The sequence below is a fragment of the Caulobacter sp. UNC279MFTsu5.1 genome, assembly GCF_900114015.1.
In the GTDB taxonomy this organism is placed as follows: domain Bacteria; phylum Pseudomonadota; class Alphaproteobacteria; order Caulobacterales; family Caulobacteraceae; genus Caulobacter.
The window spans coordinates 1-48,009 of sequence record NZ_FORN01000045.1; the positions used below are offsets into that span (position 1 = coordinate 1).

The window sequence follows — 48,009 nt, forward strand, 5'->3', positions numbered from 1 at the left end:
CGACTGAGGGCCTGTTTCATCCCGGTCGACGTTCCCCCTCGGGCGGGCAGGATCAAAGTCGCCCGGAAGGGGCCGTCGGCGACTCCGACTGATCCTGGAACAGGCCGGTTTGAACGTTCCGGCCCCGTCGACCCCGGCTGTCTCGCGTCCGTCCGTCCCGGGCCTTGGATCCTTCTGAGACCCGCTTCCCGCGACGATCCGCCCGCCAGGCCAGCCAGGCCCCGCTCGGTTCGATCCCCATCGCCTGCTTGGGCCGGTACCAAGAGCCCTCCCCCGCGATGGGGACGGGTATGATTGTGCGCCGGGTTTGAAGTCCGAGGACTTGTGACGCTGCTTTTTCTGCAGGGCGTTGGAAGGGTTGGGGTTCTTGGCGGGACCGGCGGGGATACAGCGCGTTCGATCCCCCCTCACGCCCGTCATCCTCGGACTTGTTCCGAGGATAACGGGGCTTTGGGACGTTCGGCGTGAACCGGAAACGGCGTCACCCCTTTCCCTTCCAGGACCTGGGCGGGCTTACGGAATTAGCAGCGTCGCCCCCGTCGTGCGTCGCCCTTCCAGCGCTTCGTGCGCCAACCGGGCCTCGGCCAGCGGGAAGGTCTGTCCGACCTCGATCTTCACCGCCCCGGACTCCAGCACCGCGAACAGCGCCGCGGCGCTGTCGTCCAGTTCGGCGGTCGTGGCGATGTAGTCGAACAGGCGTGGCCGGGTCAGGAACAGCGACTTGGTTCCCAGCTCCAGCGGCGCGATCGGCGGGGCCGGGCCCGAGGCGTTGCCGAAGGTCACCAGCACGCCCCGTCGGCCCAGGCTCCTGAGGCTGGCCTCGAAGGTGTCCTTGCCGACCCCGTCATAGACCACGGTCACGCCCTGGCCGCCGGTGATCTCCGTCACCCGGGCCGCGACATCCTCCTCGCCATAGAGGATCACATGATCGGCGCCGTGCTCGCGGGCGAGGGCGGCCTTGGCCTGCGAGCCGACGGTGGCGATCACGGTCGCGCCCAGGACCTTGGCCCACTGCACCAGGATCGACCCGACGCCGCCGGCCGCCGCATGGATCAGCACGCTCGTGCCGGGTTCGACCTTGTGGCAGCGCCGGACCAGGAACTCGGCGGTCATCCCCTTGAGCAGGACGGCCGCGGCGGTCTCCAGGCTGACGCCGTCCGGGACCTTCACGGCGCGGTCGGCCGGGACCACGGCGGCTTCGGCATAGGCGCCCAGCGTGCCGTTATAGGCGACCCGATCGCCGGCCTTGAATCGGGTGACGCCTTCGCCCAGCGCCTCGACGACGCCCGCGGCCTCCAGGCCCAGCACCGCCGGCATCTTCATCGGATAGAGGCCGCTGCGGTGATAGGTGTCGATGAAGTTCAGGCCGACGGCGTGATGACGGACTAGGATCTGGCCGGGGCCCGGCGTGGGAACGGGCAGGTCGACGGCCTCGAGCACCTCGGGGCCGCCGGCGCGGGCGGCTTGTATGGCCAGCATGACGGTCAGCCCAGGTTGGACTTGAAGAAGGCCAGACTGCGGGCGTTGGCCTTACCGGCGTCGGCCGCGTCGTAGTGCGCGCCGCCCACCCGGGCGAAGGCGTGGTCGCGGCCGGGGTAGGTGTGGATCTCGATCTGCGGGTGATCCTTCAGCGCGTCGAGGATCACCTTCTGGGCCTCCTTGGGGACGAACTGGTCCTCCTCGGCGACATGCATCAGCAGTGGCCGGGCCAGCTTCTCGGCCTCGGCGACGTGCTTCTCGATCCCGACGCCGTAGTAGGAGACGCTGGCGTCGGCGTCGGTGCGGGCGGCCGTCAGGAAGGCCAGCAGGCCGCCCAGGCAATAGCCGACCGCGCCGACCTTGTCGTTGACGCCGGGCAGGGCGCGGACGGCGGCGATGGTCGCGGCGATGTCCGCGACGCCGGCGTCAACATCGAAGGCGTTGTAGAGTTCGAACGCCTTCTTCCATTCGGCCTCGCTCTGATCGGTGATGTCGATGCCCGGTTCGATCCGCCAAAAGAGGTCGGGACAGACGGCGATGAAGCCCTGGGCGGCCAGGCCGTCGCAGATGTCGCGCATCACCTTGTTGACGCCAAAGATCTCCTGGATGACGACGACGGCCGGCGCGGGCGTCGCCGCCGGGCGCGCCACATAGGCGGCGAAGGCGCCGTCGGGGGTGGTGATCGTGAGGGTCTCGGACATGGGGCTCTCCGTGTCGCTGGCGGGGATCTTTGGGGCGTCGATGGGACTTTCGACCGAAGCGCTCTAACGTGCGCCGATGCGGTCAGGGCATAACAATATCGTGCCTCCGCGGCAGGGAACCCCAGATCATGAAGATGACCATTGAGATTGACTGCACGCCGGTGGAGGCCCGCGCCTTCCTGGGCCTGCCGGATGTGAGCGCCCTGAACGACCACCTGGTCAAGGAGATGCAGGAGCGGATGACCTCCAACATGGCCATGCTGGCGCCCGAGGAGCTGATGAAGAACTGGATGGCGTTCGGGGCCGGGGCCCAGGACCAGTTCCGCAAGCTGATGACGGCCGCCGCCGGGGCGGCGGTCGGCGGCATGGGCGGCAAGTCCGAATGAACGACACGATCTACGCGCCGGCCACGGGCGCGGGCAGGGCGGCTGTCGCCGTGGTTCGGATTTCCGGACCGCGATCGGCCGACGCCGTGCGCGCCCTGACCGGCGATCTGCCCAAGCCGCGCCACGCGGCCCTGCGCCAACTGACCCGGAACGGGGTCGCCCTGGACGACGCCCTGGTGCTGTGGTTCCAGGGACCGGCCAGCTATACGGGCGAGGACGCCGCGGAGTTTCACGTGCATGGCGGCCGGGCGGTGGTCGAGGTGCTGCTCGAGGCGCTGGCGGCGGAAGGCTTGCGCCTGGCCGAGCCGGGCGAGTTCACGCGCCGCGCCTTCGAGAACGGCAAGCTGGACCTGACCCAGGCCGAGGGGGTGGCTGACCTGATCGACGCCGAGACCGAAGCCCAGCGCCGTCAGGCCCTCGGCCAGCTGGGCGGCGCGCTGAGCCAGCGCTATGACGCCTGGCGCGAATTGCTGGTTCAGGCTCTGGCCATGCTGGAGGCGGCGGTCGATTTCCCGGACGAGGAACTGCCGGAGGACGTCGCGGCGCGGGCGCGGCCTGGACTGGAGGCCCTGGAGGCCGAGATCGCCGCCGCCCTGGTCGACGCTTCGCGCGGACGGCGGGTGCGGGACGGCTTCCGGATCGCCCTGGTCGGCGCGCCCAACGCCGGCAAGAGCACGCTGCTCAACGCCCTGGCCGAGCGCGACGCTGCGATCGTGACGTCCACGCCGGGCACGACGCGGGACATCATCGAAGTGCCGATGACCCTCGGCGGCTACAAGGCCTTGCTCGCAGACACCGCCGGCCTGCGCGACACCGAGGACGCCATCGAGGCCGAAGGCGTGCGCCGCGCCCGGGCATGGGCGGCGGAAGCCGACTTGCGCCTCTGGGTGATCGACGCGGCGATGTTCCACGTGAAACAGAACAACGAGCTTTCCGCCCTCCGGTCCGGCGACTGGGCGGTGATCAACAAGATCGACCTCGTCGACGCCTACCGGTTGGAGGAGCTTCGGGAGATCCTGGTCGCTCAGGACCTCAAGATCATCGAGTTGGCGGCCCGCAAGCCGGGCGGCGCGGAGCAGGCGAGGACGGCCCTGACGTCGCACGTGGTCGACGCCCTGTCCGGCGCTGAATTCCCGGCGGCCACCCGGATTCGCCACGCCGAAAGCCTGACCGAGGCCCGGACCTACCTCCAGCGCGCGCTTTCGGATGTGGGGTTGGAGGTCGAACTGGCCGCCGAGGATGTCCGGCTGGCGGCCCGGGCCCTGTCGCGAATCACCGGACGCATCGATCCCGAGGACGTGCTGGACCGTGTGTTTTCAAGCTTCTGCATCGGGAAGTGATGTTTCACGTGAAACATCGGCTTGAATCATCCACAGGCTGATCACAGATGTCTCGGAGCTGTTTCACGTGAAACACCCGCGACCGACTCGCCGATCCGGGGAGTTCCACGTATAAGGTTGACCACGCCCCCGCCGCGACGGGGGCGTTCGCATTGAGGCGCGTCTTGTCCAACACCTGGGATGTCATTGTCATCGGCGGCGGTCACGCCGGCTGCGAGGCTGCCGCCGCGTCGGCCCGCGCCGGCGCGCGCACTCTGTTGCTGACCCACAAGCGCGAGACCGTCGGCGAGATGTCGTGCAACCCGGCGATCGGCGGTCTGGGCAAGGGCCATCTGGTCCGTGAGATCGACGCCCTGGACGGCCTGATGGGCCGGATCGGCGACAAGGCCGGCATCCAGTACCGCCTGCTCAACCGCTCCAAGGGCCCCGCCGTGCGCGGCCCGCGCTCGCAGATCGATCGCAGGCTCTATCGCGAAGCCATGCAGGCCGAGCTGTTCGCCTATCCGAACCTCGACGTGATCGCCGCCGCGGCCGAAGACCTGATCGTCGAGGACGGCGTCGTCGCCGGGGTGATCGACGGGGAGGGCGGCCACTACCGCGCTTCACGTGTGGTCCTGACCACCGGCACCTTTCTGAAGGGCGTCATCCACCAGGGCGAGACCCGCCTTCCGGCCGGCCGGGTCGGCGACGCGCCGTCGATCGGCCTGTCGGACCGGCTCTACGCCCTGGGATTCGACATGGGCCGCCTGAAGACCGGCACCCCCGCGCGTCTCGACGGCCGGACCATCGCCTGGGATCGCCTGGAGATGCAGGCCGCCGACGAGCAGCCCGAGCCGTTCTCGTTCCTGACGTCTCACGTGGACGTGCCGCAGATCCAATGCGGCATCACCTACACGACCGCCGAAACCCACAAGATCATCGCCGAGCGCCTGGGCGAGTCGGCGGTCTATGGCGGTCGCGCCACGGGGATCGGCCCGCGCTACTGCCCGTCGATCGAGGACAAGGTCGTTCGCTTCGCCGACAAGACCAGCCACCAGGTGTTCCTGGAGCCCGAGGGCCTGGACGACCACACCGTCTATCCGAACGGCGTCTCGACCTCGGTCTCGGCCGAGACCCAGCTTCTGTTCCTGCGCACCATGCCCGGTCTCGAGAATGTCGAGGTCATCCGGTACGGCTATGCGATCGAGTATGACTATGTCGACCCGCGCGAGCTCTACCCGACGCTGGAGACCAAGCGTCTGCCCGGGCTCTACCTGGCGGGCCAGATCAACGGCACGACGGGCTATGAGGAGGCCGGCGCCCAGGGCCTGATGGCTGGGCTCAACGCGGCGCTGGCGGCGCAGGGCAGGGCGCCCGCCGTCTTCGCCCGCGACGAGGCCTATATCGGCGTGATGATCGACGACCTGGTCACCCGGGGCGTCACCGAGCCCTATCGGATGTTCACCAGCCGGGCCGAGTTCCGCCTGATCCTGCGGGCCGACAACGCCGACCAGCGCCTGACCGACAAGGGCCTGGCGCTCGGCGTCGTGGGCGCCGTCCGCGCCGAGGCCTGGGCGGCCAAGAAGGCCGAACTGGCGGCCGTCCGCGCCTTCGCCCGTTCGGTCACCCTGACGCCGGCCGAGGCCAATCGCGCCGGCTTCAAGGTCAATCACGACGGCCAGCGCCGCGACGTCCTGGCCATGCTGGCCCTGCCGGAGGTCACCCTCGACGGCCTGACCGCGGTATGGCCGGAGATCTCCATGTGGAGCGCCATGGCCCGCGAGCAGATCGAGATCGAGGCGGCCTATGCCGGCTATCTCGACCGCCAGCGCAACGACGCCGAAGCCTTCCGCAAGGAAGAGGACCTGCGCCTGCCGGCCGACTTGGATTACGGCCTGGTCGGCAGCCTGTCGAACGAGGTGCGCGAGAAGCTGGCGCGGGTGAAGCCGCTGACCCTGGGCCAGGCGGCCCGGATCGAAGGCGTGACGCCCGGCGCCCTGACGGCGCTGCTGGCCCACGTCCGCCGCTCGAAGGCCGCCTGATGTCCGCGCTGAAGTCCGTGGGCGCCGCGCCCCTGGTCATCGAGGAGCTCGACCCGGTCGACGCCGCGGCCTTCCAGCGGCTAACCGGCTGCTCCGAGGCGCAACTGGCCGACCTGACGCGGTTCCAGGCCCTGTTGGCCGAGTGGAACGAAGTGATGAACTTGGTGGGTCCGGCGACGATCGCCACCTATTGGAACCGCCATGCCTGGGACAGCGCCCAGCTTCTCAAGCTCGCCCCCGAGGCCAAGGTCTGGGCCGACCTGGGCGCCGGCGCCGGCCTGCCTGGCGTGGTGCTGGCGATCCTGCTGAAGGACACGCCGGGGGCCAAGGTCCACCTGGTCGAGAGCATGGCCAAGCGCTGCCGTTTCCTGCGCGTGGCGGCCGACGACCTGGGCCTGCCGGTCGAGATCCACAACGCCCGCGCCGAGGACCTGGACCTGAAGGTCGACGTCGTGACCGCCCGCGCCTGCGCGCCGATGGTCAGACTGCTCGGCTATGCCCAGCCCTACCTGAAGCGCGGTGCGACCGCCTGGTTCCTGAAGGGACAAGATGTCGCGTCCGAGCTGGCGGAAGCCGCCACATATTGGAAATTCGAGTCCGACCTGCGGCCCTCCCTGAGCGACCCGCGAGGCCAGATCGTGCAAGTGAAGGGGCTGAAGAGTGTCCGTAAAGTCTGACCAACCGCTGCGCGTTCTCGCCATCGCCAACCAGAAGGGCGGGGTGGGTAAGACCACGACCGCGATCAATCTGGGCACCGCCTTGGCGGCCTGCGGCGAACGCGTGCTGCTGATCGACGCCGACCCGCAGGGCAACTGCTCGACCGGCCTGGGCATCACCCGCCTGCAGCGCCGCACCACCCTGTACGACGTCCTGATGGGCGAGGCGCCGATGGTCGACGCCGCGGTCAGGACCGAGCTGCCGGGCCTGGACGTGATCCCCGCCGACGCCGACCTGTCGGGCGTGGAGATCGAGCTGGGCCAGCAGGCGCGGCGTTCCTATCGCCTGCGCGACGCCCTGGAGCCCCTGCGCGCCAACGGGCCCTACACCTATGTGCTGATCGACTGCCCGCCGTCGCTGAACGTGCTGACCGTCAACGCCATGACCGCCGCCGACGCGGTGTTCGTGCCGCTGCAGTGCGAGTTCTTCGCCCTGGAAGGCCTGACCCAGCTGATGCGGACCATCGAACGGGTGCGCGGCAGCCTCAATCCCAAGCTGGAGATCCAGGGCGTGGTGCTGACCATGTACGATCGCCGCAACAGTCTGTCGGACCAGGTGGCGCGGGATGTCCGGGAGCACTTCGGCGACAAGGTGTATGACGCGGTCATACCCCGCAACGTCCGGGTGTCGGAAGCGCCCTCCTTCGGCAAGCCCGTGCTGCTTTACGACCTCAAATGCGCCGGCAGCCAGGCCTATCTGCGGCTGGCGCGCGAGGTGATCAGCCGCGAGCGCAGCCGTCAGGCTCAGGCGGCTTGAACGCCGTCTGAGGATAACCATCCAAGTCATTGTCGAAATTGAGTGTCGAGCGCGTGAAGGAGTCGGTCGTGGTGGGAGAGCCGGTGATGTCTGAAGGTCGTCGTGGGTTGGGTCGCGGCCTTTCCGCCTTGCTCGGCGAGGTCGATTCCGCGCCCGCCCAGGCTCCGGGCGACGCCAGCGGCGGCTCGCGGGAAGCGCCGATCGAACTGATCCGCCGCAATCCCGACCAGCCGCGCCGGAGCTTCCGCGAGGAAGACCTGGTAGAACTTTCGGACTCGATCCGCGAGAAGGGCGTCCTGCAGCCGATCCTGGTGCGCCCGGCGCCGGGCGCCGCGGGCGAATACCAGATCGTCGCCGGCGAGCGCCGTTGGCGAGCGGCCCAACGCGCCGGCCTGAAGACCCTGCCGATCATGGTGCGCGAACTGGACGACCTGGCCGTCCTGGAAATCGGCATCATCGAGAACGTCCAGCGCGCCGACCTGAACGCGATCGAAGAGGCGCTGAGCTACAAGGTGCTGATCGAGAAGTTCGGCCAGACCCAGGAGCTGATCGCCCAGACCGTGGGCAAGAGCCGCAGCCACGTGGCCAACACCCTGCGGCTGCTGGCGCTGCCGGACACGGTCCAGGGCTATGTGACCTCGGGCGAGATGACGGCCGGCCACGCCCGGGCGATCGCCACGGCGCCCGATCCCGCGGCCCTGGCGCGCGAGGTCATCGACAAGGGCCTGTCGGTCCGCGACACCGAGGCCCTGGCCCGTCGTACGCCCAACGCCGCCGGCGAGGTGCGGGCCAAGACGAACGGCGGCCGGCCGCCGAAGTCGAAGGACACCGACACCCAGTCTCTGGAAGCGGACCTGTCGTCGCTGCTCGGCCTGGATGTCGAGATCGACGATCGCGGCGGGGCCGGCGCCCTGACCATCCGCTATGCGACGCTCGAGCAATTGGACGACCTCTGCAATCGCCTGACGCGCGGGGCTTGAGGCGTCGGAACAGGGTCTTCTGTGGCGCGGGAAGCGGGACCTGGCCGTAGTCCTGCCCGCTTCGTTCTCGACAGCGCGCCGTCCGAAGCCGAAATATCCAACCAAGTCACTGATAATATAAGGGAATTTGTCTTCCTCGCTTCAAATTCGAACGACCCGAGCGAACCCGATTTCCACAGGAAATCTCGGAATTCGGCCTCGCTGTCTTTGACAAGGCGCGCGACTCGCTGGAGCGGGCTGTTTATCGGCTTGGTCGGTCTAGCTCTGGCCCAGCCATCGCCGCACCCGTTCCAGGATCGAAGGGTTCGGCGTTCTCGACGCGCCCGGTCGACCCTTCGTGGCCGGCGGCGAGCTCGTCGTCGGTCCAACTCGGACGCCCGGGATCGCGGTGGCGACGTCGATGATAGGGCCGAACGATCCACCGGCCTCGAAGACGCCCTTCACGCGAAAGGCTCGTTGATCCGCCAGGTCACGGCTGTCGCGCGGAAGAAAGGGCCCGCCCAGGTCCTCGAACAGATGAAAGTCGCCCTGCAGGGCGCCGCAGGCCGAGCAATGGTTGGCCCAGTAGGAACTCTGGGTCGTCTTGCTGAAGACGCGTCGATAGCGCGGTGCATGCATGATCGCCTGGGCCGCGATCGGAGAGGGCAGGACGTCGATGTAGAACGCGAAGCACCATCCTTCGCCGCCGCCCCATCGACCCTGGCCGTCGAGGTCGTCTTCCCAGACGCTGAAATCCTCGAAGCCCGGCGCCATCAGGAAGCCGGCGACGATCGTGATCTGTTCGCAACGCCAGCACCGCCGGGGCGCGGTGACCACATAGGCTTCCAGGGAGCGAAGGTTTAGCCCGGGAACGCCGGAGTCGGGCTCCGGAAACCAGCGCCGGAAGGGCTGGAGATCCAGTCCGTCCGGAACATACCAGCAGCGACGCGAAGGCTCCCAGCGCGCGCCGAGCGCCTCGGCCTGGTCCTTGTCCGCATAGGGCACCTTGAGGTCCATGCCGCCTCGCCTGGGTCACCGACGCTTAAGATAGACGATGACCGCGAATTCCAAAGCTTGACCGCGCGCTACAGCCCCAGCCGCCGCGCCTTGCCGGCGATCTGCAGGGCCAGGCGCTCGGAGATCAGCTGGTCCGGAGAGCCGGAGGTCTTGCAGGCCTTGTCGGCCGCCAGCACCTCGGCCTGGACCAGCAGCAGCTGATCCAGGGTCCAGGCCCGGGCCTGGCGCAGGAATTCGCGCTCGCTCTTCCAGAACACGCCCGAGGCCTTGGCCGCGGCCGCCAGGTCGACGCCGTTCTTGTGCAGGGTCAAGGTCCGGCGCAGGCGGCCCAGATGATAGCCCATGGCCCGCACGGCGGCCGGTCCGCCTTCGCCCTCGGCGGCGGCGCGGCGCAGCCCGGCCTGGGCGGGTCCGACACGGCCGCCAAACGCGTCGACGGCCGCGTCGCCCAGCGAGGCCTCGGGCTCGACGCCCAGGAAGTCGGTCAGGTCGGCCGGCGTCGCCACCACGCCGCTGCCGGGGCCGAGATAGAGGGCCAACCGCTCGATCTCGGCGCGGGCCACGCCGCGCTCCTTGGGCAGGCGTGAGACGAACAGGTCCAGGGCCTCGCCGTTCAGGCTGACCTTGTCCTTGGCCAGGGTCTCGCGGGCCAGGCGGGCCAGGTCGCCGGCCTCGTCCTCGTAGCAGGGGATCACGGCCGCGCCGGCGGCCTTCTCGGCGACCTTGCGCAGGGTCGAGTCGCGGCCCAGGGCGCCGGCCTCGATCAGGAAGAAGGCGTCCGGGTTCAGCTGGCCCTCGACGTGACGGGTGAGGGCTTCGGCGGCCTGCTTGTCGGGTCCGCCCTTCTCGCCGGTCAGGCGCAGGCGCACCAGGCGCCGGCCGCCCATCATCGACAGGGCCGAGAGTTCGTCCTCGAGCTTGCCGGCCTGGCTGTCCAGGTCGCTTTCGGTCAGCTGGGCGGTGTCGAACGGATCGTCCGGGCGCTCGAACAGCCGCTTGGCCAGTTGATCGGCGCGGTCGCGCACCACGCCGCGGTCGCGGCCATAGATGACCACGGCGCGGACATCGGCGGCCGGATCCCGCAGGAAGCGTTCGACGTCCGGTCGCTTCGACAGGATCATGCCGATGGACCCTAAGCCTTGGCCTTGCCCGCCAGCCAGGCGGCCAGATCCAGCTGGATTCGGCGGGCCAGTTCGTTGGCGGCGCGTTCCTGGCTGTCCTGCTGGGCGGCGATCGAGGCGTAGGGCTGGTCGGCCGAGTCGTAGGTCACCGCCGCGCTTGTCGTGCCCGCCCGCACTTCCTGTCCGGTCTTGGCGTCCAGAAGCCGCCATTTGGCCGTCAGGTTCAGTTCGTAGCGGTTGGCGACGTTGTCGACACGGACGCCGCGCGCATAGCGGCGTTCCTCGATCGTGTAGACCAGTCGATGGGACGGCAGCAGGTTGACGTCGCGGGCGAAGGCGTCGTCGAGCTTCTCGCGCAGCAGATAGCCGGCGCGGCCGTCGGCCGCGACCACCTCGATGGTGCTGAGGCCCTTGGTGACCGACTGCGAGCCGTACAGGGGCGTGAAGCCGCAGGCCGACAGGGCGAGGGCGGCCACGGCCAGGACGGCGGCGGGAAGGGTCTTGGAGAGCGGAAAGCGCTTCATGGATCAGCCGGCCACGATGTTGACGATACGGTCTTTCACCACGATCACCTTGCGAACGGTCAGGCCCTCAAGGTGGGCCATGACGGCGGCGTCCGCCAGAGCGATTTTCTCGACCTCGGCTTCGGCCGTGCCGGCCTTGACCTTGATCTCGCCGCGGCGCTTGCCGTTGATCTGGATCGGCAGCACGCGCTCGTCGTCGGCGGCCAGGGCGGGATCCGCCTTGGGCCAGGGCGCGTCGACCACCATGCCGTCCTTGCCCAGTTGGGCCCAGGCTTCCTCGGCCAGGTGGGGCGTGAAGGGCGAGATCAGGCGGGCTAGGATCTCCAGCGCCTCGGCGCGGGCCGCCAGGACGCCCTGGGAGGCGTTCTCAGCCGGCGCGGCCTTCAGCATGTTCAGGAACTCGTACAGCCGCGCCACGCCGCTGTTGAAACGGAAGCCCTCGATCGAGTCGGTCACGAAGCCGATCAGCCGGTGGGCGCCCTTGCGCAGGGCCACCGCCGCCGCGTCGGCGTCGTCATGGGCGAAGTCGCCGGCCGGCTGGCTCTCGAACTCGTTCCAGACGCGGTGGGTGAAGCGCCAGGAGCCCTCGACGCCGCTGTTGGTCCACTGCACGTCGCGTTCCGGCGGGCTGTCGCTCATCACGAACAGGCGGGCGGCGTCGACGCCATAGGCCTCGAAGATGTCCTCGGGGGCGACGACGTTCTTCTTGGACTTCGACATCTTCTCGATGTCGCCGATGACGATCGGCTCGCCGGTCTTGGCGTGGGTGGCCGAGCGATTGTTGTTCTCGACGGCGACGACCACGTCCGAGGGCTCGACCCACTCGCCGGCGGCGTTCTTGTAGGCCTCGTGGGTGACCATGCCCTGGGTGAACAGGCCGGCGAACGGCTCCTCCACCGAGACCAGGCCCTCGTCCTTCAGGGCGCGGGTGATGAAGCGGGCGTACAGCAGGTGCAGCACCGCGTGCTCGACGCCGCCGATATACTGGTCGACCGCCATCCAGTGGTCGGCGGCGGCCTTGCTGATCGGCTCGGCGGCGGTCGGGTCGGTGAAGCGGGCGAAGTACCAGCTGCTGTCGACGAAGGTGTCCAGCGTGTCGGTCTCGCGCTCGGCCTTGCCGCCGCAGCTGGGGCAGGTGGTGTGCCGCCAGGTCGGATGACGCAGCAGCGGGTTGCCCGGCTTGTCGAAGGCGACGTCGTCGGGCAGCACCACGGGCAACTGGTCTTCGGGCACGCCGACGGGGCCGCAGGCCGCGCAGTGGATGACCGGGATCGGACAGCCCCAGTAGCGCTGGCGCGAGACGCCCCAGTCGCGCAGGCGATAGACGGTGGCGCCCTGGCCCTGGTCCATGGCCTCGATGCGGCTGACCGCCTCGGTCTTGGCCGCCTCGATATCCAGCCCGTCCAGGAACTGGGAATTGAAGATCGCGCCGGGGCCGACATAGGCTTCCTTGCCGACCTGGTAGGTCGCGGCGTCCTCGCCCGGCGGCAAGACCACCGGCTTGACCGGCAGGCCGTACTTGCGGGCGAAGTCCAGGTCGCGCTGGTCGTGGGCCGGGCAGGCGAAGATCGCGCCCGTGCCGTAGTCCATCAGGATGAAGTTGGCGATCCACACCGGCAGGGTCTGGGTCGGATCCAGCGGATGGACGACGCGCAGGCCAGTGTCGCGGCCCAGCTTCTCGGCGCCCTCGATATCGGCCTCCGAGGTGCCGCCCTTGCGGCATTCGGCGACGAAGGCGGCCACGGCCGGGTCGGCCGCCGCCAGCTGCTCGGCCAGCGGGTGCTCGGGGGCGATCCCGACGAAGCTGGCGCCGAACAGGGTGTCGGGGCGGGTGGTGTAGACCTCCAGGCCGCTCTCATGGCCGGCGGGCGCCGATCCATCGAACTTGAACGTGAACCGCAGGCCCTTGGACCGGCCGATCCAGTTCTCCTGCATGATCCGGACCTTCTCGGGCCAGCGATCCAGGGTCTTCAGGCCGTCGATCAAGGCGTCGGCATAGTCGGTGATGCGCAGGAACCACTGGGTCAGCTTGCGCTTCTCGACGGTCGCGCCCGAGCGCCAGCCCTTGCCGTCGATCACCTGCTCGTTGGCCAGGACGGTCATGTCGACCGGATCCCAGTTGACCGAGGCCTCCTTGCGATAGACCAGGCCGCGCTTCAGCAGGCGCAGGAACCAGGCCTGTTGCTTGCCGTAGTATTCCGGGTCGCAGGTGGCGAACTCGCGCGACCAGTCGACCGACAGGCCCAGGGCCTTCAGCTGCTCGCGCATGGCGGCGATGTTGTCGTAGGTCCAGCCCTTGGGGTGGACGCCGCGCTCCATGGCGGCGTTCTCGGCCGGCATGCCGAAGGCGTCCCAGCCCATCGGGTGCAGCACGTTGAAGCCCTGGGCGCGCTTGTAGCGGGCCACGACGTCGCCCATGGCGTAGTTGCGCACGTGGCCCATGTGAATGCGCCCCGACGGATAGGGGAACATCTCGAGCACATAGTACTTCGGGCGCGCGTCAGGGGTGATCGGCGTCAGGAAGGTGTTGGCGTTCGCCCAGGCGGCGCGCCATTTCGGCTCGGTGTCTTTGGGATTGTAGCGGGCCATGAAACCAGACTGTTGGGGGCGTCGGCGCACGCCTGGGGCGCGCTCCGCGGAAGTCTTAAGCGGTTTCGGCCTTGGCGCGGTTCTAAAAATGCGGACGGGAGCCCTTTATGTCACGCGGACAAAAGGGCTCCCGCGAAGAACCAGGGAAGCCCTAGTTCTTGATGTTCGAAAGTCGAAGCTGGCGGGCGCGGGTCAGGATGGCGTTCTCGATGTCGGTCGCCGTCTGCTCGGTGGCCGCCGTGTCGGTCCAGCCGCCGCCGGCGTCCTTGACCTGCTTGAAGATCGTGACGTTCAGGCCGTCGGCGCGCAGGCGGGTGTCCAGGATGTAGACGGTCGCCTTAAAGCGCTCGTCCGGCTTTTCCGGATTGGTGTACCAGTCGGTGACGATCACGCCGCCGTAGGGGTCGGCCGAGGCCAGGGGCATGAAGGCCAGGGTGTCGAGGCTGGCGCGCCACAGGAAGCCGTTGACGCCGATCGCGCCGGCCTGGGGCGCGGACTTGCCGCCGCCGCGGCCCTTGAACGGGTTGAAACCCGGTTCGTTGTCCTGGGTGGTGAACTGGCCGCCGCCCTTGTTGCCGCCGCAGGCCGACACACCAGTCAGAACAGTCAGCGCCAGAACGCCAGCGGCGACGCCGCGCAACACCGACCCACGCTCAAACGCCATAGTACCTCGCTCCAATGTCTCGCCGACGCGTTCGCGCATCTCTGGCGCGCATCTCTGGCGCGCCCCCGCAGCCGGAAGCCGGTCTATAGCATGGTCGCGCTGCGTCAAAACAGGAATCGCGTGGCAGGACCGCCACAGGCGCCGCTTGAATCGACTCCTGCGACGTCTTGCGTAATCCAACCGTGGTTGACCCCGTAGTACCAGGGCCTTTAATCGATATTCAGGGAGCCCGCTCCTATATAGGGTTTGACTCTATCAAGGCGCGGGTTGGGGATTGGGTTCGAGTAACATGTTCGCCGCACGGTATTTCATGGCAGGGGCCGCCACGCTGATCCTTCTGGGATCGGCTTCGGGAGTCCATGCCCAGAGCAAGCCGCGCCCGACCACGCCCGACTTCGCCGTCAAGAACGACTTCAGCAATCCGGCCCCGATCGCGCCGTTCAACCCGCAGCAGGGCCCGAAGAAGTCCCTGAAGTGGGACGACAAGAAGGGCAAGTGGGGCCTCAAGCTCGATCTCGACCAGCCCGTGGGCCGCGAGATGGAGGCGCGGGACGTCCAGGCCGGCGCCTATTACAGCGTCACCCCGTCGATCCGTGTCGGCGGCGCCGTGGCCCTGGGCGACCAGAACCCGGCCCTGGCCGCCCGCAAGAACGAGATCCAGGAGCCCGCGCCCCGGGTGAAGCTGGAAACCGCGTTCAAGTTCTAGTCGGCTAGACGCCCGATCAGGCGCTGAGCGCCTCCACCGCCGCGATCCCAACAATGCCTGTGTCCAGCAGTCGCGCGACCGTGTCCGCGCGTACGCCGCCCAGCGCATAGACCGGGGCCCGGGCCGCCTCCACGATCCGTTTCAGGCCCTCTACGCCCAGCGGCGCGCCCGCCGAGGGGCTGCGGCTGGGAAAGACCGGCGACACGACCAGGGCGGCCGCGCCCGCCGCCGCGCCAGTCCGGGCGGCGGCTTCGTCGTGAGCGGCGACGGTGATCAGCCAGTCGGGATGGGCGGCGCGCAGGTCGGGCAAGGTCGAAACCAGGCGTTCGGGCAGGTGAAGGCCGTCGGCCTCGACCGCCAGCGCCAGGGCCGCGTCCGCCCCGACCAGCAGCGCCAGGCCGCGCCGCCGGGTGATCTCGCGCAGCCGCCGGCCCCGCACCGCCGCATCCGGCGCGCCGAACGCCCGGAACACCACGGCCGCGCCCGGCGGCAGGCGTTCGGCGACCCGTTCGGGGTCGGGCGTCCGCAGGGGATCGGTGAAGAACAGCAGGTTCGGCAGCGGCTTTCCGCGCACCAGCCATGGGCGAAGGCGCGCCGCCGTTCTAGACAGGGCTTCCATCTCGTCGCTCGCGTGCTCGAAACCCATGTCTGACGCCTACGCCTCGATCCTGTCCCGCATCCGCGCCGCCGCCCTGGCCGCCGGCCGCGCCGCCGACGCGGTCACCCTGGTGGCGGTGTCCAAGCTGCAGCCGTGGGACCATATCGCGCCCATTCTCGACGCGGGCCAGCGGGTGTTCGGGGAAAATCGCGTCCAGGAGGCCATGGGCCGCTGGAGCGAGCATCGGGCGGAGATCGAACTGCGCCTGATCGGCCCCCTGCAGAGCAACAAGGCCCGCGACGCGGTGGCCTTTTTCGACGTGATCGAAAGCCTGGATCGCGAGAAGCTGGCCCGGGTGCTGGCCGACGAGATCCAGGCCCAGGGCAAGGCGCCGCGCCTGTTCGTCCAGGTCAACACCGGCCAGGAGCCGCAGAAGGCCGGGATCGCGCCGGGCGAGGCCGACGGCTTCATCGCCCTGTGCCGGGGCCTGGACCTGCCCGTCGAAGGCCTGATGTGCATTCCCCCGGCCGACCTGGACCCCGCCCCGCATTTCCGTCTGCTGGGCCAGATCGCGGCCCGCAACGGGCTGTCCAAGCTGTCGATGGGCATGAGCGACGACTTCGAGACCGCCATCGCCTGCGGAGCCACCTCGGTGCGGGTGGGGTCCGCGCTGTTCGGGGCGCGCGGCTAACCCGCCGCGATCTCGACCACGTCCCCGGGCCGGGCCGCCGCCAGCAGGGCCTCGACGTCCTCCCGGGCCAGGGCCACGCAGCCCTCGGTGCCCAGATAGCCGTCGCGCGCCAGATGCAGGAAGATCGCCGAGCCCAGGCCGGCGACCGGCGGATCGTCGTTGTGGCCCAGCACCACCACCAGGTCGTAGACGTGATCGTCGCGCCACAGCCGCTCGGCGCTGGCCGGGTAGGGCAGCTTGACGGGCCGGTTATAGGCCGGGTCGCCCGGCGCGTCGCACCAACCGTCGTCCGGCGCGATCGGCCGGGTCTCCAGGGCGGTGGCCGGGCCGTCCGGATAGACGTCGGGCCGGTAGAGCACGTAGCGGATCGGCCACGTCCCTGCCGGGCTGCGGTTGTCGCCCTCGCGCTTGTCGCTCGCGGCGATCACGCCGTCCTTGCCCAGGGCGGCGCGCGCCGACGTTCCGTCCCCGTGGCCATCCCCCTGGCCATCCCAGTCGATCCGGCCGTCCCAGGGGGTTGAACCGTCGGGGCGGGCGCGAAAGATCGTCAAGACGCGGTCTCCAAAGGGCGTGCGCGGCGTCAGGAACGAGAACCGCCCTTGGCGCCGGGGGGCGCAGCGGTGCATGTTCGCAGCCATGGCGCAACGCAAAACCCTTCTCCTGGTCGACGACGACGATGATCTGCGCGGAGCTCTGGCCGAGCAGCTCGCCCTCCACGAGGAGTTCGCGGTCGCCGAGGCTCCCACGGCCGGCGAGGGCGTGCGGATGGCCAGGGACCTCAAGCCCGACCTGGTCCTGCTGGACGTCGACCTGCCCGACATGGACGGCCGCGAGGCCTGCCGGCTGATGCGCAAGAACGGCGTCACCGCCCCGGTGATCATGCTGACGGCCGCGGCCAGCGACAGCGACACCATCCTGGGCCTGGAATCGGGCGCCAACGACTATGTGACCAAGCCTTTCCGCTTCGGCGTGCTGCTGGCCCGGATCCGCGCCCAGCTGCGCAGCTACGAGGCCTCGGAGGACGCCCTGTTCCGGATCGGTCCCTACGAGTTCCGGCCGTCGGCCAAGCTGCTGATCGACGAGAAGCAGAAGAAGGTCCGGCTGACCGAGAAGGAAACCAACATCCTCAAATACCTCTACCGCGCCGGCTCCAAGCCGGTGTCGCGCGAGGAGCTGCTGACCGAGGTCTGGGGCTACAACGCCGGGGTCACCACCCACACGCTGGAGACCCACGTCTACCGCCTGCGCCAGAAGATCGAGCCGGACCCGGCCGTGGCGCGGATTTTGATCACCGAGATGGGCGGGTACCGGCTGCAGCCTTAGACTTCCCTAGGGATTGTCATCCCGGACAAGGCCCGCAGGGCCGCCGATCTGGGACCGCCGAAAGCTCTGAGTTCAGGCGTCGGTCCCGGATCTTCGCGCTGCGCGCTCGTCCGGGATGACGGACGTTGGATATGAAAAAAGCCCCGGCCGCTTCGAGCGACCGGGGCTTGTGTTTTCTAACGCTCGGCCCGTGATCAGGCGTTGCCGACCACCACGCCTTCGGCCTGGGCCTTGCGCGCGGCGTAGACGCCGGCGAAGTCGATCGGGTCGATCAGGAAGGGCGGGAAGCCGCCTTCGGCGGTGACGTCCGAGATCAGGCGGCGGGCGAAGGGGAACAGGAAGCGCGGGCACTCGATCAGCAGCACCGGCTCCAGCTGGTCTTCCGGCACGCCGGCGATGTGGAACAGGCCGCCGTACATCACCTCGACGTGGAACACCGGCTGTTCGTCGCGGGTGGCGCGGGCCGACAGCTTCAGGTCCACCTCGAACAGGCCGTCGGGGCGGCCCCGGGCGTTCATCTCGACGCCCATGTCGATGGCCGGCGGCGCGCCGCCGGAGCGCAGGGAATCCGGGGCGTGCGGGCTCTCGAACGAGAAGTCGCGCACGAACTGGGCGATGATGCGGATGCCGGTTTCGCCGGGCGCGCCGTCTTCGGAAGCGGCGGGCGGAGCGGCGGTGGTGTCGGTCATGTGCGATAAATCCGTATTCGGCGTCGAAATTGGCCGCTAGGAGAGAGCCGGGCTGCTAACACGGGGGCGGCTGGCGCGCAACGCCAGGCGCCTGACGCGCGAGCCCGTTATCGCCTATATAGGTTCCGACAAGGCGCCTTGGCCGAATGAGCGGAAAATATCGTGTTTGAATGGATTATCCTGGCGGCCCTGGCCGCGGTCATCCTCTATCAGCTCTACGCCACCCTTGGGCGCCGGGTTGGACGCCAGCCCGAGGACGCGCCCGCCGTGGTCCCGGCCAGCGCGCCGCAGCGTGACCTGAAGGCCGTCGAGGCGCCGCCTGAAGCCCTGTCGGGCATCGCCGCCCTGCGCGCCCGCCAGGGGGATTTCGACATCGGCCACTTCCTCAGCGGCGCGCGCCAGGCCTACGAGATGATCGTCAAGGCCTTCGCCGCCGGCGACCGCGAGACCCTGCGGCCGTTGCTGTCCGCGGACGTCATGGCCAATTTCGAGACCGCCATCGCGGCCCGCGAGGCCGCCGGGCGCACCGAGAAGGCCGAATTCCTGGTCACCCCGCGCACCGACCTGGACTCCGTGACGGTCGAGGGCGACGTCGCCAAGGCGGTGGTCCGCATCCTGGCCGAGATCCGCACCCGGTCGACCAGCCCCGAGGGCGAGGCGGTCGACGACCGCCGCACCGCCGACCTGTGGACCCTCCAGCGCGACCTGAAGAGCAAGAACCCGAACTGGACCCTGGTCCGCGTCGACGTCGCGGAGGCGTGATGCGCCGGTCTTGCGCGCGAGGGGGCCTCGTCGCCGCCTTCGCCCTGCTGGCGCTGGCGGCCTGCACGACCGCGCCGGTCAGGCCGGCGGGTCCGGTCGCGCCGCCGGTCACGCCCACGGGCCCTTCGACCGCGGTGTCGTTCAACGACCTGGCCGGCTGGCCGCAAGAGGACCACCTGGGCGCCCTGGACGCGTTCCGTCAGGGCTGCGGCGCGGCCAAGGACGCGGCCCTGGCCGAGGTCTGCCGCAAGGCCCGGGCCGAGCGGGCCTCGAACGACGATGACGCCCGCCGCTTCCTCGAAGCCAATTTCCGTCCCGAACTTCTCCCCGGCCAGGGCCTGCTGACCGCCTATTTCGCCCCGGAATACGAGGCGCGGATGTCGCGTTCGGCCGAGTTCAGCGCCCCGATGCGCGGCAAGCCGGCCGACCTCGTCACCCTGGACCTGGCGCAGTTCGATGCGGGCCTGGCGGGCAAGAAGGTCGCCGGCGAGATCGAGGGCGGCCAGGTGCTGCCCTATCCGGACCGCGCCGCCATCGAGGCGACGCCGGAGACCCGCCCCCTGGCCTGGATGCGCCCGGAGGACCTGTTCTTCCTGCAGATCCAGGGTTCGGGCGTGCTGGTCCTGCCCGACGGCCGGCGGGTGCGCGCGGCGTTCGCGGCCCATAACGGCCGGCCGTTCGTCGGCATCGCCACGCCGATGCGCGATCGCGGCCTGCTGCCCGACAACAACACCTCCGGCGACGCCATCCGCGCCTGGCTGGCCGACCATCGCGGACCCGAGGCCGACGCCATCATGCGGCTGAACCCCCGCTACGTGTTCTTCCAGACCCTGCCCGACGACGGGCGGCAGGCGGTGGGCGCGGCGGGGATTCCGCTGCCCCCCGGCCGCGCGATCGCCGTCGATCCCGGCCGGCATGCGATGGGCGAGCTGTTCTGGCTGGACGCCAGCGCGCCGAAGCTGGCGGGGGCCTTCCCGACCTATCGCCGGCTGGCCGTGGCCCTGGACGTCGGCGGGGCGATCAAGGGCGAGGTGCGGGCCGATCTCTACACCGGCACGGGCCCGGCGGCCGGGGCCGAGGCGGGGCGCGTGCGCCACGATCTGCGGCTCTACCGCCTGGTTCCCCGAGGCTGAAGGTCGTGAAACGCCCTCCGCGCCAGGATGAGCTGCGCCTGTGGGGCATGGTCACGGCCACCGTGAGGGCCAAGCCGACCCGGAAGGCGGCGGGCTGGACGCCCAAGGCCCAGAAGTCGCTGGTCCAGCCGACGACGCTGCAGCCGATGGCGCCGCTGCTGGTCGATCCCAAGACGATCAAACCGGCGGTGACCCAGCGCGCGCCGGGGCCGCTGGAGGGCATCGAGCCCAATCGCCGGCGAAAGATCGCCCGCGAGCATGCGCCGCTGGACGCGCGCCTCGACCTGCACGGCCTGGATCAGGACCGCGCCCGGCCGGTGCTGGAGGCCTTCCTGCGCCGCGCCTGGGAGGAGGGCCACCGCGCGGCCCTGGTGGTCACCGGCAAGGGCAAGCTGGGGGTCGGCGTCCTGCGGGCTCGCACGCCGGAATGGCTGGCCGACCCGGCCCTGCGCGACATCGTGGCGGGGGTGTCGCCGGCCGACAAGCGGCACGGCGGCGACGGGGCGCTGTACGTGGCCCTGAAGCGCAGGCCGCCGAAGGTCTGAGCGCCCTGTCCCCGCCAAAATCCGAGCGCCAAGCTTCACGGCTTATCGGAGAGGCGGAATGGACATCGAGATCGGGGCCGAGGCCAAGGACAAGAGCTTCAACCGGCGGGTGGCGATCACCGTGGTCGCCCTGTCGATCTTCATGGGCCTGTGCGGCGTCAAGGACGGCAACATCGTCCAGGCCATGCAGCAGGCCCAGTCGGACGGCGTCGACGCCTGGAACGAGTACCAGGCCACCAAGACCAAGCTGCACATCGACGAAACGGCCGTGACCCAGGCGCGGCTGCTGGCGTTGTCGGGCGGCGAGGCGACCCGCGCCGCCGTGAACGCGGAAACCACCCGGTTGCAGGCCGAGATCGGCAAGTACAGGGCCGAGATTCCGGCGCTGAAGACCAGGGCCGAGGGTTTCGCCGGCCAGTACGACGCGCTGAACCTCCATGACGACCAGTTCGACGCCTCCGACGCGCTGATCTCCATCGCGGTGTCGATCGCGGCGGTCGCGGCCCTGGTCGAGATCCCGGCGGCGCTGTGGGCGTCCTGGGCGTTCGGCGCGCTGGGCGTGGTGATGGGCCTGGCGGGCTTCCTGGGCTGGAGCCTGCACTCGGCGTTCCTGAGCAAGTTGCTGGGTTAGGCCAGGGCGTGTCGGTCAACACTTGCCCCCACCTGGCGGCTTCGCCGCCCGTCCGCCCCCATAGGGGGCGGAGCCTTCGCGTTTAGGCTCTTCCCCCTGTGGGGGAAGACGATCGCGAAGCGATCCGTAGAGGGCAAGTTTCAGGGCGGCCGGGTATCAGCCGGAAGTCCGCGACGCCTTCTCGGCGATCCCGGAAGTCCCCTCGCGCGCCGCCAGCTTTGCGGCCACCGCGTCCAGCGAGACGCCCGAGGCGGCCATCAGGGCCAGCCAGTGGTACAGCAGGTCGGCGCTCTCGGCCGCCAGGGCGTCAGGCCCTTGCGACACGGCGGCGATCACCGTCTCGACGGCTTCCTCGCCCAGCTTTTTGGCGGCCAGGGCGGGGTCGTTCAGCAGCCTGGCGGTGTGGGACGTGGCCGGATCGCCGCCCTTGCGGGCCTCGATCGTCGCGGCCAGGCGCTCCAGGACCTCGAACAGCTTGCGGGTCTGGGTTTCCATCAGGCCGCGCCCTTCAGGTCGTCCAGGCGCACGGGGATGCCCGCTTCGGCCATGGCCCGCTTGGCCTCGCCGATGCTGATCTCGCCGAAGTGGAAGATCGAGGCGGCCAGCACGGCGGCGGCGCGGCCGTCGCGGGCGGCCTCCACCAGGTGGTCGGTCTTGCCCGCTCCGCCCGAGGCGATCACCGGCACGGTCACCGCGCCGGTCACGGCCCGCAGCAGCGGGATGTCGTAGCCGATCTTGGCCCCGTCGCGGTCCATCGAGGTCAGCAGGATCTCGCCCGCCCCGCGTTCCACGACCTTGGCGGCCCAGTCGACCACGTCGATCCCGGTGTCCTTGCGGCCGCCATAGGTCCAGACGTTCCAGCCCGAGCCGTCCTCGCGGGCCTTGGCGTCGATGGCCACCACCACGCACTGGGCGCCGAACGCGTCGGCGCCGGCGGCCACCAGGTCGGGGTTCTCGACGGCGGCGGTGTTGACCGAGACCTTGTCGGCGCCGGCCAGCAGCAGGCGGCGCATGTCCGACACCTGGCGCACGCCGCCGCCGACCGAGACCGGCATGAAGCAGACCTCGGCGGTGCGGGAGATCACGTCCAGGATCAGGCCGCGGCCCTCGCTGGAGGCGGTGATGTCCAGGAACATCAGCTCGTCGGCGCCCGCCGCGTCATAGGCGCGGGCCTGCTCGACGGGATCGCCGGCGTCGCGCAGGGCCACGAAATTGACCCCCTTGACCACCCGGCCGTCCTTGACGTCCAGGCAAGGAATGATCCGGGTCTTCAGCATCAGGCGGCCGCTATGGTCAGGGCTTCGGCCGGCTTGATCGTGCCGGCGTAGAGCGAGCGGCCCAGGATGGCGCCGGCGATCTCGACGCCCTTGCGGGCCTTCAGCCGCTCGATGTCGGCCACCGAGGCGACGCCGCCGGAGGCGATGACCGGGATCGACACCGCGTCGGCCAGCTCGCCCACGCCCTCGACATTGACGCCGGTCAGGGCGCCGTCGCGGCTGATGTCGGTGACGATCAGGGCGGCCACGCCGGCGTCCTCGAAGCGCTTGCCCAGGGTGATGGCGTCCAGGTCCGACAGGCCGGTCCAGCCGTCGACCGCCACCTTGCCGTCGCGCACGTCGACGGCCACGGCGATCTGTTCGGGCCACAGGCGGGCGGCCTTGCGGACCAGTTCGGGATCATGAACGGCCACGGTGCCCAGGATCACGCGAGAAACGCCGGCCTCGATCCAGGCCTCGACGCCCTCCAGGGTGCGGATGCCGCCGCCCAGCTGCACCGGGATCGAGATCGACTCCAGGATCGACTGCACGGCGGCGGTGTTGACCGACTTGCCCTCGATGGCGCCGTTGAGATCGACCACATGCAGCCACGAGAAGCCGTCGCGCACGAAGCGCTCGGCCTGGTCGGCCGGGCTGGTGTTGAAGACCGTGGCCTTTTCCATGTCGCCGTGCAGCAGGCGCACGCACTGGCCGTCCTTCAGGTCGATGGCGGGATAGAGGATCATGGGCGCCATTCCAGGAAGTTGGCGAGCAGGGCGAGCCCCGCGGCTTGGGATTTTTCGGGGTGGAACTGTACGCCCGCTACGTTGCCCTTGGCCACAGCGGCCGTGAACGGCCCGCCGTGGTCGGTCGTGGCCAGCACGTCGGCCGGATCGGCGGGCGTCAGGGCGAAGGAGTTGGCGTAGTACATGTGGGCGCCGGTCTCGACGCCCTTGAACAGGGCGTGGTCGCGCGCGAAGGCGATCGCGTTCCAGCCCATGTGCGGAATGGTCAGGGCCGGATCACGGGGCTCCAGCCGCTTCACCTGGCCGGGAATCCAGTCCAGGCCCGGAGTGACGCCGAACTCCAGGCCCTCGGTGGCCAGCAGCTGGTGGCCGACGCAGATGCCCAGGAACGGCGCGCCCCTGCCGTGCACGGCCTCGTTCATGGCCTCGTAGACGCCCGAGGCGTCCAGGCCCGCGCGGCACGAGGCGAAGGCCCCGACGCCGGGCAGCACCACCCGGTCGGCGGCGGCCACGAGGGCGGGGTCGGCGGTGACAACGATGTCAGCGTCGATCGCGTGGCGGCGGGCCGCCTCGCGCAGGGCTTTCTCGGCCGAGCGCAGGTTGCCCGACCCGTAATCGATCAGGGCGACGGTCTGCATGAAATCAGCTTTCCTACAGCACGCCCTTGGTGGAGGGGGCATGGCCGCCGGTCTTGGGATCGATCTCGACCGCCTGGCGCAGCGCCCGGGCCAGGGCCTTGAACCCGCTTTCGGCGACATGGTGGGTGTTGTCGCCGTAGAGGGTCTCCAGATGGACGCACGCCCCGCAGTTCATGGCGAACGCGTGGTGGAACTCCTTGAACAGCTCGGTATCCATCTCGCCGACCTTGGGCCGCTTGAAGTCGACCTTCCAGATCAGGTAGGGCCGGTTGGAGAGGTCGATGGCGCAACGCGTCAGGGTCTCGTCCATCGGGATATAGGCGTGGCCGAAGCGCCGAATGCCCTTGAAGCCGTCCAGCGCGTTGTGGATCGCCTGGCCCAGCACGATGCCGGTGTCCTCGACCGTGTGGTGCATGTCGATGTGCAGGTCGCCCTTGGTCTCGACCTTCAGGTCGAAGCCGCCGTGGCGCGCGAAGCTCTCCAGCATATGGTCGTAGAAACCGATGCCGGTGGAGATCGTCGAGGCGCCGGTCCCGTCGAGATCGATCCAGACCCGGATCTGGGTCTCCTTCGTCTCGCGGACCACTTCAGCGGTGCGGGCCATGTGCGTCCTTCAGAGTCCGTTCTTCGCGGCCAGCTCCCGCAGGGAAACCTGCGGACGCGGACCATAGTGGTCGATCACCTCGGCGGCGGCCAGGGAGCCCAGCTGGCCGCAGACCGGCAGCGGGCGGCCCTGGGACAGGCCGTAGAGGAAACCAGCGGCGTATTGGTCGCCTGCGCCCGTCGTGTCCACGACTTTTTCCACGGGATAGGCCGAGATTTCGTGAAGCTGCCCGTTCGAGGCCACGACCGAACCCTTTTCGCTGCGGGTGACGGCGGCGATCTCGACCCGACTGGCCAGGGCCTTCACAGCGGCGTCGAAGTCGGTGGTCTCGAACAGCGAGCAAACTTCGCTCTCATTGGCGAAGACGACGTCGCACTGGGTCTCGATGAAGCCCAGCAGAGCGCCGCGGTGGCGGTCGACCATGAAGCCGTCGCTCAGGGTCATGGAGATCTTGCGACCCGCGCCGTGGCTCAGGGCGGCGGCCTTGGCGAAGGCGCGGCGGGCTTCGGGCGGGTCGAACAGATAGCCTTCCAGATAGGAATAGTGGGCGGCCTCGATGATCGCCGGATCGACGTCGGCCGGGTTCAGCTCGACGCAGGCGCCCAGATAGGTCGACATGGTGCGCTGGGCGTCGGCGGTGACGTTGATCAGGCTCTGGGCCGTGGCCGGACCTTCCGCCAGCGGCGGGGTGGTGAAATCGCAGCCGATGGCTCTCATGTCGTGACGGAACACGTTGCCCAACTGGTCGTCGGCGACCTTGCCGATGAAGGCGACCTTGCCGCCGAAGCTGGCGACGCCGGCGGCGGTGTTGGCGGCCGAACCGCCCGAGGCCTCGATGCCCGCGGCCATCACCTCGTAGAGGCTGGCGGCGCGCGTCGGGTCGATCAGGGCCATCGAGCCCTTCACCAGGCCCTCCCGCTCCAGGAAGGCGTCGTCGCACTGGGCGATGACGTCGACAATGGCGTTGCCGATGGCGGCGACGTCGTAGAGAGCGGTCATGAAAGGTCTTTTCCGAAGAGTGCGACGCGCGCGAAGTACCGGATCGAAGGCCGCAAGGCAACGCGAGCCTTGCCCCGGCGAGCGCGGCGTTCTACCGCCAGGCGCATGACCGACGTCCTTATCCTGACTCCCGCGCCGGACGAGCCGCGCTTCGCCAACAGCTGGTCGCCCCTGTTCGAACGCCTGGCGGCGCCGCTGCGCGCCCAGGGCCTGACGGTCGAGGCCGCCAGCTGGGTCGACGCCGACACGGCCGGCGCGCGCGTGGTGCTGCCGCTGCTCAGCTGGGGCTACCATCTGCGGTCCGACGAGTGGTTCGCCCGGCTGGACGCCCTGGAAGCGGCTGGCGCGCGCCTGGCCAATCCGGCTTCGGTGCTGCGCTGGAACACGACCAAGACCTACCTCGCCGACCTGGCGTCCAGGGACGCGCCGGTCGTGCCGACCCACGCGGTCGACCGGCTGACCCTGGAAGCGCTGGACCATGCCCGCGACGTGTTCGGCGTCGACCTGCTGGTGACCAAGCCGCAGATCTCCGGCGGCTCACAGGATACGGTCAAGCTGCGCCATGCCGACGGCCTGACCGGCTGCACGACGGGCCCGGCCCTGATCCAGCCCTTCCTGCCGGCCGTCGGCGAGGAGGGCGAACTGTCGCTATTCTATTTCGACGGCCTGTTCAGCCACGCGGTGACCAAGGTGGCGGTGGCCGGCGATTTCCGGGTCCAGCCGCAGTTCGGCGGCCAGGTCAGCGGCGTCGCGCCCGAGCCGGAGGCCCTGCACGCGGCCGAGATGGTGCTGGAGGCGGCCGGCGGGCCCCTGACCTACGCTCGCGTCGACCTGATCCGCGGCCTGGACGGCGCGCCGCAGCTGATGGAGCTGGAGGTCATCGAGCCGGACCTGTTCCTGGAACACGCCCACGACGGCGGGGCGGCGTTCGCGGCGGCGGTGGTTCGGACGCTGGGGTAGACCCCCTCAGTCGCTCCGCGACAGCTCCCCCAAAGGGGGAGCACCCGCTCGGACTAGATCCTCCCCCTCTGGGGGAGGTGGCCCGGAGGGCCGGAGGGGGGTCACCCACCGAGAAACAGCTCCCGCGACGGACACAGGTCCGCGATCCGGCACACCTCGCACTTTGGTTTCCGCGCCACGCACACATAGCGCCCGTGCAGGATCAGCCAGTGGTGCGCCCGGGTCTTGTAGCGGTCGGGGACCACGCGCATCAGGTCGTCCTCGACCGCGTCCGGGGTCTTGCCGGCCGACAGCTTCAGGCGGTGGGAAACGCGGAACACGTGGGTGTCGACGGCGATGGCCGGTTCGATGTCCAGCTCGTTCAGCACCACGCTGGCGGTCTTGCGGCCCACGCCCGGCAGGCTTTCCAGCGCCGCGCGCTCCAGCGGGACCTCGCCGCCGTAGCGGTCGACCAGGATCCGGGCCGCGGCGATCACGTTCTTGGCCTTGGTCCGGTAGAGGCCGATCGAGGCGATGTAGGGAACCAGGCCCTCTTCCCCTAGGTCCAGCATCCTGGCGGCGCTGTCGGCGACCTGGAACAGCGGGCCGGTGGCCTTGTTGACCTGGACGTCGGTGGCCTGGGCCGACAGGGCCACGGCGGTCACCAGGGTGTAGGGGTTGGAATAGTGCAGCTCGGTCTTGGGATGGTCCTCCAGGCTCTCGAACCGCGAGAACAGCACCTCGACCCGCTCGCGTTCGGCCGGCGAGACGCGTTTGGCGGCGGGGCGTTTCTTGACGAGGGGTTTGGAGGGCTTGCGAGCGGATGAGGCCATGGGCGGCGACCATGCCGTGATGCGGTCTTCTCGCCAAGGCGGCGGCGAGCGCTTAAATCAGGACCATGGCCCAGCCGCTCTACATGGACGCCGTGATCAAGCCGAACCGTTCGATGAGCCGGCGCGGCCTGCACGTGCTGCTGGGCGTCTTGATCGCCTTCAACCTGATGGTCGCGGCGTTCCTGCTGGTGCTGGGCGCGCCGCCGGTATTGCCGTTCCTGGGCCTGGACGTCCTGGCGGTATGGCTGGCCCTGCGCGCCAGTTTCCGGGCCGCCGAGCGGGCCGAGCGCGTGCGGGTCACGGCCGAGGCGGTGACCGTCAGCCGCGAGGACGAGAAGGGCGCGCGGATGATCTGGACCTCGCCGACCGCTTTCACCCGGGTGGGCGTCGACCAGCCGGGCGAGCACGAGACCCGGGTGCGGCTGATGATGTCGCGCAAACGCCTGACCCTGGGCCGGGCGCTGAGCCCGCCCGAGCGGGTGGATTTCGCCCGGGCGCTGGAGCGGGCGATCCTCGAAGCCCGATCCGAACGGCACGCCTAGAACAAGGTTCGTATCCGTGGCGGGCGCAAGAACCGGGCGGACGGCGCTTCGCCGCGGGGCTATCTTTCACCCATGGCCCTGGATATCTCTCCCTCGCAAGCCTTCGCCCACCTGACCGAGCGGTCGGCCGACTACGACCGCATGGCCAAGGCCCTGGCCTGGCTGGCCGACCGCTGGCAGGAGCGTCCGTCTCTGGACGAGGCCGCCCAGGCCGTCGGCCTGTCGCCGTTCCACTTCCAGCGGGTGTTCAGCCGCTGGGCCGGCGTCAGCCCCAAGACCTTCGTCGCCGCCATCGCCCACGCCGAGGCCCGCCGGTCGTTGGAGGAGGGGGCCAGCGTGCTCGACGCGGCCTATGACGCCGGCCTGTCGGGTCCCTCGCGCCTGCACGACCTGTTCATCGCCCAGGAGGCGGTCACCCCCGGCGACGTGCGCCGGCGCGGGGAGGGGATCAGCCTGACCTGGGGCTGGGCCCCGACCCCCTACGGCAAGGGCCTGTTCGTAATGGCCCCGCGCGGCCTGGCCGGCCTGGCTTTTTCCGACGGCGACGACGAGGCGACGTTCGAAGACATGCACCGGCGGTTTCCCGCCGCCGACTGGCGCCGGGACGACGAAGCGGCGGCCCGCACCGCCATCCACGCCTTCGCCGGCGGCGACCAGCCCCTGCCGGTGGTGCTGATCGGCTCGCCATTCAACGTCCAGGTCTGGAAGGCTCTGCTGCGCATCCCGCCGGGCCGGACCAGCACCTATGGCGAGATCGCCGCCTGGGCCGGCAAGCCCAAGGCCTATCAGGCCACCGGCGGGGCGATCGGGGCCAATCCGATCTCGCTGCTGATCCCCTGCCACCGGGCCATCGCCCGCGACGGCCGGCTGACCGGCTACCACTGGGGCCTGGGCCGCAAGGCGGCGATGCTGGGCCTGGAGGCGGTGGAGGCCGAGGCCCGGCTTTCGGTCTGACGCCGCAGGACCTAGTTTGGGTCGACGGCCAGCCAGGCCGCTCTCTCGGGGAACAGCGCATGACCGCGGCGATCACGGCTTCGGCCAAGGCCTATGAGGCGTGGCTGCGCGCGGCGCTGGGCGGCGACCTGGTCGAGGCTGACCTGGCCGAAAAGCACGACAGGATGCGCGCCGGCCCGTTCCCGTTCCTGCGGGCGACCTACTGGCGCTGGGCCGAGACCATCTTCGAGGTCTGCCCCGACCTGGCCTCGGCCCCGCCGGTGCTGGCGATCGGCGACACCCATGTGGAGAACTTCGGCTGCTGGCGCGACGCCGAGGGGCGGCTGGTCTGGGGCGCCAACGACTTCGACGACGCGGCGGTCATGCCCTGGCCGCTGGACCTGGTCCGCCTGGCCGCCAGCGCCCTGCTGGCGCGCGGCGACGAGGCGGTCGGCGCGCGGGAGATCTGCGAGGCCGTCCTCGAGGGCTACGCCGCCGGCCTGGCCGCGCCTCGGCCCTTCATCCTGGAGCGCGACCACAAGTGGCTGCGCAAGACGGTGGTGCTGCCCGAGCCCGAACGCGCCGCCTACTGGACCAAGTTCGCCGCGCCGCCGCCGCGACAGATCCCGCCGCGCTATCGCGCCGCCCTGGGCGCGGCCTTGCCGGATCCCGCCGTCCCCTTCGAGACCTTCCCGCGCACGGCCGGGGTCGGCAGCCTGGGCCGGCCGCGCTTCGTGGCCCGGGCCGACTGGCGCGGCGGGCCGGTGCTGCGCGAGGTCAAGGCGGTGGTCGTCTCGGCCTGGACGTTGCGACACGGCGGCGATCCGTCGATCCGGGCGGGCGACCTCGCCGAGGGCCCGTTCCGGGCCGTCGACCCGCACTACCGCGTCGCCGACGGCCTGGTGGTCCGCCGCCTGTCGCCCAACAGCCGCAAGATCGAGGCCAAGGACGCGATCGACGACCTGCTGTCGCGGGACATGCTGACCGCCATGGGCCAGGAGGTGGCCAACTGCCACGCGGGGGCTGGCGACCGCGCGCCGGCCTTGCTGACGCATCTGCGGACCTTGCCCTCGGACTGGCTACGGGATCACGCGAGGGCGGCGGCGCGGCAGATCGAGGCGGATCAGGCGGCTTTTTGCGAATGAAGCTGTCATCCCGGACAAGTCCGGCGCAAGCCGGGCGCAGATCCGGGATCGCCGGAAGCTCTGAGTTCACGCCCCGGTTCCGGATCTTCGCGCTGCGCGCTGCGTCCGGGATGACAGCCGTTTTGGGCCATATGCGATAGCCCTCTCCCCAAAGGGAGGGGCTATCGGCGCTCTATAGGATGAACCGGCTCAGATCCGCGTCGGCCGCCAGGGCGCCGATGCGGCTCTTCACATAGTCGGCGTCGACCGTCACCGTCTCGCCGGAGCGGTCGGCGGCGGTGAAGCTGATGTCCTCGACCACCTTTTCAAGGATGGTCTGCAGGCGCCGGGCGCCGATGTTCTCGACCGAGGCGTTGACCGCCACGGCCGCGTCGGCGACGGCGTCGATGGCCTCTTCGCTGAACACCAGGGTGACGCCCTCGGTCAGCAGCAGGGCCTGGTGCTGGCGGATCAGGTTGGCTTCCGGCTCGGTCAGGATGCGGCGCAGGTCGTCGCGGCTCAGGCCCTTCAGCTCCACGCGGATCGGCAGGCGGCCCTGCAGCTCTGGCAGCAGGTCCGACGGCTTGGCCACGTGGAAGGCGCCCGAGGCGATGAAGAGGATGTGGTCGGTCTTCACCGGCCCGTACTTGGTCGAGACCGTCGTGCCCTCGATCAGCGGCAGCAGGTCGCGCTGCACGCCCTCTCTGGACACGTCGGCGCCCCCGCGCTGACTCGAGGACGCGACCTTGTCGATCTCGTCCAGGAAGACGATGCCGTGGTTCTCGGCCAGCTCCAGGGCTTCCTGGGTCAGGGCCTCCTGGTCCAGCAGCTTGTCGCTCTCCTCGGCGATCAGCGGGGCCCAGGCGCCGACGACCGTGGTCTTGTGGGTCTTGGTGCGGCCGCCGCCCAGCGACTTCATCATTTCCGACAGGTTCAGCACCGAGGCGCCCGGCTGGCCGGGGATCTCGAACATGCCGCCGCCGCCGGTGTCGGCCAGCTGCAGCTCCACTTCCTTGTCGTCCAGCTCGCCGGCCCGCAGCTTCTTGCGGAAGCTGTCGCGGGCGGCGGTCGCGCCGGGGCCGGTCAGGGCGTCGAGGATGCGCTCCTCGGCGGCCGCCTCGGCCTTGGCCTTGACCCCGGCCCGGCGCCGGTCGCGGACCATGGCCAGGGCGCTTTCCACCAGGTCGCGGACGATCTGGTCGACGTCGCGGCCGACATAGCCGACCTCGGTGAACTTGGTGGCCTCGACCTTCAGGAACGGGGCCTGGGCCAGGCGAGCCAGCCGGCGGGCGATCTCGGTCTTGCCGACGCCCGTGGGGCCGATCAGCAGGATGTTCTTGGGCGTGACCTCGTCGCGCAGGTCGGCCGGCACCCGGCGGCGGCGCCAGCGGTTGCGCAGGGCCACGGCGACGGCCTTCTTGGCCTCGGTATGGCCGACGATGTAGCGGTCGAGTTCGGAGACGATTTCGCGGGGGGAGAATTCGGTCATGTGTCCGTGTTCAAGGTCTCGAAGATCAGGCGCCACCCTTCGGGGCGCTTTTGCCAGACATGCATATAGTGCGTGTCGACCGGGGCGTCAGACGGGCCGGTCCAAGCGGCCGTTCCATGGGTCCAGACGAAGTCGCCAGCCGCCGAGGCGCCGCCGCCGCGCAGGGTCAGGACCATGCGCTCCGGACGGGCGGCCACGCGCTCGGCCACGGCGTCGGGCAGCAGGCCTTCGGTCCCCTTGGGCCCCAGCAGCCAGGCGTCGGCGGACAGGGCCGCGCGATAGGCCTTGGGCGCATCGTCGCCGGCGGCCTTGGCCAGCGCGGTCTCGGCGAGGCGGACGGCCTCGAAGCCCGCCGCTGGCGACTTCGCGCCGGTTTTGGCCACGGGACCCTGGATCGCCGGCGTCTCCTGGCCGGGCGCTCGGGCCGCGTCGGCCTCGGCGCCGCCGTCATAGATCCACTTCCATTGGCCGTCCGGCGCCTTGCGCCAGATGGTCGAGTAGTAGCCGCCGCGCTTGCCGTTGACGGACGCGGGGCCGACCGACAGGCCCAGGTCGCCGGAACGGGCGATCACCACCTTCTGCGGCCACCATTCCAGCCGCAGCGCCTTGCCGGACGGGCGGCTCTCGTACAGCGCCTTGGCGCTGACCGGCCCCGGCCGGAAGACGATGGCGTCGTCGGCCATGTGCTTGAGGAACGAGTCCCGCACGCCCAGCGCCAGGCCGTCGGCGGCGAAGGCGCGCTCGGCCTTCTCGATCTCGGCGGGCGAGGGCGTCGCCGCCGGGGCCGGCGCGGCGGCCAGCAGGGCGCCGGCGATCAGGACGGTCTTGAGCATGGTGGAAGCCTCCCGCGCCGAGCTAAGCGCCGCGCGGGACGCTTGGCTCGTGAATTCCGCGTAACCGTGGGAAATCAGAGGCTTTCGACCGTCAGGTTGCCGTTGGTGTAGACGCAGATCTCGGCGGCGATGGCCATCGAGCGCCTGGCGATCTCCTCGGCGCTCAGGTCCTGGTCGATCAGGGCCTTGGCCGCCGCCAGGGCGAAGTTGCCGCCCGAGCCGATGGCCGCCACCGAGCCGCCGCCCTGGCTCTCGCCGGGCTCCAGCACGTCGCCCACGCCGGTGACCGTGTAGATCGAGCCCGCGTCGGCCACCAGCAGCATGGCCTCCAGTCGGCGCAGGTAGCGGTCGGTGCGCCAGTCCTTGGCCAGGTCGACGCAGGCCCGGGCCAGCTGGTCGGGATACTGCTCGAGCTTGGCTTCCAGCCGCTCGATCAGGGTGAAGGCGTCGGCCGTGGCCCCGGCGAAGCCGGCCACCACCTTGCCGCCGGCCAGGCGGCGGACCTTGCGGGCGTTGCCCTTGACGACGGTTGGGCCCATGGAGACCTGTCCGTCGCCGGCGATCACGGTCGATCCGTTCTTGCGCACCGCCAGAATGGTCGTGCCGTGCCAGTCGGGGAAGGAATTGCTGTTTTGCATGGCTTCGCATGTGGCGAGGCCGGGCACGAGGGTCAAGCGCCATGAGCTTCTCGCAGGACGAGGTCGAACGCTACGCCCGCCATCTGGTGCTGCGCGAGATCGGCGGACCGGGCCAGCAGAAGCTGAAGGCGGCGCGGGTGCTGGTGGTCGGGGCCGGGGGCCTGGGCGCGCCGGCCGCCCTGTACCTGGCCGCCGCCGGGGTCGGGACCCTGGGCCTGGTCGACGCCGACACGGTGTCGCTGTCCAACCTGCAGCGCCAGGTGCTGTTTTCCACCGCCGACACCGGCCGGCCCAAGGTCGAGGCCGCCGCCGAGCATCTGAGCGCCCTGAACCCGCACCTGATCGTCGAAACTCATCCGGTATGGCTGGGTGAGGCCAACGCCCGCGCGGTCATATCGCGGTATGACCTGGTGCTGGACGGCACGGACGACTTCGCCACCCGCTTCGCCGTCAGCGACGCCTGCCTGGCCGAGGGCAAGACCCTGGTCAGCGGGGCCCTGGGCCGCTGGACGGGCCAGGTCGGCGTGTTCCAGGGCCGGCCCTGCTATCGTTGCCTGGTGCCGGAGATCCCGCCCGACGCCGAGACCTGCGCCCTGGTCGGGGTGGTCGGGGCCCTGGCCGGGGTGATCGGCGCGATGATGGCCCTGGAGGCGGTGAAGGTGATCACCGGGGCCGGCCAGTCCCTGGCCGGCCGCCTGCTGATCTACGACGCCCTGGCGGCGGAGACGCGCACGGTGCGGATCGGGGCCGATCCGGGGTGTTCGAGCTGCGGCGGCTGACGCGTCTACAGCATCGACGGGATCACCCGGTCCGGCGGCCGGTGCCCGTCCATGAAGGTCTTCACGTTGACGATGACCTTCTCGCCCATGTCGATGCGGCCCTCGACCGTGGCCGAGCCCATGTGGGGCAGCAGCACGACATTGGGCAGCTTCAGCAGCTTGGGATTGATGGCGGGCTCGTTCTCGTAGACGTCCAGCCCCGCCCCGGCGATCTCGCCGCGCGCCAGCATGTTGGCCAGGGCCGCTTCGTCGATCACTTCGCCGCGGGCGGTGTTGACGATGATGGCCTGCGGCCGCAGCAGCTTGAGCCGGCGGGCCGACAGCAGGTGGTAGGTGGCCGGGGTGTGCGGGCAGTTGACCGAGATGATGTCCATCCGGGCCAGCATCTGGTCCAGGCTTTCCCAGTAGGTGGCCCCGACCTCCTCGGCGATGCGCGGGCTGACGGGCTTCCTGTTGTGGTAGTGCACCTGCATGCCGAAGGCCTTGGCGCGGCGGGCCACGGCCTGGCCGATGCGGCCCATGCCGATGACGCCCAGGCGCTTGCCCCACAGGCGGCGGCCCAGCATCCAGGTCGGCGACCAGCCGTGGAAGCCGCCGGCCTTGACCACCTCGGCGCCTTCGACGACGCGGCGCGAGGCGGCCATGATCAGGGTCATGGTCAGGTCGGCGGTGTCCTCGGTCAGCACGCCGGGCGTGTTGGTGACGATGATGCCGCGGGCGTTGGCGGTGGCGACGTCGATATTGTCCACGCCGGCGCCGAAATTGGCGATCAGCTTGAGCCGGTCGCCGGATCGCGACAGAAGGCGGCCGTCGATGCGGTCGGTGATGGTGGGCACCAGCACGTCGGCCTCGTTCATGGCCTCGACCAGTTCATCGGCCGTCAAGGGTTTGTCGGTGACGTTCAGCTGGGTGTCGAACAGCTCGCACATCCGCGTCTCCACCGGGTCGGGGAGTTTGCGGGTGACGATGACTTTGAGCTTGCGAGCTGGCATGAGCGGTTCGAAAAGCCTTCCCCATTTGGGAAAACCCAATTTGGGGTTTCCAGGCGGGTGTTTGAAATCTGTAGCAAAGGGGCCCCATGCGGCCAAGCAACATGCCGACGAATTGCAAACATCGTTCGCTCGGCGCCCCTTCTTCGCTCGGGGTCCTGGCCCTCGCCGCGTTCGCCCTGGCCGCCCTTGGAGGGGGCTTCGCCCAGGCCCAGGCGCCAAAGATCACGCCGTCGGGCATGGAGGTGCCGCGCTACGTGTCGCTGAAATACGGCGAGGTGAACGCGCGCGTCGGGCCTGACGAGGCGCACCGGCTGCTGTGGATCTACAAGGTCCGGGGCCTGCCGGTGCAGGTGGTGGCCGAAACCCGCGAATGGCGCAGGATCTGCGATCCCGAGGGCAACCTGGCCTGGGTGCACAAGCGCACCACCGACGGCCGCCGCACCGCCATGCGGGTCCAGGCCACGCCCTTGCCCCTGCGCGCCCAGCCCAAGGCCGACGCCCGGATCGACGCCTATCTGGCCGGTCGCGCGACCGCCAATCTCGACCGTTGCGAGAAGGGCTGGTGCAAGCTGAAGGCCGACGGCGAGTCGGGCTGGGCCCCGCAAGCCGAGATCTGGGGCGCGGCGCCCGAGGTGCAGTGCAAGGAATAGGGCGTTTTCGCCTCCTTGGAGCGCCGGAGGTTCACGGGCGTTACCGAAAGTAACATTGAGGCGCGGCCCGCCGCCGTGCTAGGGCGAGGCCATGCAACAAAGTTCCTACACCTTCGATGAGCTCCTGGCCTGCGGCCGCGGCGAGATGTTCGGCCCCGGCAACGCCCAGCTGCCCGTGCCGCCGATGCTGATGTTCGACCGCATCGTCCGCATCGAGTCCGAGGGCGGCAAGTACGGCAAGGGCTATGTCGAGGCCGAGTTCGACATCAATCCGGACCTCTGGTTCTTCGCCTGCCACTTCATCGGCGACCCCGTCATGCCCGGCTGCCTGGGCCTGGACGCCATGTGGCAGCTGGTCGGCTTCTTCCTGGGCTGGTCCGGGGCTCCTGGCCGCGGCCGGGCCCTGGGCGTGGGCGAGGTGAAGTTCACCGGCCAGGTCACGCCGGACGTGAAGAAGGTCACCTACAAGATCGATCTCAAGCGGGTGATCATGCGCAAGCTGGTCATGGGCATCGCCGACGGCGTGGTGGAGGCCGACGGCAAGCCGATCTATGAAGCCAAGGACCTGAAGGTCGGTCTGTTCACCGCGGAACAAATGGCGTCGTGATCCACCGTAGGGCGGCCGCCTAGAGCCGCCCCTTCTTGGGTCTGGGGGAAGAAAAGAGGATTGTTCATGCGTCGCGTCGTCGTCACCGGACTGGGGATCGTCTCGTCCATCGGCAACAACGCCAATGAGGTGCTCGCCTCACTGCGTGAAGCCAAGTCGGGCGTGGTCTCCGCGCCGGATTACGCGGAACTGGGTTTCCGCTGCCAGGTCCACGCCACGGTCAAGCTCGACAGCTGGGAAGCCCTGGTCGATCGCCGCGCCGCGCGCTTCCTGGCGCCCGGCACCGCCTATGCGCACATCGCCATGGAGCAGGCGATCGCCGACGCTGGCCTGGAAGAAGCCCAGATCTCCAACGAGCGCACCGGCCTGATCGTCGGGTCGGGCGGCCCGTCCACGCGGGTGATCGTCGAGGCCGCCGCCACGACCAAGGAAAAGGGTCCCAAGCGCATCGGCCCGTTCGCCGTGCCGAAAGCCATGAGCTCGGGCCCGTCGGCCGTGCTGTCGACCTGGTTCAAGATCCGCGGGATCAACTATTCGATCAGCTCGGCCTGCGCGACCAGCGCCCACTGCATCGGCGCGGGCGCCGAGCAGATCCAGATGGGCAAGCAGGACATCGTCTTCGCCGGCGGCTGCGAGGAGCTGGACTGGACGCTGTCCAACCTGTTCGACGCCATGGGCGCGATGAGCAGCAACTTCAACGACCGTCCGGCCGTGGCCAGCCGCGCCTACGACAAGGACCGCGACGGCTTCGTGATCGCCGGCGGGGCCGGGATCGTCGTGCTGGAAGAGTACGAGCACGCCAAGGCGCGCGGGGCCAGGATCTACGGCGAACTGGTCGGCTACGCGGCCAATTCCGACGGCTACGACATGGTCGCCCCGTCGGGCGAGGGCGCGGCGCGCTGCATGAAGCTGGCCATGGCCCAGGCCGGCGGCCGGACCATCGACTACCTGAACCCGCACGGCACCTCGACGCCGGTCGGCGACAGCAAGGAGATGGGCGCGGTCCGCGAGGTGTTCGGCGACAAGGCCCCGCTGATCTCCTCGACCAAGTCGCTGACCGGCCACAGCCTGGGCGCGGCCGGGGCCCAGGAGGCGATCTATTCGATCCTGATGCTCGACAACGGCTTCGCCGCCAAGAGCGCCAACATCGAGACCCTCGACCCCGAGTTCGCCGACCTGCCGATCCTGCTGGAGCGTTCGGACAAGCCGCTGACCACGGTGATGTCCAACAGCTTCGGGTTCGGCGGCACCAACGGCACGCTGATCTTCGGCAAGGCCGACTGATCCGGCGCGGCGGCGCCTTCTGAAGGGTTCCGCGAACCGGACGCGCCTGCTAGCTAGCGCTCAAGGATTCCAGGAGAGCCAAGCCATGGCCGACGACTACGCATTCCCCAAGGGCGAGCTGATGCGAGGCAAGAAGGGCCTCGTCATGGGCGTGGCCAACCACAACTCCATCGCCTGGGGCATCGCTTCGCAGCTCGCCGCTCAGGGCGCGGAGATGATCTTCACCTATCAGGGCGAGGCCCTGGAGCGCCGCGTGCGGCCGCTGGCCGAGAGCATCGGCGTCACCACCCTGGTCCCGGCCGACGTCACCGACGACGCCTCGATGGACGCGGCCTTCGCCGCCATCGAGGAAAAGTTCGGGACGATCGACTTCGTGGTCCACTCGGTGGCCTTCGCCAACAAGGACGAGCTGAAGGGCTCGTTCGTCGACAACACCACCCGCGAGGGCTTCCTGACGGCGATGAACATCTCGGCCTTCAGCTTCGTGGACGTCGCCAAGCGCGCCGCCAAGCTGATGCCGAGCGGCGGCTCGCTGATCACCATGACCTATCTGGGGTCGGAGCGGACCATCCCGAACTACAACACCATGGGCGTGGCCAAGGCCGCCCTGGAGGCGGCGACCCGCTACATCGCCCGCGACCTGGGTCCCAAGGGCATCCGCTGCAACGCCATCTCGGCCGGCGCCATGCGCACCCTGGCCCTGGCCGGCATCGCCGGCGGCCGCGGCATGATCGCCCAGGGCCGGGCCTTCAGCGCCATGAAGGAGGACACCTCGATGGAGGGCGTCGCCGGCGCGGCGCTGTGGCTGGTGTCGGACCTGGGGCGCTCGACCACCGGCGAGGTGGTCCACGTCGACGCGGGCTTCCACATGATGGGCATGCCCGACGAGGCGGAAGCCTAGCCCGCCTACGGCGCGTAGGCCCGCATGAAGCGCCTGGCGGCTTCGCGGGCGACGCCGTCGAACTCCGCCGCCGTCTTGTCGGACGGCAGGCGCAGCAGGGCCCGCAGCTGGCTTTGGCCCATGACCATGCCCGAGAAGAACTCGGCCGCCTGCTCGAAGTCCTCGACCTTCAGGCGGCCGAGTTGGGTCTCCATCTCCAGGAACGCGGCCAGCTGGCGGCGCGCCTGGCGCGGCCCGGCCTCGAACACCTCCTGGGCGACGTCGGGCATTTCGCCCGCGCCCTGGATGATCACTCGCAGGATCGAATAGCTCTTGCTGGTGATCACCGTCTCCAGCATCGAGCGGGCGTAGGCCTCCAGCGCCTCGCCGGGATTGTCGAGCGCGCCGGGCTCGCGCAGCGGGGCGGTGATCGCCGCCACGCGCCGGGCCATCAAGGCCCGCACCAGCTCGGCCTTGGAGCCATAGTGGTTGTAGACGGTCTGTTTGGAGACGCCCGCCCGCTTGGCGATGGCTTCCATCGGCGCGCCCAGGCCGCGCTGGCCGATCACCTCGACGGCGGCGTCGAGGATGGCCTCGGTCTTGGCGACGTCGATCTGTCCGGCGACTCTGGGCATCAGTGGGCGTCCGAAGGCGGAGGAGGGGCGTTCTTGGCCGGCCTGGCCAGCAGCGAGACCGCGGCGGCGACGAAACAGCCATAGGCCAGCAAAGTGAAGCTGTCGCCGAAGGCCAGCACCGTGGCCTGCTGCTCCAGCATGCCGCCGATGGCCTTGCGCGTGGCGCCGGTCGGATCGGCGACGCCCAACTGGGCCATGCGGGCGGCCAGGCCCTGCATCATGCCGGCCATCCGGGCGTCGCCCTGGCTCAGCGCGTCCGACAGGCCCATGTAGTACAGCGCCGTCTGGTTGGTGATCGTGGTGGCCAGCAGCGCCAGGCCGACCGCGCCGCCGGTGTTGCGCGACAGGTTCACCAGGCCCGAGGCGTTCTTGACCATGTGCGGGGGCAGGGTGCTCATCGTCACCTGCTGGGTGGCGATCATGGCGATCATCACGCCTACGCCCCGGCAGGCCTGGACCCCGGCGAACTCCCAGAAGCCCCAGTCCTTGGTCACGGCGTGGGCCATGTACATGCCGAAGCCCGCCAGCATGAAGCCGATGAACATCGGGATGCGCGGGTCCATCTGGCGGACCAGGCGGCCGGCGATCGGGCCGGTGGCGAACATCGACAGGCCCGAGACCACCATGGTGGTGCCGACTTCCGAGGCCGAATAGTGCCGCACCCGGCCCAGGAACTGCGGCAGCAGGAAGGTGCCGCCGAACAGGCTGGCCCCCGACACGGCGGTCATCATCACGCCGATCGAGAAGTTGCGGTTGGCGAAGGCGCGCAGCTCGACGATCGGGTTGCGGTAGCTCAGCGAGCGCCAGATGAAGACCGCGCCGGTCACCACGGCCAGCACGGTCAGGCCCAGGATGCCGCTGTCCTCGAACCAGCCGTCCTTGGAGCCCTCCTCCAGCACGAACTGCATGCTCATCAGGAAGGTGGCCATGATCGCCAGGCCGAACCAGTCGAAGCCCTTGGCCAGGCTGGGATCGCCCTTGTCAAACTGGCCCCAGCGGGCCACGCCGAACAGCACGATCAGGCCGGTCGGCACGTTGATGAAGAACAGCCAGCGCCAGCTGAGCCACTCGGTCAGGTGACCGCCCAGGGTCGGGCCGACGGTCGGGGCCAGGGTGACGATCAGGCCCATGATCACGCTGGCCGTCACCCGCCTCTCGGGCGGGAAGGCGGTGAAGGCCACCGCGAACACGGTCGGGATCATCGCCCCGCCGATGAAGCCCTGCAGGGCGCGGGTCAGGATCATCATGTCGATCGACGAGGAAAGGCCCGTCAGCACGCTCATGACGATGAAGCCGGTGCACGACATCAGATAGACGCGCTGCGTGCCCCACAGCCGTGACAGGTATCCCGACAGCGGGATCATCACGACCTCGGGGATCAGATAGGCGGTCTGGATCCAGCTGACCTGGTCGGCGCTGGCGCCCACTCCGGCCTGGATCTGCGGCAGCGAGGCCGCGACGATCTGGATGTCGAGGATGGCCATGAACTGGCCGATGACCATGGCCCCGAAGCCCAGGAACAGCTTGCCCCAGTCGACCTCGGCGGCCTTGGGCGGCGCGGCGGGGGCGGCTTGGGCGGGGAGGGCGGCGTCGGTCATGGCGGCGATCCGGACCGGGGCGCCCTAGCGCGCCTGGCCCTGCTGGGCGTACTGGGCCGCGTTGGGCAGGCCGGCCTCGGCGAAGGTCGGGCCCGAGCGGTCGCGGACGTCGACCTTGACGTCGACCGACAGGCCGGGACGCAGGGCCGAGCCCAGCGGCGACTTGTCGACCACGATCTTCACCGGCAGGCGCTGGGTGATCTTGGTGAAGTTGCCCACGGCGTTCTCGACCGGGATCAGGGCGAACTCCTGGCCGGTGGCCGGGGCGAAGCTGTCCAGCTTGCCGTGGATCACGCTCTTGCCGAAGGCGTCGGCCTTGATCTCGACCGGCTGGCCCACGCGCAGGCGGGCGACCTGGGTCTCCTTGAAGTTGGCGACGATATAGCCCTGGCCGACCGGGACGATCGACATCAGGGCCACGCCCGGCTGGACCAGCTGGCCGGGACGCACGGCGCGGGCCCCGACCACGCCGGCGGCGGGGGCGCGGATCACGGTGCGGTCCAGGTCGATGCGGGCCTGCTCGACGGCGGCGCGGGCGGCGGCGGCCTGGGCCACGGTCTGGGCGCGGGCCGAGCCCAGCGATCGGGCGCTGCGACGCTCGGCCTCCAGGGCGGCCTGGGCGCTCTGGACGGCGGCGGCCGACTGGGCGGCGCTGGCCTGGGTGGTCTGGACCTTCTGGGTCGACACCCAGCCCTGCTTGGCCAGGGCGTCGTAGCGGACCAGGTCGGCCTTGGCGCGGCCCTGGTCGGCCTGGGCGCTGGCCACGCCGGCGGCGCGCTGGGCGATCATCGCCTGCTCCAGGGCGGCCTTGTCGTCGACGCCCTTGATCGCCGCTTCCAGGGCCTGGGCGTTGGCGATGGCCTGGTCCAGCCTAGCCTGCAGCGGGGCCGGATCGATGCGGGCGACGACCTGGCCGGCCTCGACCCGCTGGTTGTCGGCCACCAGCACCTCGGCGACATAGCCGGAGACCTGCGGGCTGACCTGCACGGTGTCGGCCTGGACGAAGGCGTTGTCGGTGGTCTCGTAGCGCTGCTTGTCGACGAACCACAGCCCGCCGCCGACGACCAGCGCCACGACGACGGCGCCGCCGACGATCATGGGAACAAGCTTCTTCTTCGAGGCGGCGGCCATGGACGTAAGATCCCGAAATCAACCGTTGGAACCGGGCGATATATCGGAGCTTCGTCCCGGGCAAGGGATAAATGGACGCACCCGTCCAGAAATCAACCGGGTCCGGAACGAAAATCCAAGGCTCGCATCAAGACGTGTCGTGGAAGCGTGTCTTTCTCGGGGTTTCGCGTCCAGGACGAATCGCGCATTAATCTTTTCGCGTCGGCGAAACCGGGGGAGTTGGCGCGCGTATTCGCAAGCGTGGGGCCGTCCGCTCCGCGCCGTCGCTCAGGAAGCGCCCATGAACGCCCCCGGCCCGCTCTCGATGTTCCGTCCCGTGCTGTGGCTGGCGGCCGCCGCCTTCGCGGCGGGGTTCGGCGGCTATCTGATGATGTCGCCCGCCCTGCACGGCGGCTGAGGACGCGGCGGCCGGTCGCCGCCACGCCTCGTTACCTCATTGCGCGCCGGTCGAGCCGAAGCCGCCCGCGCCGCGCGCCGTCTCGTCCAGGCTGGTCGTCAGGCCCCACGAGGCCTGGACCACCGGCGCGATCACCAGCTGGGCGATGCGGTCGCCGCGGCGGATGGTGAAGTCCTCCTCGCCCAGATTGATCAGGATCACCTTCACCTCGCCGCGATAGTCGCTGTCGATGGTGCCGGGGGTGTTCAGGCAGGTGACGCCGGCCTTGGCCGCCAGGCCCGAGCGCGGCCGCACCTGGGCCTCGAAGCCCAGCGGCACGGCGAAGGCCAGGCCGGTCGGGACCATGAAGCGGGCGCCGGGCCTCAGCACCAGCGGCGCGTCCTCGGCCACCGCCGCCCGCAGGTCCATGCCGGCCGCGCCGTTGGTCTCGTAGGCGGGCAGCGGCAGGCCCTGGGCGTGGGCCAGCTGGACGACGGGGATGTGCGGCGCGGTCATGAAAGGCTCTCGGCTATGCGTTGGGCGAGGTCGTGGGCCACGGAATCCTTGGCGGCCCGCGTCCAGCGTTCGGTCTTGTCCCTGGAGATCAGCAGGACGGCGTTCTCGTCGCCGCCCATCACGCCGGGCTCGGTGACGTCGTTGGCGATGATCCAGTCGCAGCCCTTGCGCGCCAGCTTGGCGCGGGCGTGGGCCTCGACGTCGTTGGTCTCGGCCGCGAAGCCGATCACCAGCTTCGGGCGCCTCGGGCCGGAGGCGGCCAGGGTCGCCAGGATGTCGGGGTTTTCGACGAAGGTCAGGGCCGGCGGCCCGCCCTTCTCCTTCTTCAGCTTGGTCCCGAACACCTCGTCGATGCGCCAGTCGGCGACGGCGGCCACGAACACCCCGACGTCGGCGGGCAGGGCGGCCTGGCAGGCGGCCAGCATGTCGCGGGCGGTCTCGACATCGACGCGGTCGACGCCTGGGGGCGTGGCCAGGGCGACGGGGCCGCTGACCAGGGTGACCCGGGCGCCCAGCCGGGCCAGGGCGCCGGCGATGGCGTAGCCCTGGCGGCCGCTGGAGCGGTTGGTGATCCCCCGTACCGGGTCGATCGGCTCGAAGGTCGGACCGGCGGTGACCAGGGCGTGCTTGCCGGCCAGGGGTTTGGCGGCGGGACCTTCCAGCGCCGCCATGATCGCCTCGAAGATCGCCGGCGGCTCGGCCAGGCGGCCGGGGCCGAACTCGCCGCAGGCCATGGCGCCTTCGTCGGGGCCGACGAACAGCGCGCCGTCGGTCTTCAGGATCTCGATATTGCGCTGGGTGGCCGGGTGCAGCCACATCCGCACGTTCATGGCCGGGGCCATCAGCACCGGCTTGTCGGTGGCCAGCAGGGCGGTGGAGGCCAGGTCGCCGGCCAGGCCGTGGGCGGCCTTGGCGATCAGGTCGGCGGTCGCCGGGGCCACGACCACCAGGTCGGCCGAACGCGACAGCTCGATATGGCCCATCTCCGCCTCGTCGGTCAGCGAGAACAGATCGCTATAGACCTTGTCCTCGGCCAGGGCGGAGAGGGAGAGGGCGGTGACGAATTCGGCGCCGGCCTTGGTCAGGATCGGCCGCACTCCGACGCCGGCCTTGCGCAGCAAACGGGTCAGCTCCAGCGCCTTGTAGGCGGCCACGCCGCCGCCGACGATCAGAAGAACCCGCCTCGAGGGGGTGGAGTCGGTCATGGGGGTCGGCCTCCGGCGCGTCTCGCCCCCAGGCGCATAGAGCGACGCGGCGTCCAGCGTAAGCCCCCACGCGCAAAAAACCTTAACGGGGACTCGACATTTGTTCCGTCTTCGTTCTTACTCTCAAAAGTAGAGGAAATATTCGGAGATCGATCATGACGGTACGGTGCGCGTCCTGGTTTCCGGCCTTCGCGGCCATGGGCCTGGCCTTGGGTCTCGCCGCCTGCGACGGCGGCGCGTCGGCGGTGAAGGCGCCCAAGGCGGGCGATGTGGCCTCGGCCGCCCAGCCGGCGTCCGACCGCGACGCGCCTTCCTATGGAGGCGGGGCCTATGACGGCGCGCCGACCCGGTCCGATCCGCGCGACGCGCCGGTCCGCAAGGTGGCCGGCAAGCCGATGTGGGCGGCCAACCGCACGCGGACGGCCGAGGAGAACGCCCAGCGGGGCTTCGAACGCTATGGCGCCGCGTTCGCCGCCGCCGACGTCGACGACTATGTCCGCAAGACCCACGCCTTCGTCGCCCATCCGCCGGCCGGGGCCCAGACCCTGACGCGCGCCAATGGCGACACCCTGATCTACGACCCCAAGGACAATGTCTTCGCGGTGGTCACCCGGGCCGGGGCGCCGCGCACGATGTTCAAGCCCGACGACGGCGCGGCCTATTGGGCGATGCAGAAGACCGGCCAGACCCGGAGAACCGCGGCGGCGCGGGACCGGGCGGCGAGCACCGACAGCTAGGACCTCCCACAAGCGCGCCTGGGGGAGGGCGCCGAGGCGAAGGCGGTGCGAACCCGCGCCTGTCCGCCTCGTCACCCCGGTCGGCCTGGCGGGCGACCGGGACCCAGGGGCGGTGCGCACCGTCCCTGGGCGAGCTTGCCGACGCCGGGAGCGTCGTTCTGAACCCTCTCCCGGAGGCAGGGCCGTCGCATATCGGTTCACTACCCAAGAAGGCTGTCATCCCGGACAAGCCCGGCGAAAGCCGGGCGCAGATCCGGGACCGCCGCAAGCGCTGAGCTCACGCGTCGGTCCCGGATCTTCGCGCCGCGCGCTACGACCGGGATGACAACAACTTCTGGTCATATGCGATTGCCCTGCTCCCGGAGAGGAGAGGGAGGGGCCCGACCGCGCAGCGGTTGGGAGGTGAGGGGCGACGACGACCAACGGCGCACCGGCAGGGCAGGGCGTCGGCCGATCTAAGGGTTCGGCTGATGCGCCGAGAGCGCCGACCCTGCGGTCAGGCCGGCCGGGCCGCCGGCCAGCCAGGTCCCCGCCGCGAAGGCCAGGGCCGCCACCGCCGCGCCGGCCAGGAACCACGGCAGCGGCCGGGCGGGGCGCGGCTGGACCACGGCGACGGCTGGGGCGGGGGGCGCCTCGGCCAGGCGGGCCAGGGCGCGGATCGCCCGCACGGCCTCGTCGGCGAAGTCGCGGACCTTGGCGGCCGGCGACAGTTCGCGGGCGATCCAGCGGCGCACCACCGGATCGGCGGCGGCCCACAGGTCATGGGTCGGATCGATGCGGCGGGCGACGCCCTCGACCGTGACCATGGTCTTCTGCAGCAGCACCAGCTCCGGCCGCAGGGCCATGTCGAACAGGGCGGTGATCTCGAACAGCTGGGCCAGCAGCCGACCCATCGACACGTCGCTGGCGTCGCGGCCGAACACCGGTTCGCCCACCGCCCGCAGGGCCTGGGCGAAGGCGTCGCGGTCGTGGTGGGCGGGCACGTAGCCGGCGTCGAAATGAATCGCCGCCACCCGCGGATAGTCGCGATTGAGGAAACCGTACAGGATCTCGGCCAGGTACTTGCGCTCGGCCGGGCCCAGGCGGCCCAGGATGCCGTAGTCGACCGCGACGATCGCGGGTTGCCCTCCCTGAACTGGGGCGCTGACGAACAGGTTGCCCTCGTGCAGGTCGGCGTGGAACAGGCCGTGGTCCAGGGCCTGGGCCAGGAAGCCGCGCGTCACGCCTTCCGCCAAGGCCTTGCGGTCCAGGCCCGGCTGCTCCAGCGCGGCCGGGTCCGACAGGGCCAGGCCCGGGGCCCAGGTCAGGGTCAGGAAGCGCTTGCCGACCCCGTCCCAGACCACGTCCGGGGCGCGCATGTAGGGATCGACCTTCATGGCCTCGCCCAGCTCGGCGCAGCCGGCGGCCTCGAAGCGCAGGTCCAGCTCCAGGTCCAGGGCCCGGATCACCACCTCGACGAACTCACGCGGCCGCAGGCGGCGCGCGGCGGGAACCAGGTGCTCGGCCAGGCCGGCGGCCAGGCGCAGGGCGGCGCTGTCCTGGGCGACCTGGCGCTCGACGCCGGGCCGCAGCACCTTCACCGCCACCCGCGTCCCGTCCAGCAGGACGGCCGAGTGGGCCTGGGCCAGGGAGGCGGCGGCGATCGAGGCCTCGAAGCTGGCGTAGAGGGTGTCGAGCGGCCGGCCCAGGCCGCGCTCGATCTCGGCCTTGGCGACCTCCAGCGGGAAGGCGGGCAGGCGGTCTTTCAGGTGCGACAGGTCCTCGGCGAAGGCGCTTCCGAAGATGTCGGCCCGGGTCGACAGGAACTGGCCCATCTTGATGGCCGCCGGGCCCTGGCGCTCCAGCACCCGGGCCAGGCGCTCGCCCGGCCGGCCCTTGCGGCTGGCCCCGCCGGCGAACAGCCGCAAGGCGCGGCCCGCCCACAGCGCCGACGGCGGCAGGACCGGCTCCAGCTCGCGCGGGACCAGGGCGTCGGCCCGCGCCAGGGCCCAGCCGGCGGCGATCAGGCGCAGCAAGGCGGCGGCCCGGCTCATGCGGCGAAGGTCTCGATCGGCGAGCGGCGGGGAGGCGGGGAAAAGCTCATGTCCCGGCCTGAAAGCCCGCTCCGCGCGCCGCGGTCAAGGCCGCTTTCGCGACCGGCGCGTCGCCGGGCGCGAAAAATGGCCCGAGGCCCGTTCCGGGAGAACGGCGGGCCTGGGTTCGATCCCGTTGCGAACTTCATCGCGCCCGCTAGTCTGAGCCGGCGATAGCAGCGGAGCGAGGCCAGGGATCATGAAGGCCAGGAAGAAGCTCCTGCCCAAGGACTTCGACGCCCTTCTGAAGACCGGCGACATGGCCGCGCTCAAGGCGGTCTTCGAGAGGTGTGACCTCGACGCGCGGCGGCCACGCCAAGCACACGGCTCTGGCGTTTCGCGATTGCCCGGACGCGTTGGCGCGTTGGCTGGTGGACCAGGGCGCCGACATCGAGGCTCGGGACGCCTACGGTCGGACGCCCTTGCACGGCCACGCGGCAAGCTGGCAAGGGCGGCTCGAGACGCTGCTTGACTTGGGCGCGGACATCCAGGCGACGGATAAGGACGGTGACACACCGCTCCACAAGGCCGCCAAGTCGGCCAACACCGAGACCTCGCGCCTCCTGATTGGCCATGGGGCTCGCAAGGACGCGCTCAACGCCGCCGGCCTGACGCCTCTGGCGGCGGGGCTGCAGTATTGCAGCAACATTCAGATCGAGGCGATGGCGGCGATCGCCGAACTCTTGCTCGCGGAGGACAAGCCCCCGAAGAAGGGCCTTGCCGCTCTCGTCAAACGCGCCTTCTCGGGCGCACGCGGCGACCAGGCGACGATCACGCCGCAAATGCGCGCGTTCGTGCGGCGGATCGGGGAGACGTTCGAATTCCATCGCGCGGGTTTCAACCCCGACCATCTCGCGGCGACCAGCGCCGGTCTTGATCGGCTCTATGCGCTGTTCGACCTTCCGCCCGTTCCGCGCCGCGTCATGCACGATGGTCTATCGCCGATCGTCGTCACGTCGGCGCGCTGGCAAGACCAGCATCAGGAGCTTTGGGCGATGCTGGTCCCGTCCAAGGGCTCCGCGTCAACGGTCCAAGGCGAAGTCATCCGCATCGCCGGCCGCGTCGCCGACGAGGTCGATCGCAACGGCGGCGGCAACTGGGACGCCGACTACACCAGGATGACTCGCGCCTTCCTGGCGCACATCGCCTCGGGCGCGCCCTTGCCCGAGGCTGACCGCGACCGCGCGGCGCGGCTGGTCGCCGAGGTGCGAGAACGCGATGGCGCGGGCGGAGAGCTTTGCGAGCTGGCCGTGCGGTGGGTGAAGCTCAACCCTTCACCGGCGCCTCTAGGTGTCGTTTCCAAGAAGGTTGTTCACACGCTGCCAGGGTGTGAGGCCTTTGATGCCGGAGTGCGGTCGGGCGAGGTTGTAGCTGTCGGTCCAGGGCTTGATGGCCTTGGCGCGATCATCCGAGCAGGCGTAGGGGCGGCCATAGGCCCATTCGCGCAAGCTGGTCTGGATGAAGCGCTCGGCCTTGCCGTTGGTCCTGGGCGTGTAGGGGCGGGTTCGCACATGCCGGGCCCCGGCGGCCTGCAGGGCCCTGGCGAACAGCTTGGAGCGATAGGCCGAGCCGTTGTCGGTCATCACCCGCTGGACAGTGACGCCGTGGCGGGCGAGCCAGG

52 protein-coding genes and 1 pseudogene are annotated in these 48,009 nt (G+C 70.1%); 25 read left to right on the forward strand and 28 right to left on the reverse strand.

Annotated features, from left to right (window positions below):
- Positions 1-513: 513 nt before the first annotated feature.
- Together BM066_RS20475 and BM066_RS20480 are read right to left on the reverse strand one after the other, a co-directional pair.
- Complete coding sequence (locus tag BM066_RS20475; protein ID WP_089930110.1) at positions 514-1,479, reverse strand: quinone oxidoreductase family protein; 966 nt, start codon at positions 1,477-1,479, stop codon at positions 514-516.
- Positions 1,480-1,484: 5 nt separating this feature from the next.
- Positions 1,485-2,180 (reverse strand): dienelactone hydrolase family protein, encoded by a 696-nt coding sequence (locus BM066_RS20480; RefSeq protein WP_089930111.1) that lies wholly within the window; start codon positions 2,178-2,180, stop codon positions 1,485-1,487.
- Positions 2,181-2,308: 128 nt separating this feature from the next.
- Here BM066_RS20480 and BM066_RS20485 point away from each other — a divergent pair, with 128 nt between their 5' ends.
- The 6 genes from BM066_RS20485 to BM066_RS20510 all read left to right on the forward strand — a co-directional run bounded on the left by BM066_RS20485 (position 2,309) and on the right by BM066_RS20510 (position 8,380).
- On the forward strand, positions 2,309-2,566 hold the full coding sequence (locus BM066_RS20485; RefSeq protein ID WP_056436862.1) for a DUF6489 family protein: 258 nt from the start codon (positions 2,309-2,311) through the stop codon (positions 2,564-2,566).
- The gene (mnmE, locus tag BM066_RS20490) at positions 2,563-3,906 is read left to right on the forward strand and encodes a tRNA uridine-5-carboxymethylaminomethyl(34) synthesis GTPase MnmE (RefSeq protein ID WP_089930112.1); all 1,344 of its coding nucleotides are present in this window, start codon (positions 2,563-2,565) and stop codon (positions 3,904-3,906) included. The genes BM066_RS20485 and mnmE overlap by 4 nt, the downstream gene beginning before the upstream one ends.
- 164 nt (positions 3,907-4,070) lie before the next feature.
- Positions 4,071-5,927 (forward strand): tRNA uridine-5-carboxymethylaminomethyl(34) synthesis enzyme MnmG, encoded by a 1,857-nt coding sequence (gene mnmG, locus BM066_RS20495; protein ID WP_089930113.1) that lies wholly within the window; start codon positions 4,071-4,073, stop codon positions 5,925-5,927.
- Positions 5,927-6,604 carry a 16S rRNA (guanine(527)-N(7))-methyltransferase RsmG gene (gene rsmG / locus BM066_RS20500; protein WP_089930153.1) on the forward strand — a complete coding sequence of 226 codons (678 nt, stop codon included), beginning with the start codon at positions 5,927-5,929 and terminating at the stop codon, positions 6,602-6,604. The genes mnmG and rsmG overlap by 1 nt, the downstream gene beginning before the upstream one ends.
- Entirely contained in the window at positions 6,588-7,400 is an 813-nt protein-coding gene (locus tag BM066_RS20505) for a ParA family protein (RefSeq protein WP_089930114.1), read from the forward strand. Before rsmG ends, BM066_RS20505 begins: the two co-directional genes overlap by 17 nt.
- Before the next feature lie 86 nt (positions 7,401-7,486).
- On the forward strand, positions 7,487-8,380 hold the full coding sequence (locus BM066_RS20510) for a ParB/RepB/Spo0J family partition protein (RefSeq protein WP_089930154.1): 894 nt from the start codon (positions 7,487-7,489) through the stop codon (positions 8,378-8,380).
- A 258-nt stretch (positions 8,381-8,638) separates the two neighbouring features.
- On the opposite strand, the gene BM066_RS20515 is transcribed toward BM066_RS20510, so the two are convergent.
- From BM066_RS20515 to BM066_RS20535, 5 genes are all read right to left on the reverse strand, one after another.
- Positions 8,639-9,376 carry a DUF5710 domain-containing protein gene (locus BM066_RS20515; RefSeq protein ID WP_089930115.1) on the reverse strand — a complete coding sequence of 246 codons (738 nt, stop codon included), beginning with the start codon at positions 9,374-9,376 and terminating at the stop codon, positions 8,639-8,641.
- Between the two features lie 68 nt (positions 9,377-9,444).
- Positions 9,445-10,497, reverse strand: coding sequence for a DNA polymerase III subunit delta (gene holA / locus BM066_RS20520; protein ID WP_089930116.1), 1,053 nt, complete (start codon positions 10,495-10,497; stop codon positions 9,445-9,447).
- Between the two features lie 11 nt (positions 10,498-10,508).
- Positions 10,509-11,021 (reverse strand): LPS assembly lipoprotein LptE, encoded by a 513-nt coding sequence (lptE, locus tag BM066_RS20525; RefSeq protein ID WP_089930117.1) that lies wholly within the window; start codon positions 11,019-11,021, stop codon positions 10,509-10,511.
- Positions 11,022-11,024: 3 nt separating this feature from the next.
- Positions 11,025-13,610, reverse strand: coding sequence for a leucine--tRNA ligase (gene leuS / locus BM066_RS20530; RefSeq protein WP_089930118.1), 2,586 nt, complete (start codon positions 13,608-13,610; stop codon positions 11,025-11,027).
- 151 nt (positions 13,611-13,761) lie between these two features.
- A complete protein-coding gene (locus BM066_RS20535; RefSeq protein WP_089930119.1) occupies positions 13,762-14,289 on the reverse strand; it encodes a DUF3576 domain-containing protein in 528 nt (175 codons plus the stop codon).
- Positions 14,290-14,563: 274 nt separating this feature from the next.
- Between BM066_RS20535 and BM066_RS20540 the strand changes: the two genes are divergently transcribed.
- The gene (locus BM066_RS20540; RefSeq protein ID WP_089930120.1) at positions 14,564-14,980 is read left to right on the forward strand and encodes an NtrZ family periplasmic regulatory protein; all 417 of its coding nucleotides are present in this window, start codon (positions 14,564-14,566) and stop codon (positions 14,978-14,980) included.
- A 16-nt stretch (positions 14,981-14,996) separates the two neighbouring features.
- Here BM066_RS20540 and BM066_RS20545 read toward each other — a convergent pair whose 3' ends face one another.
- The gene (locus tag BM066_RS20545) at positions 14,997-15,626 is read right to left on the reverse strand and encodes a thiamine phosphate synthase (protein ID WP_089930121.1); all 630 of its coding nucleotides are present in this window, start codon (positions 15,624-15,626) and stop codon (positions 14,997-14,999) included.
- On the opposite strand from BM066_RS20545, the gene BM066_RS20550 reads away from it, so the two are divergent.
- Positions 15,625-16,269: a YggS family pyridoxal phosphate-dependent enzyme gene (locus tag BM066_RS20550; RefSeq protein WP_089930122.1), complete on the forward strand. Its 645-nt coding sequence runs from the start codon at positions 15,625-15,627 to the stop codon at positions 16,267-16,269. The two genes, BM066_RS20545 and BM066_RS20550, sit on opposite strands and share 2 nt — an antisense overlap.
- Here the strand turns inward: BM066_RS20550 and BM066_RS20555 are convergent.
- Positions 16,266-16,820, reverse strand: coding sequence for a L,D-transpeptidase family protein (locus BM066_RS20555; RefSeq protein ID WP_255367671.1), 555 nt, complete (start codon positions 16,818-16,820; stop codon positions 16,266-16,268). The genes BM066_RS20550 and BM066_RS20555 overlap by 4 nt on opposite strands.
- Before the next feature lie 85 nt (positions 16,821-16,905).
- Between BM066_RS20555 and BM066_RS20560 the strand changes: the two genes are divergently transcribed.
- On the forward strand, positions 16,906-17,592 hold the full coding sequence (locus BM066_RS20560) for a response regulator transcription factor (RefSeq protein ID WP_165916658.1): 687 nt from the start codon (positions 16,906-16,908) through the stop codon (positions 17,590-17,592).
- Between the two features lie 194 nt (positions 17,593-17,786).
- On the opposite strand, the gene secB is transcribed toward BM066_RS20560, so the two are convergent.
- Positions 17,787-18,281, reverse strand: a complete 495-nt coding sequence (secB, locus tag BM066_RS20565) for a protein-export chaperone SecB (RefSeq protein WP_089930124.1) — start codon at positions 18,279-18,281, stop codon at positions 17,787-17,789.
- 162 nt (positions 18,282-18,443) lie between these two features.
- Here secB and timA point away from each other — a divergent pair, with 162 nt between their 5' ends.
- The 4 genes from timA to BM066_RS20585 are packed head-to-tail and all read left to right on the forward strand — an operon-like array spanning position 18,444 to position 21,352.
- Positions 18,444-19,043, forward strand: coding sequence for a TIM44-related membrane protein TimA (gene timA / locus BM066_RS20570; RefSeq protein ID WP_089930125.1), 600 nt, complete (start codon positions 18,444-18,446; stop codon positions 19,041-19,043).
- Positions 19,043-20,176 carry a murein transglycosylase A gene (locus BM066_RS20575; protein ID WP_089930126.1) on the forward strand — a complete coding sequence of 378 codons (1,134 nt, stop codon included), beginning with the start codon at positions 19,043-19,045 and terminating at the stop codon, positions 20,174-20,176. The genes timA and BM066_RS20575 overlap by 1 nt, the downstream gene beginning before the upstream one ends.
- 5 nt (positions 20,177-20,181) lie before the next feature.
- A complete protein-coding gene (locus tag BM066_RS20580) occupies positions 20,182-20,721 on the forward strand; it encodes a Smr/MutS family protein (protein ID WP_089930127.1) in 540 nt (179 codons plus the stop codon).
- Between the two features lie 58 nt (positions 20,722-20,779).
- On the forward strand, positions 20,780-21,352 hold the full coding sequence (locus tag BM066_RS20585) for a DUF4337 domain-containing protein (protein WP_089930128.1): 573 nt from the start codon (positions 20,780-20,782) through the stop codon (positions 21,350-21,352).
- 156 nt (positions 21,353-21,508) lie between these two features.
- Here BM066_RS20585 and BM066_RS20590 read toward each other — a convergent pair whose 3' ends face one another.
- Genes BM066_RS20590 through BM066_RS20615 form a run of 6 tightly spaced genes read right to left on the reverse strand, consistent with a single transcriptional unit; the run spans position 21,509 to position 25,595 of the window.
- A complete protein-coding gene (locus BM066_RS20590; protein ID WP_089930129.1) occupies positions 21,509-21,847 on the reverse strand; it encodes a phosphoribosyl-ATP diphosphatase in 339 nt (112 codons plus the stop codon).
- A complete protein-coding gene (hisF, locus tag BM066_RS20595) occupies positions 21,847-22,629 on the reverse strand; it encodes an imidazole glycerol phosphate synthase subunit HisF (protein WP_089930130.1) in 783 nt (260 codons plus the stop codon). Before hisF ends, BM066_RS20590 begins: the two co-directional genes overlap by 1 nt.
- Positions 22,629-23,363, reverse strand: a complete 735-nt coding sequence (hisA, locus tag BM066_RS20600; protein WP_177218517.1) for a 1-(5-phosphoribosyl)-5-[(5-phosphoribosylamino)methylideneamino]imidazole-4-carboxamide isomerase — start codon at positions 23,361-23,363, stop codon at positions 22,629-22,631. Before hisA ends, hisF begins: the two co-directional genes overlap by 1 nt.
- Complete coding sequence (gene hisH / locus BM066_RS20605) at positions 23,351-23,992, reverse strand: imidazole glycerol phosphate synthase subunit HisH (RefSeq protein WP_089930132.1); 642 nt, start codon at positions 23,990-23,992, stop codon at positions 23,351-23,353. Before hisH ends, hisA begins: the two co-directional genes overlap by 13 nt.
- A gap of 13 nt (positions 23,993-24,005) precedes the next feature.
- Positions 24,006-24,596, reverse strand: a complete 591-nt coding sequence (hisB, locus tag BM066_RS20610) for an imidazoleglycerol-phosphate dehydratase HisB (protein ID WP_089930133.1) — start codon at positions 24,594-24,596, stop codon at positions 24,006-24,008.
- A 9-nt stretch (positions 24,597-24,605) separates the two neighbouring features.
- Positions 24,606-25,595, reverse strand: coding sequence for an adenosine kinase (locus BM066_RS20615; protein WP_089930134.1), 990 nt, complete (start codon positions 25,593-25,595; stop codon positions 24,606-24,608).
- 105 nt (positions 25,596-25,700) lie between these two features.
- Between BM066_RS20615 and BM066_RS20620 the strand changes: the two genes are divergently transcribed.
- Entirely contained in the window at positions 25,701-26,555 is an 855-nt protein-coding gene (locus tag BM066_RS20620; protein ID WP_089930135.1) for an ATP-grasp domain-containing protein, read from the forward strand.
- A 101-nt stretch (positions 26,556-26,656) separates the two neighbouring features.
- Here BM066_RS20620 and nth read toward each other — a convergent pair whose 3' ends face one another.
- The gene (gene nth / locus BM066_RS20625; RefSeq protein ID WP_089930136.1) at positions 26,657-27,367 is read right to left on the reverse strand and encodes an endonuclease III; all 711 of its coding nucleotides are present in this window, start codon (positions 27,365-27,367) and stop codon (positions 26,657-26,659) included.
- A 65-nt stretch (positions 27,368-27,432) separates the two neighbouring features.
- On the opposite strand from nth, the gene BM066_RS20630 reads away from it, so the two are divergent.
- From BM066_RS20630 to BM066_RS20640, 3 genes are all read left to right on the forward strand, one after another.
- Entirely contained in the window at positions 27,433-27,909 is a 477-nt protein-coding gene (locus tag BM066_RS20630; RefSeq protein ID WP_089930137.1) for a DUF2244 domain-containing protein, read from the forward strand.
- A gap of 72 nt (positions 27,910-27,981) precedes the next feature.
- A complete protein-coding gene (locus tag BM066_RS20635) occupies positions 27,982-28,863 on the forward strand; it encodes a methylated-DNA--[protein]-cysteine S-methyltransferase (RefSeq protein ID WP_089930138.1) in 882 nt (293 codons plus the stop codon).
- A 59-nt stretch (positions 28,864-28,922) separates the two neighbouring features.
- Positions 28,923-29,987 (forward strand): DUF2252 family protein, encoded by a 1,065-nt coding sequence (locus tag BM066_RS20640; RefSeq protein ID WP_089930139.1) that lies wholly within the window; start codon positions 28,923-28,925, stop codon positions 29,985-29,987.
- 172 nt (positions 29,988-30,159) lie between these two features.
- Here BM066_RS20640 and hslU read toward each other — a convergent pair whose 3' ends face one another.
- The 3 genes from hslU to hslV form a co-directional block, all read right to left on the reverse strand.
- Positions 30,160-31,455 (reverse strand): ATP-dependent protease ATPase subunit HslU, encoded by a 1,296-nt coding sequence (hslU, locus tag BM066_RS20645; protein WP_089930140.1) that lies wholly within the window; start codon positions 31,453-31,455, stop codon positions 30,160-30,162.
- Positions 31,452-32,288, reverse strand: a complete 837-nt coding sequence (locus BM066_RS20650) for a nuclear transport factor 2 family protein (protein ID WP_089930141.1) — start codon at positions 32,286-32,288, stop codon at positions 31,452-31,454. The genes hslU and BM066_RS20650 overlap by 4 nt, the downstream gene beginning before the upstream one ends.
- A 74-nt stretch (positions 32,289-32,362) precedes the next feature.
- Positions 32,363-32,962, reverse strand: a complete 600-nt coding sequence (gene hslV / locus BM066_RS20655; protein ID WP_177218518.1) for an ATP-dependent protease subunit HslV — start codon at positions 32,960-32,962, stop codon at positions 32,363-32,365.
- A 5-nt stretch (positions 32,963-32,967) separates the two neighbouring features.
- Between hslV and BM066_RS20660 the strand changes: the two genes are divergently transcribed.
- On the forward strand, positions 32,968-33,705 hold the full coding sequence (locus BM066_RS20660) for a HesA/MoeB/ThiF family protein (RefSeq protein ID WP_177218519.1): 738 nt from the start codon (positions 32,968-32,970) through the stop codon (positions 33,703-33,705).
- A 5-nt stretch (positions 33,706-33,710) separates the two neighbouring features.
- Here the strand turns inward: BM066_RS20660 and BM066_RS20665 are convergent, their stop codons facing one another.
- Entirely contained in the window at positions 33,711-34,697 is a 987-nt protein-coding gene (locus tag BM066_RS20665) for a 2-hydroxyacid dehydrogenase (protein ID WP_089930144.1), read from the reverse strand.
- Between the two features lie 101 nt (positions 34,698-34,798).
- Here BM066_RS20665 and BM066_RS20670 point away from each other — a divergent pair, with 101 nt between their 5' ends.
- The 4 genes from BM066_RS20670 (at position 34,799) to BM066_RS20685 (ending at position 38,139) form a co-directional block, all read left to right on the forward strand.
- Complete coding sequence (locus BM066_RS20670; RefSeq protein ID WP_089930156.1) at positions 34,799-35,347, forward strand: SH3 domain-containing protein; 549 nt, start codon at positions 34,799-34,801, stop codon at positions 35,345-35,347.
- 91 nt (positions 35,348-35,438) lie between these two features.
- Positions 35,439-35,954, forward strand: coding sequence for a 3-hydroxyacyl-[acyl-carrier-protein] dehydratase FabA (gene fabA, locus BM066_RS20675; RefSeq protein WP_035081170.1), 516 nt, complete (start codon positions 35,439-35,441; stop codon positions 35,952-35,954).
- 66 nt (positions 35,955-36,020) lie between these two features.
- Positions 36,021-37,238, forward strand: a complete 1,218-nt coding sequence (gene fabB, locus BM066_RS20680; RefSeq protein WP_089930157.1) for a beta-ketoacyl-ACP synthase I — start codon at positions 36,021-36,023, stop codon at positions 37,236-37,238.
- An 85-nt stretch (positions 37,239-37,323) separates the two neighbouring features.
- Entirely contained in the window at positions 37,324-38,139 is an 816-nt protein-coding gene (locus BM066_RS20685; RefSeq protein ID WP_089930145.1) for an enoyl-ACP reductase FabI, read from the forward strand.
- A 5-nt stretch (positions 38,140-38,144) separates the two neighbouring features.
- Here the strand turns inward: BM066_RS20685 and BM066_RS20690 are convergent, their stop codons facing one another.
- The 3 genes from BM066_RS20690 to BM066_RS20700 are packed head-to-tail and all read right to left on the reverse strand — an operon-like array spanning position 38,145 to position 41,482.
- Positions 38,145-38,753 carry a TetR/AcrR family transcriptional regulator gene (locus BM066_RS20690; RefSeq protein ID WP_089930146.1) on the reverse strand — a complete coding sequence of 203 codons (609 nt, stop codon included), beginning with the start codon at positions 38,751-38,753 and terminating at the stop codon, positions 38,145-38,147.
- A complete protein-coding gene (locus BM066_RS20695) occupies positions 38,753-40,351 on the reverse strand; it encodes a DHA2 family efflux MFS transporter permease subunit (RefSeq protein WP_089930147.1) in 1,599 nt (532 codons plus the stop codon). The genes BM066_RS20690 and BM066_RS20695 overlap by 1 nt, the downstream gene beginning before the upstream one ends.
- 24 nt (positions 40,352-40,375) lie before the next feature.
- Complete coding sequence (locus BM066_RS20700; RefSeq protein WP_089930148.1) at positions 40,376-41,482, reverse strand: HlyD family secretion protein; 1,107 nt, start codon at positions 41,480-41,482, stop codon at positions 40,376-40,378.
- A gap of 280 nt (positions 41,483-41,762) precedes the next feature.
- Between BM066_RS20700 and BM066_RS27140 the strand changes: the two genes are divergently transcribed.
- Positions 41,763-41,879, forward strand: a complete 117-nt coding sequence (locus BM066_RS27140; protein WP_255367672.1) for a hypothetical protein — start codon at positions 41,763-41,765, stop codon at positions 41,877-41,879.
- Positions 41,880-41,915: 36 nt separating this feature from the next.
- On the opposite strand, the gene dut is transcribed toward BM066_RS27140, so the two are convergent.
- Both dut and coaBC read right to left on the reverse strand, forming a co-directional pair.
- Positions 41,916-42,374 carry a dUTP diphosphatase gene (gene dut / locus BM066_RS20705; RefSeq protein WP_089930149.1) on the reverse strand — a complete coding sequence of 153 codons (459 nt, stop codon included), beginning with the start codon at positions 42,372-42,374 and terminating at the stop codon, positions 41,916-41,918.
- Entirely contained in the window at positions 42,371-43,579 is a 1,209-nt protein-coding gene (gene coaBC / locus BM066_RS20710) for a bifunctional phosphopantothenoylcysteine decarboxylase/phosphopantothenate--cysteine ligase CoaBC (protein WP_089930150.1), read from the reverse strand. The genes dut and coaBC overlap by 4 nt, the downstream gene beginning before the upstream one ends.
- Before the next feature lie 155 nt (positions 43,580-43,734).
- Between coaBC and BM066_RS20715 the strand changes: the two genes are divergently transcribed.
- Positions 43,735-44,316, forward strand: a complete 582-nt coding sequence (locus BM066_RS20715; RefSeq protein ID WP_089930151.1) for a hypothetical protein — start codon at positions 43,735-43,737, stop codon at positions 44,314-44,316.
- A gap of 455 nt (positions 44,317-44,771) precedes the next feature.
- On the opposite strand, the gene ubiB is transcribed toward BM066_RS20715, so the two are convergent.
- Entirely contained in the window at positions 44,772-46,349 is a 1,578-nt protein-coding gene (gene ubiB / locus BM066_RS20720) for a 2-polyprenylphenol 6-hydroxylase (protein ID WP_089930152.1), read from the reverse strand.
- A 410-nt stretch (positions 46,350-46,759) separates the two neighbouring features.
- On the opposite strand from ubiB, the pseudogene BM066_RS27145 reads away from it, so the two are divergent.
- Positions 46,760-46,969: pseudogene (locus BM066_RS27145) on the forward strand (ankyrin repeat domain-containing protein); the annotation flags it as partial.
- A 705-nt stretch (positions 46,970-47,674) separates the two neighbouring features.
- Here the strand turns inward: BM066_RS27145 and BM066_RS20730 are convergent.
- A partial coding sequence (locus BM066_RS20730) for an integrase core domain-containing protein (protein WP_143093778.1) occupies positions 47,675-48,009 on the reverse strand: 335 nt, incomplete at its 5' end.

Excerpts from the sequence above, each read along its gene's own strand:
- BM066_RS20695 (WP_089930147.1), bottom strand. The coding sequence starts at position 40,351 with ATGACCGACGCCGCCCTCCCCGCCCAAGCCGCCCCCGCCGCGCCGCCC.
- BM066_RS20615 (WP_089930134.1), bottom strand. The coding sequence starts at position 25,595 with ATGACCGCTCTCTACGACGTCGCCGCCATCGGCAACGCCATTGTCGAC.
- BM066_RS20560 (WP_165916658.1), top strand. The coding sequence starts at position 16,906 with ATGGCGCAACGCAAAACCCTTCTCCTGGTCGACGACGACGATGATCTG.
- BM066_RS20685 (WP_089930145.1), top strand. The coding sequence starts at position 37,324 with ATGGCCGACGACTACGCATTCCCCAAGGGCGAGCTGATGCGAGGCAAG.
- ubiB (WP_089930152.1), bottom strand. The coding sequence starts at position 46,349 with ATGAGCCGGGCCGCCGCCTTGCTGCGCCTGATCGCCGCCGGCTGGGCC.
- BM066_RS20480 (WP_089930111.1), bottom strand. The coding sequence starts at position 2,180 with ATGTCCGAGACCCTCACGATCACCACCCCCGACGGCGCCTTCGCCGCC.
- BM066_RS20690 (WP_089930146.1), bottom strand. The coding sequence starts at position 38,753 with ATGCCCAGAGTCGCCGGACAGATCGACGTCGCCAAGACCGAGGCCATC.
- BM066_RS20590 (WP_089930129.1), bottom strand. The coding sequence starts at position 21,847 with ATGGAAACCCAGACCCGCAAGCTGTTCGAGGTCCTGGAGCGCCTGGCC.
- rsmG (WP_089930153.1), top strand. The coding sequence starts at position 5,927 with ATGTCCGCGCTGAAGTCCGTGGGCGCCGCGCCCCTGGTCATCGAGGAG.
- BM066_RS20635 (WP_089930138.1), top strand. The coding sequence starts at position 27,982 with ATGGCCCTGGATATCTCTCCCTCGCAAGCCTTCGCCCACCTGACCGAG.
- BM066_RS20475 (WP_089930110.1), bottom strand. The coding sequence starts at position 1,479 with ATGCTGGCCATACAAGCCGCCCGCGCCGGCGGCCCCGAGGTGCTCGAG.
- hisH (WP_089930132.1), bottom strand. The coding sequence starts at position 23,992 with ATGCAGACCGTCGCCCTGATCGATTACGGGTCGGGCAACCTGCGCTCG.
- BM066_RS20650 (WP_089930141.1), bottom strand. The coding sequence starts at position 32,288 with ATGCTCAAGACCGTCCTGATCGCCGGCGCCCTGCTGGCCGCCGCGCCG.
- BM066_RS20510 (WP_089930154.1), top strand. The coding sequence starts at position 7,487 with ATGTCTGAAGGTCGTCGTGGGTTGGGTCGCGGCCTTTCCGCCTTGCTC.
- hisB (WP_089930133.1), bottom strand. The coding sequence starts at position 24,596 with ATGGCCCGCACCGCTGAAGTGGTCCGCGAGACGAAGGAGACCCAGATC.
- nth (WP_089930136.1), bottom strand. The coding sequence starts at position 27,367 with ATGGCCTCATCCGCTCGCAAGCCCTCCAAACCCCTCGTCAAGAAACGC.
- BM066_RS20550 (WP_089930122.1), top strand. The coding sequence starts at position 15,625 with ATGTCTGACGCCTACGCCTCGATCCTGTCCCGCATCCGCGCCGCCGCC.
- BM066_RS20640 (WP_089930139.1), top strand. The coding sequence starts at position 28,923 with ATGACCGCGGCGATCACGGCTTCGGCCAAGGCCTATGAGGCGTGGCTG.
- BM066_RS27140 (WP_255367672.1), top strand. The coding sequence starts at position 41,763 with ATGAACGCCCCCGGCCCGCTCTCGATGTTCCGTCCCGTGCTGTGGCTG.
- leuS (WP_089930118.1), bottom strand. The coding sequence starts at position 13,610 with ATGGCCCGCTACAATCCCAAAGACACCGAGCCGAAATGGCGCGCCGCC.
- BM066_RS20575 (WP_089930126.1), top strand. The coding sequence starts at position 19,043 with ATGCGCCGGTCTTGCGCGCGAGGGGGCCTCGTCGCCGCCTTCGCCCTG.
- BM066_RS20715 (WP_089930151.1), top strand. The coding sequence starts at position 43,735 with ATGACGGTACGGTGCGCGTCCTGGTTTCCGGCCTTCGCGGCCATGGGC.
- BM066_RS20515 (WP_089930115.1), bottom strand. The coding sequence starts at position 9,376 with ATGGACCTCAAGGTGCCCTATGCGGACAAGGACCAGGCCGAGGCGCTC.
- BM066_RS20665 (WP_089930144.1), bottom strand. The coding sequence starts at position 34,697 with ATGCCAGCTCGCAAGCTCAAAGTCATCGTCACCCGCAAACTCCCCGAC.
- BM066_RS20630 (WP_089930137.1), top strand. The coding sequence starts at position 27,433 with ATGGCCCAGCCGCTCTACATGGACGCCGTGATCAAGCCGAACCGTTCG.
- BM066_RS20545 (WP_089930121.1), bottom strand. The coding sequence starts at position 15,626 with ATGGGTTTCGAGCACGCGAGCGACGAGATGGAAGCCCTGTCTAGAACG.
- BM066_RS20660 (WP_177218519.1), top strand. The coding sequence starts at position 32,968 with ATGAGCTTCTCGCAGGACGAGGTCGAACGCTACGCCCGCCATCTGGTG.
- BM066_RS20620 (WP_089930135.1), top strand. The coding sequence starts at position 25,701 with ATGACCGACGTCCTTATCCTGACTCCCGCGCCGGACGAGCCGCGCTTC.
- BM066_RS20700 (WP_089930148.1), bottom strand. The coding sequence starts at position 41,482 with ATGGCCGCCGCCTCGAAGAAGAAGCTTGTTCCCATGATCGTCGGCGGC.
- hisF (WP_089930130.1), bottom strand. The coding sequence starts at position 22,629 with ATGCTGAAGACCCGGATCATTCCTTGCCTGGACGTCAAGGACGGCCGG.
- dut (WP_089930149.1), bottom strand. The coding sequence starts at position 42,374 with ATGACCGCGCCGCACATCCCCGTCGTCCAGCTGGCCCACGCCCAGGGC.
- lptE (WP_089930117.1), bottom strand. The coding sequence starts at position 11,021 with ATGAAGCGCTTTCCGCTCTCCAAGACCCTTCCCGCCGCCGTCCTGGCC.
- secB (WP_089930124.1), bottom strand. The coding sequence starts at position 18,281 with ATGACCGACACCACCGCCGCTCCGCCCGCCGCTTCCGAAGACGGCGCG.
- BM066_RS20485 (WP_056436862.1), top strand. The coding sequence starts at position 2,309 with ATGAAGATGACCATTGAGATTGACTGCACGCCGGTGGAGGCCCGCGCC.
- holA (WP_089930116.1), bottom strand. The coding sequence starts at position 10,497 with ATGATCCTGTCGAAGCGACCGGACGTCGAACGCTTCCTGCGGGATCCG.
- BM066_RS20585 (WP_089930128.1), top strand. The coding sequence starts at position 20,780 with ATGGACATCGAGATCGGGGCCGAGGCCAAGGACAAGAGCTTCAACCGG.
- hisA (WP_177218517.1), bottom strand. The coding sequence starts at position 23,363 with ATGGCGCCCATGATCCTCTATCCCGCCATCGACCTGAAGGACGGCCAG.
- coaBC (WP_089930150.1), bottom strand. The coding sequence starts at position 43,579 with ATGACCGACTCCACCCCCTCGAGGCGGGTTCTTCTGATCGTCGGCGGC.
- BM066_RS20670 (WP_089930156.1), top strand. The coding sequence starts at position 34,799 with ATGCCGACGAATTGCAAACATCGTTCGCTCGGCGCCCCTTCTTCGCTC.
- BM066_RS20540 (WP_089930120.1), top strand. The coding sequence starts at position 14,564 with ATGTTCGCCGCACGGTATTTCATGGCAGGGGCCGCCACGCTGATCCTT.
- fabA (WP_035081170.1), top strand. The coding sequence starts at position 35,439 with ATGCAACAAAGTTCCTACACCTTCGATGAGCTCCTGGCCTGCGGCCGC.
- mnmE (WP_089930112.1), top strand. The coding sequence starts at position 2,563 with ATGAACGACACGATCTACGCGCCGGCCACGGGCGCGGGCAGGGCGGCT.
- hslU (WP_089930140.1), bottom strand. The coding sequence starts at position 31,455 with ATGACCGAATTCTCCCCCCGCGAAATCGTCTCCGAACTCGACCGCTAC.
- fabB (WP_089930157.1), top strand. The coding sequence starts at position 36,021 with ATGCGTCGCGTCGTCGTCACCGGACTGGGGATCGTCTCGTCCATCGGC.